This is a genomic window from Tabrizicola sp., from assembly GCF_030694085.1.
Classification (GTDB): Bacteria; Pseudomonadota; Alphaproteobacteria; order Rhodobacterales; family Rhodobacteraceae; genus Tabrizicola.
In genome coordinates this window covers 1-57671 of sequence record NZ_JAUXZE010000039.1, presented here as the reverse complement: position 1 = coordinate 57671, position 57671 = coordinate 1, and the positions used below count along the sequence as shown (strand labels likewise).

Annotated in this window: 47 protein-coding genes and 2 pseudogenes (1 of these 49 running past the window's edge); 27 read left to right on the top strand and 22 right to left on the bottom strand. The window is 64.4% G+C overall.

From position 1 onward, the window contains the following. The 8 genes from Q8M85_RS09195 to Q8M85_RS09160 all read right to left on the bottom strand — a co-directional run. Positions 1-1261 carry the 5' portion of a dipeptidase gene (locus Q8M85_RS09195; RefSeq protein WP_305543309.1) on the bottom strand. It extends 104 nt beyond the left edge of the window, so 1261 of the gene's 1365 nt are visible here — the first part of the coding sequence; it begins with the start codon at positions 1259-1261; the stop codon falls past the left edge of the window. An 11-nt stretch (positions 1262-1272) separates the two neighbouring features. Further along, entirely contained in the window at positions 1273-2445 is a 1173-nt protein-coding gene (locus Q8M85_RS09190) for a M20 aminoacylase family protein (RefSeq protein WP_305543306.1), read from the bottom strand. Between the two features lie 10 nt (positions 2446-2455). Then, positions 2456-4267: an ABC transporter ATP-binding protein gene (locus tag Q8M85_RS09185; RefSeq protein ID WP_305543303.1), complete on the bottom strand. Its 1812-nt coding sequence runs from the start codon at positions 4265-4267 to the stop codon at positions 2456-2458. Between the two features lie 9 nt (positions 4268-4276). Beyond that, entirely contained in the window at positions 4277-5092 is an 816-nt protein-coding gene (locus Q8M85_RS09180; RefSeq protein WP_305543300.1) for an ABC transporter permease, read from the bottom strand. Positions 5093-5097: 5 nt separating this feature from the next. Further along, positions 5098-6039 carry an ABC transporter permease gene (locus Q8M85_RS09175; protein ID WP_305543297.1) on the bottom strand — a complete coding sequence of 314 codons (942 nt, stop codon included), beginning with the start codon at positions 6037-6039 and terminating at the stop codon, positions 5098-5100. A 54-nt stretch (positions 6040-6093) separates the two neighbouring features. Continuing rightward, positions 6094-7638, bottom strand: coding sequence for an ABC transporter substrate-binding protein (locus tag Q8M85_RS09170; protein WP_305543294.1), 1545 nt, complete (start codon positions 7636-7638; stop codon positions 6094-6096). Between the two features lie 100 nt (positions 7639-7738). Further along, the gene (locus tag Q8M85_RS09165) at positions 7739-9385 is read right to left on the bottom strand and encodes an amidase (RefSeq protein WP_305543291.1); all 1647 of its coding nucleotides are present in this window, start codon (positions 9383-9385) and stop codon (positions 7739-7741) included. A 1-nt stretch (position 9386) separates the two neighbouring features. Beyond that, positions 9387-10073, bottom strand: coding sequence for a FadR/GntR family transcriptional regulator (locus Q8M85_RS09160; protein ID WP_305543288.1), 687 nt, complete (start codon positions 10071-10073; stop codon positions 9387-9389). Between the two features lie 383 nt (positions 10074-10456). Between Q8M85_RS09160 and Q8M85_RS09155 the strand changes: the two genes are divergently transcribed. The 12 genes from Q8M85_RS09155 (at position 10457) to Q8M85_RS09100 (ending at position 24861) form a co-directional block, all read left to right on the top strand. Then, positions 10457-11449 (top strand): transferrin-binding protein-like solute binding protein, encoded by a 993-nt coding sequence (locus Q8M85_RS09155; protein ID WP_305543285.1) that lies wholly within the window; start codon positions 10457-10459, stop codon positions 11447-11449. A 139-nt stretch (positions 11450-11588) separates the two neighbouring features. Beyond that, the gene (locus tag Q8M85_RS09150; RefSeq protein WP_305543283.1) at positions 11589-12890 is read left to right on the top strand and encodes a surface lipoprotein assembly modifier; all 1302 of its coding nucleotides are present in this window, start codon (positions 11589-11591) and stop codon (positions 12888-12890) included. Between the two features lie 182 nt (positions 12891-13072). Continuing rightward, complete coding sequence (locus tag Q8M85_RS09145; protein ID WP_305543280.1) at positions 13073-14719, top strand: hypothetical protein; 1647 nt, start codon at positions 13073-13075, stop codon at positions 14717-14719. A gap of 22 nt (positions 14720-14741) precedes the next feature. Beyond that, on the top strand, positions 14742-15776 hold the full coding sequence (locus tag Q8M85_RS09140; RefSeq protein WP_305543277.1) for a hypothetical protein: 1035 nt from the start codon (positions 14742-14744) through the stop codon (positions 15774-15776). 13 nt (positions 15777-15789) lie between these two features. Then, positions 15790-17151, top strand: a complete 1362-nt coding sequence (locus Q8M85_RS09135) for a S8 family serine peptidase (RefSeq protein ID WP_305543275.1) — start codon at positions 15790-15792, stop codon at positions 17149-17151. A gap of 381 nt (positions 17152-17532) precedes the next feature. Next, positions 17533-19137 (top strand): ABC transporter substrate-binding protein, encoded by a 1605-nt coding sequence (locus Q8M85_RS09130; protein WP_305543274.1) that lies wholly within the window; start codon positions 17533-17535, stop codon positions 19135-19137. 85 nt (positions 19138-19222) lie between these two features. Beyond that, the gene (locus Q8M85_RS09125) at positions 19223-20185 is read left to right on the top strand and encodes an ABC transporter ATP-binding protein (RefSeq protein ID WP_305543272.1); all 963 of its coding nucleotides are present in this window, start codon (positions 19223-19225) and stop codon (positions 20183-20185) included. Then, positions 20182-21111, top strand: a complete 930-nt coding sequence (locus tag Q8M85_RS09120; protein ID WP_305543271.1) for an ABC transporter ATP-binding protein — start codon at positions 20182-20184, stop codon at positions 21109-21111. Before Q8M85_RS09125 ends, Q8M85_RS09120 begins: the two co-directional genes overlap by 4 nt. Before the next feature lie 10 nt (positions 21112-21121). Then, entirely contained in the window at positions 21122-22051 is a 930-nt protein-coding gene (locus tag Q8M85_RS09115; protein ID WP_305543268.1) for an ABC transporter permease, read from the top strand. After that, positions 22048-22905, top strand: coding sequence for an ABC transporter permease (locus Q8M85_RS09110; RefSeq protein ID WP_305543263.1), 858 nt, complete (start codon positions 22048-22050; stop codon positions 22903-22905). The genes Q8M85_RS09115 and Q8M85_RS09110 overlap by 4 nt, the downstream gene beginning before the upstream one ends. 1 nt (position 22906) lies before the next feature. Further along, positions 22907-24100, top strand: coding sequence for an aminotransferase class V-fold PLP-dependent enzyme (locus tag Q8M85_RS09105; protein ID WP_305543260.1), 1194 nt, complete (start codon positions 22907-22909; stop codon positions 24098-24100). A gap of 38 nt (positions 24101-24138) precedes the next feature. Continuing rightward, positions 24139-24861 (top strand): FadR/GntR family transcriptional regulator, encoded by a 723-nt coding sequence (locus Q8M85_RS09100; RefSeq protein WP_305543257.1) that lies wholly within the window; start codon positions 24139-24141, stop codon positions 24859-24861. A gap of 6 nt (positions 24862-24867) precedes the next feature. Here the strand turns inward: Q8M85_RS09100 and Q8M85_RS09095 are convergent, their stop codons facing one another. Next, positions 24868-25332, bottom strand: coding sequence for an Lrp/AsnC family transcriptional regulator (locus tag Q8M85_RS09095; RefSeq protein WP_305543254.1), 465 nt, complete (start codon positions 25330-25332; stop codon positions 24868-24870). Positions 25333-25462: 130 nt separating this feature from the next. Here Q8M85_RS09095 and Q8M85_RS09090 point away from each other — a divergent pair, with 130 nt between their 5' ends. From Q8M85_RS09090 to arsA, 8 genes are all read left to right on the top strand, one after another. Continuing rightward, on the top strand, positions 25463-27841 hold the full coding sequence (locus Q8M85_RS09090; protein WP_305543251.1) for a 1-deoxy-D-xylulose-5-phosphate synthase N-terminal domain-containing protein: 2379 nt from the start codon (positions 25463-25465) through the stop codon (positions 27839-27841). Positions 27842-28142: 301 nt separating this feature from the next. Beyond that, positions 28143-29693, top strand: coding sequence for an ABC transporter substrate-binding protein (locus Q8M85_RS09080; protein WP_305543248.1), 1551 nt, complete (start codon positions 28143-28145; stop codon positions 29691-29693). Positions 29694-29740: 47 nt separating this feature from the next. Further along, a complete protein-coding gene (locus Q8M85_RS09075) occupies positions 29741-30808 on the top strand; it encodes an ABC transporter permease (RefSeq protein WP_305543246.1) in 1068 nt (355 codons plus the stop codon). Then, on the top strand, positions 30805-31710 hold the full coding sequence (nikC, locus tag Q8M85_RS09070; protein WP_305543244.1) for a nickel transporter permease: 906 nt from the start codon (positions 30805-30807) through the stop codon (positions 31708-31710). Before Q8M85_RS09075 ends, nikC begins: the two co-directional genes overlap by 4 nt. Next, entirely contained in the window at positions 31707-32537 is an 831-nt protein-coding gene (locus Q8M85_RS09065; RefSeq protein WP_305543242.1) for an ABC transporter ATP-binding protein, read from the top strand. The genes nikC and Q8M85_RS09065 overlap by 4 nt, the downstream gene beginning before the upstream one ends. Further along, complete coding sequence (locus Q8M85_RS09060; RefSeq protein WP_305543240.1) at positions 32534-33310, top strand: ABC transporter ATP-binding protein; 777 nt, start codon at positions 32534-32536, stop codon at positions 33308-33310. The genes Q8M85_RS09065 and Q8M85_RS09060 overlap by 4 nt, the downstream gene beginning before the upstream one ends. After that, positions 33307-34359 (top strand): dipeptidase, encoded by a 1053-nt coding sequence (locus tag Q8M85_RS09055; RefSeq protein ID WP_305543238.1) that lies wholly within the window; start codon positions 33307-33309, stop codon positions 34357-34359. The genes Q8M85_RS09060 and Q8M85_RS09055 overlap by 4 nt, the downstream gene beginning before the upstream one ends. A 726-nt stretch (positions 34360-35085) precedes the next feature. Continuing rightward, entirely contained in the window at positions 35086-36831 is a 1746-nt protein-coding gene (arsA, locus tag Q8M85_RS09050; RefSeq protein ID WP_305543235.1) for an arsenical pump-driving ATPase, read from the top strand. A gap of 7 nt (positions 36832-36838) precedes the next feature. Here the strand turns inward: arsA and Q8M85_RS09045 are convergent, their stop codons facing one another. The 6 genes from Q8M85_RS09045 to Q8M85_RS09020 form a co-directional block, all read right to left on the bottom strand. Next, positions 36839-37351, bottom strand: coding sequence for a DUF2478 domain-containing protein (locus tag Q8M85_RS09045; protein WP_305543232.1), 513 nt, complete (start codon positions 37349-37351; stop codon positions 36839-36841). A 53-nt stretch (positions 37352-37404) separates the two neighbouring features. Further along, a complete protein-coding gene (locus Q8M85_RS09040) occupies positions 37405-39864 on the bottom strand; it encodes an arsenate reductase (azurin) large subunit (RefSeq protein WP_305543230.1) in 2460 nt (819 codons plus the stop codon). Between the two features lie 10 nt (positions 39865-39874). Further along, positions 39875-40399: an arsenate reductase (azurin) small subunit gene (locus Q8M85_RS09035; protein WP_305543227.1), complete on the bottom strand. Its 525-nt coding sequence runs from the start codon at positions 40397-40399 to the stop codon at positions 39875-39877. 150 nt (positions 40400-40549) lie between these two features. Then, positions 40550-41755, bottom strand: a complete 1206-nt coding sequence (locus Q8M85_RS09030; RefSeq protein WP_305543225.1) for a sigma-54 dependent transcriptional regulator — start codon at positions 41753-41755, stop codon at positions 40550-40552. Next, on the bottom strand, positions 41748-43166 hold the full coding sequence (locus Q8M85_RS09025) for a sensor histidine kinase (RefSeq protein WP_305543221.1): 1419 nt from the start codon (positions 43164-43166) through the stop codon (positions 41748-41750). Before Q8M85_RS09025 ends, Q8M85_RS09030 begins: the two co-directional genes overlap by 8 nt. A 5-nt stretch (positions 43167-43171) precedes the next feature. Continuing rightward, positions 43172-44020, bottom strand: a complete 849-nt coding sequence (locus Q8M85_RS09020) for a PhnD/SsuA/transferrin family substrate-binding protein (protein WP_305543218.1) — start codon at positions 44018-44020, stop codon at positions 43172-43174. A gap of 230 nt (positions 44021-44250) precedes the next feature. Here Q8M85_RS09020 and arsB point away from each other — a divergent pair, with 230 nt between their 5' ends. After that, positions 44251-45270 (top strand): ACR3 family arsenite efflux transporter, encoded by a 1020-nt coding sequence (arsB, locus tag Q8M85_RS09015; RefSeq protein WP_305543215.1) that lies wholly within the window; start codon positions 44251-44253, stop codon positions 45268-45270. A gap of 215 nt (positions 45271-45485) precedes the next feature. Further along, the gene (locus tag Q8M85_RS23360) at positions 45486-45842 is read left to right on the top strand and encodes an HNH endonuclease (protein WP_371135224.1); all 357 of its coding nucleotides are present in this window, start codon (positions 45486-45488) and stop codon (positions 45840-45842) included. Here Q8M85_RS23360 and Q8M85_RS09010 read toward each other — a convergent pair. The 5 genes and pseudogenes from Q8M85_RS09010 to Q8M85_RS08995 form a co-directional block, all read right to left on the bottom strand. Next, positions 45738-46844, bottom strand: coding sequence for a hypothetical protein (locus Q8M85_RS09010; RefSeq protein WP_305543213.1), 1107 nt, complete (start codon positions 46842-46844; stop codon positions 45738-45740). The two genes, Q8M85_RS23360 and Q8M85_RS09010, sit on opposite strands and share 105 nt — an antisense overlap. Before the next feature lie 33 nt (positions 46845-46877). Continuing rightward, positions 46878-47024: pseudogene (locus Q8M85_RS23355) on the bottom strand (DUF6538 domain-containing protein); the annotation flags it as partial. Positions 47025-47403: 379 nt separating this feature from the next. After that, positions 47404-48384: a glycine betaine/L-proline ABC transporter substrate-binding protein ProX gene (gene proX, locus Q8M85_RS09005; RefSeq protein ID WP_305543211.1), complete on the bottom strand. Its 981-nt coding sequence runs from the start codon at positions 48382-48384 to the stop codon at positions 47404-47406. 23 nt (positions 48385-48407) lie between these two features. Next, entirely contained in the window at positions 48408-49346 is a 939-nt protein-coding gene (locus Q8M85_RS09000; protein WP_305543209.1) for a proline/glycine betaine ABC transporter permease, read from the bottom strand. Next, entirely contained in the window at positions 49346-50422 is a 1077-nt protein-coding gene (locus Q8M85_RS08995; protein WP_305543207.1) for a glycine betaine/L-proline ABC transporter ATP-binding protein, read from the bottom strand. Before Q8M85_RS08995 ends, Q8M85_RS09000 begins: the two co-directional genes overlap by 1 nt. Before the next feature lie 136 nt (positions 50423-50558). Between Q8M85_RS08995 and Q8M85_RS08990 the strand changes: the two genes are divergently transcribed. From Q8M85_RS08990 to Q8M85_RS08970, 5 genes are read left to right on the top strand one after another with little or no spacing between them, the layout of a single operon-like run. Continuing rightward, a complete protein-coding gene (locus Q8M85_RS08990) occupies positions 50559-51281 on the top strand; it encodes a GntR family transcriptional regulator (protein WP_305543205.1) in 723 nt (240 codons plus the stop codon). Then, positions 51278-52180, top strand: a complete 903-nt coding sequence (locus tag Q8M85_RS08985; protein WP_305543203.1) for a dihydrodipicolinate synthase family protein — start codon at positions 51278-51280, stop codon at positions 52178-52180. Before Q8M85_RS08990 ends, Q8M85_RS08985 begins: the two co-directional genes overlap by 4 nt. A 4-nt stretch (positions 52181-52184) precedes the next feature. After that, positions 52185-53678 (top strand): aldehyde dehydrogenase, encoded by a 1494-nt coding sequence (locus Q8M85_RS08980; RefSeq protein ID WP_305543201.1) that lies wholly within the window; start codon positions 52185-52187, stop codon positions 53676-53678. A gap of 1 nt (position 53679) precedes the next feature. After that, complete coding sequence (locus Q8M85_RS08975; RefSeq protein ID WP_305543199.1) at positions 53680-54447, top strand: NAD(P)-binding domain-containing protein; 768 nt, start codon at positions 53680-53682, stop codon at positions 54445-54447. After that, positions 54444-55784 carry an FAD-binding oxidoreductase gene (locus Q8M85_RS08970; RefSeq protein ID WP_305543197.1) on the top strand — a complete coding sequence of 447 codons (1341 nt, stop codon included), beginning with the start codon at positions 54444-54446 and terminating at the stop codon, positions 55782-55784. Before Q8M85_RS08975 ends, Q8M85_RS08970 begins: the two co-directional genes overlap by 4 nt. A 260-nt stretch (positions 55785-56044) precedes the next feature. Here Q8M85_RS08970 and Q8M85_RS08965 read toward each other — a convergent pair whose 3' ends face one another. Continuing rightward, entirely contained in the window at positions 56045-57151 is a 1107-nt protein-coding gene (locus Q8M85_RS08965) for a mandelate racemase/muconate lactonizing enzyme family protein (protein WP_305543195.1), read from the bottom strand. 49 nt (positions 57152-57200) lie between these two features. After that, a pseudogene (locus tag Q8M85_RS08960) lies at positions 57201-57533 on the bottom strand (trimethylamine methyltransferase family protein); the annotation flags it as partial. Positions 57534-57671: the final 138 nt, after the last annotated feature.

Here is a 57671-nt window from a genome sequence, read left to right as displayed (position 1 = left end):
CGAAGGCGAAGACAGTGGCGTGGACGCCAAGCTCGTTCAGCAGCATGGTCATGACCGGGATCGAGCCGCCGGTGCGGGTGACGTATGGGGCCTTGCCGTAGACCTCGGTCAGGACTTCGGCGGCTGCGGTGCTGGCGTTGTGGCCGGGGGGCACCAGGAACGGGTCCGCGCTTCCGGCAAGCCGCTTGACCGATACCCGAAGGCCCTGCGGGCACGCCGTCTCGATATGGGCGCGGAGAAGGTCGAAGATCGCGTCGGGCTTCTGGTTGGCGACCAGGCGGCAGGTGATCTTGGCATGGGCTTCGGCGGGAAGGACGGTCTTGATGCCATTCCCCTGCCAGCCGCCCCAGATCCCGTTCATCTCAAGCGTCGGGCGGCCCCAAAGCCGTTCGCGGGTGGTGTAGCCTTCCTCGCCGAAGATATCGGGCACGCCGAGGTCTTCGATATAGGTGGCCTCATCGAAGGGGATACGGGCGAAGGCTTCTCGGTCCTCGACCGTCAGGTCGATGACATCGTCGTAGAAGCCGGGGACAGTGATCTTGCCGTTGGCCCCCTTCATCGAGGCGATGATCTGCGCGAGGCCCTGGATCGGGTTGGCGATGCCGCCGCCCTGCTGGCCGGAGTGCTGGTCGCCCTTCGCGCCGCTGACGGTGATCTCTGCGGCGACGAGGCCTTTGAGGCCGGTGATCAGGTTCGGCTGGTCCTCGCCCCACTGACTGCCATCGGCGGAGAAGATCATGTCGGCCTTCAGCATCGCGCCATTCTCTTTGATGAAGGCGGGCAGGTGGGGCGAGCCGATTTCCTCTTGCCCCTCGAAGAAGAGCTTCACGTTGACGGGAAGGCGGCCCTGGGTTTTCAGCATCGCCTCGACGGACAGGATGGGGATCAGCATGCCGCCCTTGTCGTCCGAGGCACCCCGGCCCCAGACCTTGCCGTCGCGGACCTGGGGTTCGAAGGGTGGGGTCTGCCAGAGGTCGAAGGGTTCCGCCGGTTGCACGTCGAAATGGCCGTAGATCAGGACAGTGGGCTTGCCTGGGCCTGCGTGCAGCCAGTCGGCATAGACGACCGGGTGGCCTTCGGTCGGCAGCATGCGGACGTTTTCCATGCCCGCAGCCTTCAGGCGTTCGACAACCCAGTCGCCCGCGGCCACCACGTCGGCGACATGCGCCGTGGCCGCCGAGACCGAGGGGATGCGGACGAAGTCGATGAGTTCATCCACGAAGCGCGCCTGATGCGCGTCGAGGTATTCGGACCAGTCCATCTGCGTTCCTTTCAGGCCGCGGGCATGCGGGTTTCGACAAGCTCGGCCCAGTAGGAGGCGCCGAAGGGGATCGCCTCGTCGTTGAAGTTGTAGGCAGGGTGGTGGACTTCGGCGGTGTCGCCGTTGCCGACCTGGATGTAGGCTCCGGGGACGACCTCAAGCATGTAGGCGAAATCCTCGCCGCCCATGATCGCGGGACAGTTGGCGTCCACCGACCCCGCGCCACCGATCCTTTCGGCGACCTTGGCGGCGAAGTCGGTTTCCGGTTCGGCATTGACCATCGCCGGATAGCCCGGTCGCCAGTCGATCTGGACCGACCCGCCGAAGCCCGCCACGGTGCCTTCGACCAGCGCGCGGAACCGCTCTTCGGCCAGTTTGCGCACCCCTGCGTCGAAGGTGCGGACGGTGCCGCGCAATTCGACGCGTTCGGGGATGACGTTCCAGGCTTCGGATTCGGTTCTCATCGAGGTGACGGAGACGACGATGGACTCCAAGGGGTCCGAGTTGCGCGAGACGATGGTCTGCAGCGCCATCACCGTCTGGCAGGCCATGACGGTGGTGTCGACAGTGCGGTGCGGATAGGCGGCGTGGCCGCCCTTGCCGGTCAGGTGGACGGTGAAGTTGTCGGTGGCGGCGTAGAACGGGCCGGCCTTGATGGAAAACTGGCCGACGGGCAGGCCGGGGGAGTTGTGCATCCCGTAGACTTCCTTGATGCCGAACCGTTCGATCAACCCGTCCTTCACCATCGCCTCTCCGCCCGCGCCGCCCTCCTCGGCGGGCTGGAAGATCACGGCGACGCGGCCGTCGAAGTTGCGCGTCTCGCAGAGGTATTTCGCGGCCCCCAGAAGCATGGCGGTGTGCCCGTCATGGCCGCAGGCGTGCATCTTGCCGGGGGTTTTCGAGGCATACGGCAGGTTGGTCGCCTCCAGGATCGGCAGGGCGTCCATGTCGGCGCGCAGGCCCACGACGTGGCCACGGCTGTCGGTCTTGCCCTTGATCACACCGACGACGCCGGTGCGGCCGATGCCGGTCACGACCTCGTCGCAGCCAAACTCGCGCAGGCGGTCGGCGACGGTGGCGGCGGTGCGGTGGACGTCGTACATGAGTTCGGGGTTTTCGTGCAGGTCACGGCGCCAGGCGGTGATCTCGGCCTGCATCTCGGCCAGACGGTTCTTGATCGGCATGGGTTCCTCCCTAGTCCTTCAGGACGAAATGGCCGGTGGCCACTTCGGTATAAACCGATGGGGCGGGTTGGTGCCCCAGCGGAAAGATCGGTGATTTGATCGGCTTGAACGACAGGTCATCGGCAAAGCGGCGTTTGGTCGGGTCGGCGATGGGAACCGCCGACAGAAGCTGGCGCGTGTAGCTGTGCGAGGGATTCTCGAAGATCGCCGCGCGGGGGCCGATTTCGACGATGCGGCCAAGATACATCACGCCCACCTGATGGGCCACGCGTTCGACGACGGCCATGTCGTGGGAGATGAAGAGGTAGGAGAGGCCGAGGTCTTCCTGCAGCTCCATCATCAGATTCAGGACCTGCGCCTGGACCGACACGTCGAGCGCCGAGACGGCTTCGTCCGCGACGATCAGCTTGGGGTTGACGGCAAGGGCGCGGGCGATGGCGACGCGCTGGCGCTGGCCGCCGGACAGTTCGTGCGGGAAGCGGTTCAGGAAGGTGCGGGGGAGGTGGACGCGGTCGAAGAGTTCCTCGACGCGGGCTTTCAGCGCAGCCCCCGAGGCGAGGCCGAAGTTGACGATGGGTTCGGCCACCTGGTCCTTCAGGCGGCGGTAGGGGTTCAGGCTGGCGAAGGGGTCCTGGAACACCATCTGCATGTCGGCCCGCGCGCGTCTCAGGTCATGGTGGCTTAGTGCGCCGATGTCGCGACCGCCGATCCAGACCTCGCCGCTGGTGGGCTGGACCAGGCGCAGGATCGATCGGCCGCAGCTGGATTTCCCGCAGCCGGATTCGCCGACGAGGGCAAGGGTTTCGCCGACGTTGAGGGTGAAGCTGACATCCTCGACTGCATGCACCTGCGCCACGGTTCGGCGCAGGATGCCGCCCTTGACGGGAAAGCGGGTGGTGAGATGCCGGACATCCAGCAGGACCTGGGGTTTGCGCGCCACGGGGGCGATGCGGGCGGCGCGCGCGCTTTCGTCCCCGATCAGGCGCATGCGTTCGGGGGCGGGCTTGCCCTTCATCTCGCCCAGTTTCGGGACCGCGGCGAGGAGGGCCTTGGTGTAGTCTTCCTTCGGCGCGGTGAAGATCTGGTCCACGGTCCCGGTCTCGACGATGCGTCCGCGGTACATGACGACGACCCGGTCAGCCATCTGCGCGACGACCGCCATGTCGTGCGTGATGAACAGGACGGCCATCCCGTTCTCGCGCTTGAGGCGGTTGATGAGGGCGAGGATCTCGGCCTGGATCGTGACGTCGAGGGCGGTGGTGGGCTCATCCGCGATCAAAAGCTTCGGCTCGCAGGCCATTGCCATTGCGATGACGACCCGCTGGCGCATGCCGCCGGACAGTTCGTGCGGGTATTGCTTCAGGCGGCGTTCGGGTTCGGGGATGCGGACGCTGCGCAGCAGGTCGAGGGCGCGGGCGCTGGCCTGGGCCTGGCTGAGGCCCTTGTGCAGCATGAGACCGTCGGTCAGCTGGCGTTCGATGGTGAAGACGGGGTTGAGCGCGGTCATCGGCTCTTGAAAGATCATCCCGATCTCGTTGCCGCGCACTTCGCCCATGACAGAGGGCGAGGCGGCGGCGACGTCCAGTTCGGTGCCGTCCGCGCGCCGGAAGCGCAAGGCCCCTGCCGCGATGGTCCCGCCGCCGAATTCGACCAAGCGCATGAGCGAGAGCGAGGTCACGGACTTGCCCGACCCGCTTTCGCCGACGACGCAGACCGTCTCGCCGGGCGCGATGGTGAAGGACACATCCTCGACCCCCACGACAGGGCCGCTGTCGGTGGCGAATTCGACCCTCAGGTGATCGACTGAAACGATGTCCTTCATCGCCACCCCCTATTTCGACTTCGGATCAAGGATGTCGCGCAGGACGTCCCCAAACATGTTGAGGCCAAGGACCGTCAGCGCCACCGCCGCGCCGGGGACGAGCGCGGTCCAGGGGGCCACGTCCAGCTGATCGCGGCTGGCCTGGATCATCAGGCCCCAACTCGCCGCCGGGGGCTGCGTTCCAAGGCCGAGGAAGGAAAGTCCCGCCTCGGCCAGGATGGCGAATGCAAGCGAGATGGTGGCCTGCACGATCACCGCGGGCATGATGTTCGGCAGGACATGGCGCAGCATGATCATCCCGTCGGTGGTGCCCGAGGCCCGCGCGGCCTCGACATAGGGCATTTGCGCGACCTTCAGCGCCTCGCCCCGGATGATGCGTGCCAGGTAGGGGGTGAAGGCGATGCCGATGGCGATGATGGTGTTCTGCAGGTTAGGCCCAAGGACCGCGCTGATGGTGAGGGCAAGGAGGAGGGCCGGGAAGGCCAGAAGCGTGTCGACAAGGCGCATCAGCACGTTGTCAATCCAGCCGCCGAAGTAGCCGGAAACGAGGCCGAGGGGGAGGCCGAGGACGATGCTCATCAGAACGGCCGTCACGGCGATCTCCAGCGACGTGCGGGCGCCGAGGATGACGCGGTACAGCATGTCACGGCCCAACTGGTCGGTGCCCAGAAGGTGCGTCCAGGTCGGCGGTGAGCGGCGGGCGAGCATGTCCATCTTGGTCGCGGCGTCGGGTGGGATGACCATCGGGCCGACGATGGCTATGAGGGCGATCAACGTCAGAAGGATGATCCCGATCAGGCCCTTGGTGGTCTTGAAGCGCTTCATCCCGCTCACCCCAGCTTTACGCGTGGATCGATCAGGACGTAGAGAAGATCGACGAGAAGGTTGGTGATCATCACCACAGCAGCGATGACGAAGACCGTGGCCTGGATCAGCGGGAGGTCGCGGTTGAGAAGCGCCTGGTAGGTCAGCCAGCCCATGCCGGTATAGCCGAACAGGCTTTCCATCACGATGATCGACCCGAAAAGATAGCCGATCTGCAGTCCGGCGATGGTGATGACCGGCCCGATGGCATTGGCCAGGGCATAGCGCCAGATGACGGTGCTTTCGCGCAAGCCCTTGGCGCGGGCGACGCGGATGAACTCTTGCCCCAGGATGCCGGTCATGGTGGACCGCGTCATGCGGGTCAGGTGCGCCATGAGGCCAAGGCCAAGCGCCAGCGAGGGCAGGAAGGCATAGCGGAGGGAGCCGAGGAAATCCTCGGACGGCTCGACGATGCCGGAGGAGGGGAACCAGCCCAGCCAGCGGGCAAAGACCAGGATCATCACGATCCCCCAGAAGAAATCCGGGAGCGAAACCCCCATCAGCGCGGTCGACGAGCTGACAGTGTCCTGCCACTTGTCGCGGTGGACAGCGGCCCAGACGCCCAAGGGCACGGCCAGGGCCAGCGCGATGGTCATCGACATCACAACGATGATCGCCGAGGCGACTGCCTTCTGCGCCAGAAGTTCGGCGATGGGCTTCTTGAAGATCAGCGATGTGCCCCAGTCCCCGGTCAGAAGCCCGCCGATCCAGTTGCCGTATTGCACGAGAAGGGGGTCGTTCAGTCCCAGCGACTGACGCAGACCCTCCAGCGCCGCGGGGTTTGACTGGGTTCCCATGATCATCATCGCCACGTCGCCGGGCAGGATGTTGGTGACGGCGAAGGTCACCAGCGTGATCAGGAACAGCGTCAGGATCACCGACAGAAGCCGGTTCAGCACATAGGTCATGGCGGAGGCCCCGGTGGGAACCGGCGGGCCAGGGGCGGCCCGCCGGAGGATGCGTCAGGCCGAGAGCCAGACCTTGTGGAAGTTGAGGTTGGAGCCGTTCGGATGCACGACGGTATCCAGACCCATGACCTTCGGCTGCGCGCCGATGGTGCCGTTGCGGAACCACAGGACGATGTCGTGCGCCTCGTCCCAGATCTGCTTCTGCACCGCCTTGTAGACATCGGCGCGGGCGGCGTCGTCGACCGTGATGCGGGCCTTTTCGGTCAGCTCGTCGATGATCGGGTCCGAGATGTTGCGGTAGTTGAACGCACCCTTCGAGTTCCAGACCGAGTAGTAGAGAAAGTCGCTTTCCCAGAGCGTGAAGAAGTTCATCATCGTCATCTGGTAGTCCTTGTCGACCCAGCACTGCGACAGCCAGTCCGCCCAGGTCAGCTGCTCGATGGTCAGGTTGACGCCCGCCATCTTGAACCATTCGACCAGGATCTGCGCCGTTTCGATGTGGTAGGGATAGTTCGTGGTGGCCTTGAAGACGATGTTCAGGCTGCCCTCGGGATAGCCCGCTTCGGCCAGCATCGCCTTGGCGCCTTCGATATCCTGCGGGCGGGGGGCGATGTCCTTGTTGTAGGCGGCATCGGTCGGAAAGCTGGGTGAGGCGGTGGTGGCACCCTGACCCCAGAGCGCCCCCTGCATCAGCGCCTCCTTGTCGATGATCATGTCGAAGGCGACGCGGACGCGCTTGTCCTTGAACGGCTCGAAGGTGTGGTTCATGTTGATGAAGTCGAAGTTCAGCGGGAACCACTTCTTCACCTGAAGCCCGGCGTCGCCTTCGATCTCGCCCACGCGGTCCAACGGGATGTCATTGATCATGTGCAGCTCGCCGGTGCGCAGGCCGGTCAGGCGGGTGGTGGGTTCGGTGATCTCGCGCGCTTCCACGGCGTCAAGGAAGGCGGGGCCTTCCCAGTAGTCATCGAAGCGCGACATCTTGACCACGGTGCCGACCTCGTAGCTGTCGAACTTGAAGGGACCTGCGCCCATCGGGTTGGTGCCCTGGGTCGGGCCAGAATCGACCGGCATGATCACGCCCGCGCCGTTTTCCGACAGGCGTGACAGGAAGGGCGCGTTGACGGCGCTCATCTTGATCACGACGGTCAGGTCGTCGGGGGTCTCGATGGCGGCGACGTTGTTGAACACCTCAAAGTTCACGGCACCCGTGGCCGGGTCCTTGCAGCGTTCGAAGCTGTATTTCACATCGGCCGAGGTCATCGTCGCGCCGTTGTGGAACTTGACGTTCGGGCGCAGCTTGAAGGTGTAGGTCAGGCCGTCCGGTGCCACCTCGAAGCTTTCGGCAAGGCCGGGGATGACCTTGAGATTGGCGTCCACCGTGACGATGGACGAGTGGATGTTCTGCAAGACGCGGCCCGACGAGGCGGTGCCGGTCTGGTGCATGTCCAGGTTCTGAGTCGTCTCCGAATGGCCCCAGATCAGCGTGCCGCCCGAAACCGGCGTGTCCTGCGCCAAGGCGGGCAGGGCGAAGCCGCCCATCATCATGCTGCCGCCCATCACCGCCGTCGAGTTCAGAAGGAAGTCTCTGCGCTTCATGTCGTTTTCCCTGTTGGTTGGCCGCGGGTGCGGACTTTGGATGAAGACCGCTCAGCGGCCCGGTGTCGTCTGCCCGCATTGGCTGCGGGTCGGTTGTCGTTCATTCCGGCAAGCCGGGGCGCCTTCCGGCCACGTCCAGCGCCGCTTCCAGCGCCATGCCCAGCCGCAGGATCGGTCCCTCGTCGTAAAGCCGGCCCCAAAGCGAGATGCCCTGCGGCACGGTGTAGGTCTTGCCCGCCGCCGCCTCGCCCGTGGTCAGCTTGCCCGAGGCAAGCGACGCCGGGCTGCGGGTGCCCAGATCCTGGAACCCGGCCCGCAGATGCAGGCAGGGGTGGCCGGTGAAGTTCGAGGCGATCAGCATCGGCCCCGTCATGAAGGGGCCGACAAGCACGTCGCACTGGCGAAAAAGCCCATCCAGCGCCTGCATCACCAGATAGCGCAGCCGGTCCAGCTGCACATGGTCCACCGCCGACAGGAAGCGCGCCTTGCGCATCGCGTTCGGCCAGGCGGCGGCGTCCTGCCAGGTCAGCGTGTCGTCAAGGCCCGAGAGGGTGAGGTCCTCGAAACTGGCGGCTGCTTCGGCGAAAAGGATGTTCATCAGCGCGCCGTAGGGCAGGTCGGGGAGGCTGGCCTCGACCACCTGCACCCCCAACTTCCGCACCGCCTCCAGTGCCGCGTGGTCCACCGCCGTCGCATCCTCGCCGAAGGCTTCGGCCAGGTAGCCAACGGTCAGTCCGCGGCAATCGGCGGTCGCATCGAAGACGAACGGCGCGGCAATGGTGGAGCGGTCGGCGGTGTCAGCGCCGTTCAAGGCGGCCAGCACGATGGCCGTATCCTCGACCGACCGGCAGATCGGCCCGACCTTGTCCAGGCTGTTGCACAGCGCCATCCCGCCCGCCCGGCTGACCCGCCCGAAGGTGGGGCGCAGGCCCGTCGTGCCGCAGCGCTGGCTGGGCGAGGTGATCGAGCCCAGCGTTTCGGTCCCGATGGCAAAGGCGCAAAGCCCCGCCGCCGTGGCGCTGGCCGACCCGGCGGATGACCCGCTGGAGCCTTCGTTCAGGTTCCACGGGTTGCGGGTGACACCGCCATACCAGATGTCGTTGTAGGCCAGCGCGCCCACGGTGGTCTTGCCCAAAAGGACCGCCCCGGCGGCGCGGAGTCTTGTCACGATGGTCGCGTCGGAGTCCGCGATGCGGTCACGGAAGGGTTCAGCGCCCCAGCCGGTGATCGTGCCCTTGGCGTCGAAAAGGTCCTTCAGCCCGTAGGGGATGCCGTGCAGCGGGCCAAGATTCACCCCGCCGCGTGTGAGGGCATCCGCTGCATCGGCCTCGGCCAGAGCAAGGTCGGACGTGACCTGCGCCCAACATTCCAGCTTTGGCCCCAGGACCGCGATCCGGTCAAGGTAGATCTGGGTCAAGTGGCGGCTGGTCAGCACACCCGTCCTGATCCAGGTGGCAAGATGCGTGACCGGAGCGAAGGCAATGTCCTCGTCGGTCTTGGGCAGGGGGGCGGTCACGCTGGACAGCAGCAGCGCGTCCGCCCCATGTGGCATCGCGAAATCGGGCAGGCGCGGATCGAAGCGCAGGGCCATCGGCACATGGTTCGCCAGTCGGACCGCCCGGCGGTGCAGGGCCGATGTGATCTGCCCCTGAAGATTGTCCAGCATCAAGCGGCGTTCGTCGGGGGTGTATTCGACACCCATGATCTGCTCGGCCGCAGCAATCGTTTCAAGGGTGATGCCGGTCACTTCAGTCTCCGTCCGAGGAAAGGATGCGATTGAGGTTGTCCGCCAGCGTCGTCAGGTGCTTGCGCATCGCCGCTTCGGCACCGGGGGCGTCTCCGGCTTCGATCCGGTTGATGATTTCGACATGTTCGACGGTCCGGTCCTGCAGCGAGCGCATCGAGCGTGCCTTCTGCCGGACGCCGCGCCAGTCCGGATTGCCGCGAATCTCGTCGATCATCGAGAAGGCGGTCAGCAGCGGCTTGTTCCGCGCCGTCCGCGCGATCAGCCGGTGCAGGGCGCCGTCCCACAACTCGATGGAGTCGGGATCGCCCGCCTGCAGGATGCGCTGCGCCAGGTTGCGCATCCTGTCGATGTCGTCGGGCAGGGCGTGGCGCGCGGCCATCGCGGCCAGGACGGGTTCTATGCAGAGACGGGCCTCCATGACCTCGGCGACATTGGTTTCGCCGACGATCTCGGCTGCCAGAAGCTGCGTCTTGTCGGGAGGCTGTCCGGCGAAAGTGCCTTTGCCCTGCTTGCGCCAGATCAGCCCCTCGGCCAGCAGGCTTTCCAGCGCGCTGCGCACCGCACGCCGCCCGATGCACATGCTGTCGGACAGGTCCCTCTCGGTGGGAAGCCGCCCGTCGGCGGGAAGCGCGCCGCCCTCGATCATCGCCAGCAGCCGCGCCCGCACGACATTGGCGCTGTCAGTCACAACCGGATTTCGGCGGGGTGGCGGCATGTGTGAACCAATTCAGATTTGGTTCAAAAGTGGCGACCTCGCATCGATTCTGTCAACCGCAATCCGGCAGGCCCGCTGGTGACGAAGGAAAATTCGGCAGACGTTGGCAGATCTGATGCCAATCCGGGCAAATCTGAAACCCTCTCGCTTTGACGGGGGCGCCCCAGGCGGATCCAAGCTCGCACCAATCCGGCATTGATCAGCGAATCTTCCCCGGCGCGCAGGCCCCCGCAGCCGACAGTCGCGCGCCGGCACCACCCCGCGCTGACGATGCGCTGACGGTAGTCCGCGACTGTCGTCGGTGACCGGCGAATCATCGGTCAGATCTTGGGACCTTCAGAAAGTGGGGAAAGACCGTGAAGAACATTCACACCATCAGTGCCATGCTGCTTGGCACGACTCTCATCGCTGCCTGTGGCGGCGGAAGCGGCAGCGGCGGTCCGGGCGTGACGTCGCGTTCGGGCAACTCCGATGCGGACAGGGTTCTTGCCGTGGAAGCGGGGAACGCTGCCGAAGCGCTGGAGGCCGGCGCCACGCTGAAGGCGTCGCAGCGCGCCTCGTCCGGCTGGACGCGAACCTTCGACGCCGCGACGGCACGGCTGACGGCGGATTCCACCGCCAGCGTCACCTTGAATGACGAGGGCGGGCTGGACCTGACCATCGGCGGCCAGACGATCCGCTTCATCGCGTCGGACCTGACCGAGGACGGGAACGGCTTCGAACTTCCCGACGGAACGGCGGGGATCTGGTCCTGGGACGGCGAAAGCATCGCCGACGCGCTGGACCCGGCGGCGGGGCGCTACAGCCTGGTGTTCGACTATTACTCCGACAACGAGGACGGCACTGGACGCAATGGGTTCCTTGTCGTGGGGACCGAGACCGCCGACGCGGACCTTCGGGCCCTGCCGACGGCGACCTACCAGGGCTACGCCCGGATCCGGGTCGCGCCGACGACGGGGTTCAACGACTACGCCGCCGATGTCTCGGAAGCGCGGGGCGACGTGACGATGGTTGCCAATTTCGGTGCGGGCACCGTGTCGGGCGCTGTGACGAACATGGCGGGCCGCGCCCCCAGGCTTGAGGACCCGACCCGCACCTGGACGCCGTTCGACGGCGGGCTGACGATGGAACAGGCGGCGATCACCGGCAACGGCTTTACCGGCGCGATCACGGCCGATGCGGGCTTCGCTGCGGCAGTTGGCACCATCGACGCGGGCTCGTCCTATTCCGGCACGTTCTTCGGTCCGGGCGGCGAGGAAGTCGGGGGCGGCATCAACGTCACCGGCACCGGGGCCGAGGATGGTCAGGGCTACCTTGGCTTCGGCCATTGGCGGGCGTGGCAGCAGTAACCGCTGACCCGGAAAATCTTGGGGAAAGGCAAGGAACGGCCACCGCTCTGGCCTTGCCGGTCTGAACGTTTGCGGTGGCCCGGTGCGGGTGTGTCCCCAAGTCACTCCCGCACCACTTGCGTAAATCTTGGGGGCTGTCATGAAACTTCGTCATCGATTCAACCGACTGGTCCGAACTGCCGGCGTGATCGCAGTGCTGTTCGCGGGCCTGGCACAGGCAGACACGGCACTGGCCGACACGCTGGAAATGGCCTTGCAGCGGGGGGACGCCAACGCGGCCCGGGCGGCACTTGAGGCCGAGGTTGCCGGCAAACCGGACGCGGCCATCCACCGCGCGCATCTGGAGGGCCTGATCGCGATGCGCCGGGGCGATCTTCGGACGGCCGAGGCGGTGTTCCGGTCCATCCTGGCCAAGCACCCCGGTTTCGAGCCGTCCCGTGTGCAACTGGTCATCGTCCTGGACAAGCTTGGCGATCCCAAGGTCCGGCATGAGGCGCAGCGGCTGGCCGAGACCACCAAGGATGCCGGGCTGCGGGCGAGGTTGGCGCGGAAGGCGGGCGCGCGGGACCAGCAGGAAAAGTCAGGGGTGCAATTCCGGTTCTCCGTTCTCCCGTCCAGCAACCTGACGGGCGGGCCGAAAACCGACACGATCCTGATCGGAGGCCTGCCGTTCCGCCTGGACCCCGGCTCTCGGCAGGCGGGGGGCACGGGGCTGAGCCTGGGGCTGGTCGCGTGGCAAAGCTGGGACCTGAGCCCGGACTGGCAGCTGACGCTGTCCGGCTCGGTCGACCGGCGGATCTATGACACCGATGCCAAGGCGGACGAGACGGAAGTCGGGGGGCGTCTTGCCCTGGCGCACAAGACAAGCTGGGGCGGGCTTTCCTTTGGTCCCAGAACCGCCATCCTGTTTCAGGGCGGCGAACTGGTGCGCAGGCAGGCGGGCCTGGGGTTCGAGACCGCCGTTCTGACTGGCAGCAAGACCCGGCTGAACTTTTCGGCCGAGGTGCTTCGGCAGCGATTTCCGCAGACGGCGTATCGGGATGGCACCCTGTCGCGGGGCCAGATCGGTCTGCGCTGGACGGCAAACCGCGACGCCGAATTCCACATGAACCTTCCGATCGAAAGGGAAACGGCTGTAGCCGATCACCTGTCGCATCTTGAACTGGGGATCGAACTTGGCGTGCAACTGCGGCGTGGCCCGGTGGGAATTGGTCTTGCCGTCGCAACCAGTCTCGACCGCTATGACGGGATCTATCCCGGCTTTGACGTTGCGCGCAAAGACAAGGTGTCCAGCCTGAAACTCTCTTTCCGGCATGACAAGCTGGATTGGCAGGGACTGGTGCCCGAGCTGACCGTCACCCGCACCCGCCAGGACAGCAACATTCCGTTGCATGACAGCTGGACAACGGATGTGGGGCTTAATCTGGTCAAGCGGTTCTAGCCATGCTGGACACCCCAAAATCCGCAATTGCCGCCAGCGATTTGCCAAAGTGGGGTCTTGCCCCGAATTCGCCGCACCGGCGCGAGATCAAGAAAAGCTTGCCCGAAAGCGGACAAGTGTTCACAGTTGCGCGTCAGCAGAGGGCTGTCCCGTCATCGTATCCCGCAAACAAGGGAGCAGAGTTGCCAAAAGCGACGGCGATCTTTGCAGGGCCATTCCGCGTCAGGGCTGACGATGCGCGAGACATTACCCCAACAAGCCCATTGCGCCAGGCGCTTCTGGCGGTGCTGATCCTGGCGCCAAGGCAGATGAAGGCGCGCAAAAGCCTGCAAAGCATGTTCTGGGGCTCGGCGGATGCGGCGCATGCGGCTGCCAATCTTCGCACCGCACTTTACCAGTTGCGCCAGGACCTGATGCCCCTCGGGCCGGAGGTATTGCAGGCCGACCGCCAGATGGTGTCGCTGAGTCCGGGCGTCATTGCAGCCGATCTTGGCGCAGACACCGGGCTGGACCTCTTGGAGGGGCTGGATCTGCCGCTGGCCGATTGCGACGGCTTTGAGGATTGGCTGCGCAGCCTGCGGCAATCGGGCAGCCCGACCGATGCCGCCGAGACTCCGGCCACATCCGCAGACGTCGGCGCGACATCCAGGATCCGCCCCGCGCCGCGTGTGGACCGGCCCCTGCGCATGGCGCTTGGTCTTTTGCCGACGGTTCACCTGGGACCGCCACCGGGCGCGGTGCTTGGTCAGGTCGAGGCGACAATCGACCAGATTGCGCAATTCCTGAAGGTCTTCACGCTGCTGGATGTCCACGACTTTCGTGATCCCTGCGCGCGCTCGGTGCCATTGCCCGTGGCCTCGGCGCAGGGGCCGACGCATCTGTTGCAGTCCCAGATTCAGCACGACGGCACCGGGGTCCGGCTGCGCTTACGGCTGCTGGAGGCCCATAGCCGCAAGCTTCTGTGGCTGTCGCAGCCGGTCACGCAACGGGAGCTGGACCAGGAAGCAACCCCCTGGCGTCTGGGTGAGAGCATCCTTGACTGCATGCGCCTGCATCCGCCGCCTGCCGGGGCACCGGACCTTTTCCCCTTCACCGCCCTGGCCGCGTTCTTTTCGCTCGACCCGCAAGAGATCGACCGCGCCGAAGTCCAGCTTCAGCGCATGGTGGCGGACGGCGGGCATCCGGTGCTGGAGTGCCTACAGCTGTTTGCCCAGGTCTTCAGGGTGAATGAACACTTGGGCGCTTCCGTCGAAATCGACACGGAACGGCTTTTGAACACTCTTGCCGACCTGTCCAATGCTGATCCGATGCTGCCGGTCTGTCAAAGCCTCTTGGGCTATGCCCTGCATATGCTGCGGGCCGAGAATGACCAGGCCTTCCACCTGATCGAGAATGCCAACCGCCTTGCGCCGAACTTTGCACTGAATCTGGATCATCTGGCCGTAATCCATCTGGTCCGGGGTGATCTGGACGGGGCCGACGCGGCCTGGCGCAGATTGAACCTGGTCGGGCAAAACAGCCCGTGGCGCTATACCTATGACATCACTGGCGCGATGATCCACCTGATGCGAGGGGATCTGCGTCAGTCGCTGTATTTCGCCAACCAGTCGATGTTCCGCAAACCGCGCTACCTGGCGGCGTTGCGCTATTCGATGATCGGCCTGGCCCTGTCCAATCGCTCGGAGGACGCGGCGCGGATGCTGGACCGGATCCGGGTGCTGCGTCCGGGATATGACCTGTCGCATTGGGCCGATGGCTTTGTCACGCGCATGCCGGTGCATCTGGCGAAGGCCGCGGTCCAAAGCCTTCGTCGCGTCGAGTTGCTTTGAAACGGGTGGGGGGATCGGGGAAATGCAGGTTGATGAAATTCAAAGGCTGCTGTCAGGTTCCGCACTGGTGATCGACAATGCGATCATCAGGGTCGAGGACCGTGGAAAGGCAAAACTGGAACTGGAGGGCGCGTTCAACACTTTTTTGGTGTTGAAGGATCGCGCAGAGCTGGCCCTGGAAGATGAGCTTCGCGAGAAGCTCCTGTCAGCTTCTGTAGTGATTGAGCGCTTCCTGGGAAGCAGATCGATCCTCGCGCTTAGCGTTGCAGGGTCCTTGCACAAAGGGTTGCATAAAGGTCTGCACAAGGGCCTGCACAAGGGCCTCCACAAAGGTTTGCACAAAGGCCTGCACAAGAGCGGGGCAGTTGGCGCGGGCGACATGCAGGCCATCGGCACGACCGATTATTCCTGGCCCGAGATTGATCTGCCGTGGAAGCACCACGCCCTGCTGCATCGGTGCCGGGATGCATTTGAATGGGACCGCCTGCCTCTGCCGCCCCCGCCGCCCGATGGGGACCGCCTGGGTGAAGCCAAACGGCTTCTTGTCCTGCAGGAAAAGCTCCTGACCCCCGAAAACGCCGACCGCCGCCGCCGCATCATTCTGGAGGCGGGCAATGACCTGACCGCCTACATGCAGCCACTTGGCGCCGACGTCAGCGCGCCTTACGGCGCCACCGCAATGCTGTTCCAGATGATCATCTCGCTGGGGGGGGCAATCGGGCAGCACTACAAGGCACGTTTCATGGCCGCCCGGCCCTCGGCGCTGGAGCCGGACCTGAGGCCCTTCCTGCCGGTGCCGGGACATTCGTCCTATCCGTCGAACCACGCGCTGCAATCCTGGCTGATCGCCGAGATTTTCGCCCGCACCGTGCCCGAGCATCCCGGCATCCCGGCCCTGTTCCGCGCGGCCGAAGAGGTGGCCGAAAACCGGGAATGGGCCGGGCTTCATGTGCGCAGCGACACCAAGGCGGGCCGCAAGCTTGCCCGGATGGCGATACCCGTGATCGAGGCGGTGCTGGACGACCAGTTGGCCGCCGTTCGCGCGGAATGGTATTGAGGGGGAGAGGGTCATGATCAAGTTGCCGGACGAACTGCCCACCGAACTGACCTTCCTCGAAACCTTCACAACCGGGGCCGGCGACCAGCCGCTGGGCAAGGGGCTGCGTCCCGCCTACCACGCGCTGTGGCATCTGAAGGCGCTTGGCGTGGTCGATGATCTGACCAGCTTCCGCGGTGCGTGGGACCGCCACCAGGCGGGCACGGAAGTGCGCGTTGCGGTGATCGACACGCCGGTCGCCCATGACCATCCCAACCTGCAGGGCGCGATCGACCTGGCGCTGATGCGGGATTTCTCGATCCATGACGAGGGCGTCTTCGTCGTGCCGACCGACGATGGGCCGATCGAGGAGGCTCGGGAAAAGCTTGTCGCGGACCTGCCCGGATGGACTGGCACGGGTGTCGAAGAAGCAAAGCGGACAATCCAGAAGGAAACCGCGAAGAAGGATGATCGCCCCTATTGCGCGCCTCGGTATTTCGGGGCGCATGGCACGGCGATTGCCGGCCTGATTGGCGCCAGACCTGCAGGCATAGACATCCGCAAGCCGGCATCCTTGGTCGAGCCGCAAAAGCCCTCGTACAACGACCCGCTGACGCTGCCCTATGCCGGGGTCAACCCATTCTGCAGCATCATCCCGATCACCACCTCTGCGTCGCCCGATCCCGACATGGTGCTGGCCGCCCTGAACTATGCCCGGCTGATCAAGCCCGACATCGTGGTCATCGCAGCGGCCTGGGAGGATCAACGGCACCGCAAGTCGCGCTGGGCAAAGGTCGACGAGGCTCTGCTCGCGCTGTGCAAGGACAGCGTGGTGCTTTGTGCGGCGGGCAACTCCGGCGACATCGACCTTGCCTATCCTGCCTGCCTTTCGGTCGAACCGGGTGGCCCTATCGCGGTGACCGCCTGCGACAAAGCCGGGAATGTGCTGGCCTATGCGCCAGACCCGCAGAAGAATGATCGCGTCCTGCGGACACTGAGCAGCTGGTCGGAAGCCTACTCCAACAAGGGCGTCATCCGGGACCCGTGGAAGGCGGTCGATCCGATGATCGTCCAGCCCGCCGACGATCCCACACTGGGCGGGCCTGTCGTGGACCTGCCCGCAGAAGGGTTGATCGCGCTGGATGCGCCTGGGCCATATGGCTACAACCCCTCGCCCTTCCGCTACCGTCCCAGCGGCAAGGGTCCGCATTTCGATGTTGGCTCGCTTTACTGCCAGTTCTCCGGCACCTCCGCCGCGACTGCGCTTGCCGCCGGGCTGATCGGTCTTGCGATCCAGGAAAGCGGAAAGTCCTCAAACTCGGAAAAGGCGCCTGAAACCCTTAAGCCGGGGAAGAAGGCCCTGACCTACGCGGAAGCCAAGAAACTTTACCGGTAGCGGGGCCTTTGAACGCATGCGGCTGCTGTGCGTGAGTCCCAGCGCCAATTCCGGCTGACGTGCCTGCACGGGGAAAGAAACGAAGCGCGCTGGGTCACCGGGCCTGGAAGGTCCCCGGCGTGGAAAGTCCCCGGCGTGGGAAGTCCCGAGCGGGTTCGCACGTCCCGGGGCAGGGGGCTGGTCGGGCTGACGATCCTCCGACCTGTGTCAGACCCGCCTGCACCTGCAGCGAATGTGACGCTTGCGCGGTCGCGGTAAATTTGTCAGACATCTGACATTGGCCTGACAGCTCAACGCCGCAGACCAGTGACGCGCCCGCATCGCACCACCCGGCCGACGTGGGGGCGCCAGCCAATAGAACGCGACACGGTGGAGGTACCGATGACATTTCTAAGACGATTGGTGGGGGTTGCTGCGGCCGCGACGCTGCTTGCGACCACCCCCCTGGCGGCCGAGATCACGATCAACAGCGCGGGCGACAGCACCAGCGGCTCTTACATGGATTACATGAAGACCGTCTATGCCCGCGCCGGGAACCCCGAGATCGTGCAGCTGCCGCTGACCACGTTCGACAACAACTTCCAGCTGCATCCTATGGCAGCGGAAAGCTGGTCGCAGTCAGACGACGGGCTGACCTGGACCTTCAAGCTGCAACCCGGCCTGACCTGGAGCGATGGCCAGCCGCTGAAAGCCAGCGACTATATCTTCGCCCTGCAACGGGCCGCCACCACGGGCTATGACTTTGCCTGGTACTGGGGCTATGCCGGCGGCATCGCCAACTGGGACCCCGTGACGAAGGGCGAGGCCGATGTCTCCACCCTTGGCATCGCGGCACCCGATGATCAGACGATCACCGTGACCACCTCGGCCCCAAAACCATATCTGCCGGGCGTGGTCTCGCTGTGGTACCCGGTCCCCAAGCACGTCTGGGACGTGCATGGCGACGAATACGCCGCCAATGTCGACACGATGGTCTCGTCCGGGCCCTTCCTCTTGGAAACCTGGGAGAAGTCGAACAACAAGATGACCTTCGTCAAGAACCCGTCCTACACCGGGCCCTGGCAGCCGCAGGCGGACCGCCTGGTCATCGACCCCTCGCTTGGCGCGCCCGAGGTGGGCCTTCCGGCCTTCATGGCGGGTGAATCCGACTTCTCGTACCTGAACGCGGGCCAGATCCCCTTTGTCGAGCAGCGCTTCCCGGGCCAGTTGGCCAAGAATGCGGTCTTTGCCACCTCGTACCTGTCCTTCGACATGGAAAGCCCACCGTTCGACAACGTCAACGTGCGAAAGGCGCTCTTCTACGCGATCAACCGGGACGAGATGACCACGACCGTGCTCAAGGACCTGGCGATCCCCGGGAAGTCGCTTCTGCCGCCGGGCTATCCCGGATACAACGAGACGATCACCTCCCAGTCGGTCTATGACCCCGACAAGGCGCGGCAGTTCCTGGCCGATGCGGGCTATCCGAATGGCGAGGGCTTCCCCGAAGTCGAGATCTGGTATCGCGACCAGGGCGGCTACAACGGGGCGATCACCGGGCCGATGCTTCAGTACCTGCAGGCCCAATTCAAGGACCAGCTTGGCATCACGATGAACATCAAGGTCATGCCGACAAAGGACTGGATGGCCGGCCTGATGGAGCGCAAGAACAACCTGTTCCTTGCACCCTACGAGTACGACTACCTCGACCCGTCGAACTTCTACGGCATTTTCTACAACGGCGGGCGGCATCACCACATGGTCAAGGCCTATGACGATCTGGTGGCGCAGGCCGACAGCAACCCGAACTGGGAAGAGCGTCAGAAGCTTTACATCGCGGCCGAGCAGGTCCTGATCGACAACGCCTCGTTCGTGCCGCTGGTCCACCCGGTGACGAATGCCGTGGTCAGCGCCGACCTGCAGGGCGACGGCACCAAGCCGAACGACCTGGGCTTCACGCCGCTGCGCCAGCTTGCGCTTTACTTCTATACCCATGTGACGAAGTAGGCTCTTTGCAAGATCGCCTCTTCCGGCCCACCCGGAAGAGGCTCCCCCCGACAGAAATCACTCCCCGCAGAACACGCCCGGACACATGCCGCTCGTCGACATCCAGAACTTGCATGTCAGCTTTCCGCAACACGAAGGCCTGGTGCAGGCCGTGCGCGGGATGTCCCTGGCCATCGAACCCGGCGAAAGCGTGGGCATCGTGGGCGAAAGCGGCTCGGGCAAATCGGTGACTTGCATGGCGGCACTTCGGCTTCTGCGCCAGCCGCCCAGCCGCATCACCGCCGACCGGCTGATCCTGGACGGTGTCGACATGCTGAAAGCCTCGCGCAACGACCTCGCGCGGGTCCGGGGCAAGGTTGCCTCGATGGTGTTCCAGGACCCGATGTCGGCCTTTGACCCCGTCTTCACCATCGGCCACCAGATCGTCGAGACGATCCGCGCCCATACCGATGCCAGCCTGTCCACCGCCAAGGAGCAGGCCGTCGCCCTTCTGGACCGGGTGCGGATCAAGAGCCCGGTTTCGATCCTGAACAGCTATCCCCACCAGTTGTCCGGCGGCATGCTGCAACGCGCGATGATCGCGATGGCGCTGTCCTGCCGCCCGAAGATCCTGTTCGCGGATGAGCCTACCACCGCGCTGGACGTGACGATCCAGGCGCAGATCCTGGTGCTGATCAAGGAGCTTCAGGCCGAGCTTGGGATGGGCCTTGTCATGGTCACGCACGATCTGGGTGTCGTGGCCGAGACGGTCGACCGCGTCGTCGTCATGTACGGCGGCCGGGTGATGGAGGAAGGACCGGTGCAGGCCATCTTCGACGACCCGCGCCACCCCTATACCCGCGCACTTCTGAACTCGATCCCCGGCCGCACCCCCGGCAAGCAGCGCCTGACCGAGATTGCGGGCCAGTCCCCGAACCCGGTGAACCCGCCGTCGGGCTGCCCCTTCCACCCGCGCTGCGCCGTCGCCCTGCCCGACTGCGCCACCACCGCCCCCGCCACGCGCCCGATCGGGCCGGGCCGGGCCGCTGCCTGCTGGGGGCTGCAATGACCGCCCCGGTGCTGGAACTGCGCAACCTGTCCAAGACCTTCCAGCTTCCCCGCAAGGGCGGCTGGTTCGCGGGCTACATCGACCACCACGCCGTCCGCGATGTCAGCCTGACGCTGCCACGCAACACGATCCTGGGGTTGGTGGGCGAGTCTGGTTCAGGCAAATCGACCACCGGCCTGATGACCATGCGGTTGATGGAGCCGACCTCGGGCCGGATCCTGATCGACGGCGCCGACATCAGCGCCCTGACCCCGGCCGCGCTGAAACCCTACCGACGCCAGATGCAGATCGTCTTTCAGGACAGCTACTCCGCGCTGGACCCGATGATGACGCTCGCCCGCATCGTCGCTGAACCCCTGCACATCCACGGCATCGGCACGCCTGACGACCAGACCGAACAGGCGCTTGCCATGCTGGACCGGGTCGGTCTGCACCGCAGCTATGGCCAACGCTACCCGCATGAGCTGTCCGGCGGCCAGCGCCAGCGCGTCGCCATCGCCCGCGCGCTGATCCTGCGCCCGAAGGTTCTGGTCGCGGATGAACCGACCTCGGCGCTGGATGTCTCGGTCAAGGCACAGATCATCAACCTCCTCCTCGACCTGCAGCAGGAGATGGGCTTGTCGATCCTGTTCATCAGCCACGATCTCTCCGTCGTCCGCTCGCTCACCGACCGCGTCGCCGTGATGTTCAACGGCCGCATCGTCGAGACGGCGGCCACGGAAACCATCTTTTCCGACGCCCGCCATCCCTACACGCAGGGGCTTCTGTCGGCGATCCCGGTCCTGAACCCGCGCGACCGCCGCCCGCGCCGGTTCCTGACCGCCGAAGAGATCGAGCGCGGCATCCCCCGCCTGCCCGGCGCCGGGACGTCCCCCGCCCTGGTCCAGGTGGCACCCGACCACCTTGTCGAAGCCGTCGCAGGATAGGAGGCGACCCATGCTGCGCTACATCATCGGACGGCTTCTTTCGATCCTCCTGACCTTCTTCGTGGTCTCGGTCATCGTCTTTTTGATGATGCACTCCGTTCCCGGCGGGCCGTTCGACGGCAACGACATGCCGGTCTCGGACGCGGTGAAGGCCAAGCTGAACGCCAGCCTCGGCCTCGACAAGCCGCTTTACGAACAATACCTGCGCTACATGTGGGGTGTGCTGCACTTCGACTTTGGCGTGCCGTTCCAAAGCCCCGGAGAGACCGTCACCGAACTTCTCGCCCGCGCCTGGCCGCCCAGCCTGATCCTGGGCGGGTCCGGCGTGCTGATTGGTGCGCCGCTGGGCATCCTGATGGGGATGGCCGCCGCGATGCGCCGCAACACCTGGTTCGATTACGTCGTCTCGGCCTTTTCGACCCTGGGCCTGACGATCCCGGTCTTCGTCATTTCGATGATGCTGATCATGGTCTTCTCGGTCTGGCTGAACTGGCTGCCTGCAGGCGGCTGGGAAAAGCCCTACAGCTGGATCCTGCCGATCACCGCCTATGCCGCCGTGCCGATGGCGACCTATGCCCGCTACACCCGGTCGGCCATGCTGGACGTGATGAACAAGCCCTTCGTCACCGTCCTGCGCGCCAAGGGGCTTTCCGAACGCCGGATCATCTTCCAGCACGTCCTGCGCAACGCCGCCCTGCCGCTGGTCACCGTCTTCCTGCCGATGTTCATCGGCACCGCCACCGGGTCGATCTTCGTCGAGGCGATGTTCCGCGTGCCCGGCCTTGGCGCGTATTTCGTCTCGTCGATCACGCTGCGCGACTACCCGCTGGAAATGTCGCTGATCCTGATGATCACCATGATGTTCTGCGTGGCCTACCTGATCTCGGACATCGTCTATGCGCTTTTGAACCCGCGCATCCGCTTCGGGGGCAAATCGTGACCCGGACCCGCAGCCCGCTTTACTTTGCCCTCCGGCGTTTTGCCGACAACAAGGCAGCTGTGGTGTCCGCACTGATCCTGGGGGTGATCCTGCTGATGGCGATCTTCGCGCCGCTGATCACGCCCACCGGCTATGCCGACCAGGCCTACCTGACCGAAGGTCTTGCCTTCCCCTCCGCCCAGCACTGGATGGGGGTCGACGATCTTGGCCGCGATTTCTTCACCCGGATCGTCTACGGCGCGCGGGTTTCGCTGTCGATCGGCTTCTCGGCAGCCCTGTTCGCGGTCCTGATCGGCATCCCGCTGGGGGCCATCGCCGGGTTCTACGGTGGCTGGGCCGACTGGTTCGTGATGCGCCTGATCGAGCTTTTCTCGGTCGTCCCGCCGCTGCTGGCCGCGATGCTGCTGGGCGCGCTGACCAACGGCGGTTTCTTCACCATCGTCCTCATCGCCTCGCTGTTCGGCTGGGTGCAGGTCTGCCTTCTGGTCCGCGCGCAGGTGAAAGCCTTCCGCGAGAAGGAATTCGTCCGCGCCGCGCAGGCCCTGGGGGCCAGCCCCGGCTACATCATCCGCCGCCACCTGATCCCCAACTCGATCTCGCCCATCATCGTGGGCTTCGTGCTGGCCATCCCCCTTGCGATGATGCTGGAAGCCTCGCTCAGCTTCCTTGGCATCGGCGTCCCGCCCCCGGTTCCCAGCTGGGGCCAGATGATCAATGTCGGAATGAACTTCATGTATTTCTACTGGCACCTCGCCGTCTTCCCCACGCTTGCGCTTGCCGTCACCGTCCTTGCGACCACCCTTCTTGGCGACGGGCTGCGCGATGCGCTGGACCCGACCATGAAAGGCCGCTGACATGGGCGAGAACCTTGCCGCCCAGTTCCTCTTGGACCCCGAAGTCACCTTCCTGAACCACGGCTCGTTCGGCGCCTGCCCGCGCCCGGTGTTCGAGGCCTACCAGCGCTGGCAGCTGAAACTGGAACGTCAGCCCGTGGCCTTTCTTGACCCCAACCGGGGCCTTTCCGGCTGGATGCGCGAAGCGCGTGAGGCGCTGGCCCGGGTCGTCGGGGCAGACCCTGACGACATCGTCGGCCAGACCAACGCCACCGCTGCCCTGAACATCGTCGCCCAGTCGCTGCCCCTGCAGCCCGGGGACGAGATCCTGACCACCGACCACGAATATGCGGCACTGGAAAAGACCTGGGCCTATGTCTGCCGCCGCACCGGCGCAGAGGTGAAGGTCGTCACCATCCCCCTGCCGCTGACCGACGAAGCGCAGTTCACCGACACTCTTCTCGCTGGCCTCACGGACCGCACCCGCGTCGTGTTTCTCAGCCACATCACCTCGGCCACGGCCCTTCTGTTCCCCATCGACCGCATCGTGACCGAGGCCCGGGCGCGTGGCATCTGGACGGTGATCGACGGCGCCCACACTCCCGGCCACATCCCGCTGGACCTGAACGCTCTTGGGGCCGACTTCTACGCCGGAAACTGCCACAAATGGATGATGTCGCCCAAGGGCGCGGGCTTCCTGCATGTCCGGCGTGAGCTTCAGCCGATGCTCAACCCGCTCGTCATCAGCCACGGCTGGACCGAGGATGGAAACCAGCCCGGCGCGAAAGGTCCCTTCGGCAACAGTTCCTTCATCGACATGCTGGAAATGCAGGGCACCCGCGACCCTTCGGCCTGGCTGACGGTGCCTGCGGCCCTGGCCTTCACCCGGCAGCACGACTGGGAGACGGTCGCCCGCGACTGCCGGGCGCTGGTCCAGGACACCGCCGCCCGCGTGGCAACCCTGACCGGACTTCCCGCCTTCGCGTCCCCCGAATTCTGCGCTCCGCAGATGGTGTCGATGCCGGTGCCGACCTGCGACCCGCTCCTCTTGCAGCGCAGCCTGATGGACCAGTACGGGATCGAGATCCCGTGCTTCACCTGGGCCGGGCACACCATTGTCCGGGTCTCGGCCCAGGGCTATAACACCGCTCAGCAGATGGACCATCTGGTCGCAGCCCTGACAGACCTTCTGCCCAAGCTTTCTGCCCAAGCCTGACCGGCGCGGCCCCCGCCACGCCCCCACGGAGTGACCCCATGAAGCGCGGCGCGTTGCATCTTCTGGAGCCGATCGAGACTCCGTCCCGCGGGGTCGCCGTGCTGGACGCGATGGCCGAGATGATCGAGAAGGCCGGCCTTCAGGTCGGCGACCGCCTGCCCCCCGAAGTGGCGATTGCCGCCGCCCTTGGCGTCGGGCGTTCCACCATCCGCGAGGCGCTGAACCGCTGGGAAGGCCTGGGCCTGATCCGCCGCCGTCAGGGTGATGGCACCTACCTGACCGCCAAGGTCCACGCCTCGCACGGACCGTTGCCGACGATGGTGCAGCTTGAGGGCGAAGCGATCCTGCGCCTGCTGGAAGTCCGGCGCGTGATCGAAAGCGGAACCGTGCGCCGCGCGGCGACCAACGCGACCGCAGCCCAGCGGGCCGAGATCGACACGCTTTGCACCCAGCTTCTGCAGATCGTCGACGCGGGCCAACCCTACCGGGCCGCCGACTCGGCCTTCCACGCCGCGATCTGCGATTCCACCGGCAACCCGATGTTCGGCCAGATCCTGCAGCGTATGGACGAGGCGTTCGAGAGGTCGGTGGAATCCCCCTTCTCCGTCCCCGGTTTCGGCCTTGCGTCGTTCCCGCCGCACCGCGACCTGGCCGATGCCATCGTGGCGGGCGACCCGGACGCCGCCGAAGCGGCGCTGCACCGCATCATCGACCTCGTCGATACCGAGATTCGCGAGATCATCGACGGCAAGAAAGCCTGACCCGGGCTACAGGATACGCGCCAGCCCGCCCTTGACGCGGCGCAAGGGGATCGACGACTCGATGGAGGCGACCCCGCGCACCTTGGTCAGGCGGCCGACCAGAAACCGCTCGAACTCGCCCAGCCCGCTGGTGACCACCCGCAAAAGGTAATCGCGGTTTCCGGTCATCAGCCAGCAATCCACGACCTCGGGGAATGTGCTGATCGCCGCTTCGAAATGCGCCAGCGCCTCGTCCACCTGCTTGTCCAGCTGGACCGAGACGAAGACGGTTACCCCGAAGCCCAGGGCCTCTTCGTCGATAAGGGCGGCATAGCCGCTGATGATCCCCGCCTCCTCCAGCCGCCGCAGGCGTCGGGCGGTGGGCGATGGGCTAAGACCGATCCGGGTGGCAAGCTCATTGATCGTCAGACGCCCGTCCTTGTGCAGGGCGCGCAGGATTTCAGTGTCGAAGCGGTCAAGGTTGGCGGACATCGGCGCATCTTCCGAGTTCAGTGGTGCATTTCACCAAGTATGGGAATTTTCGCACTCGGAATAGCTGCAAAACAGCGCATGTCTGGCTGTATGCTGCTGCAAAGGAAATTCTGGCTTGGGATCACCGCAGATGACCGATCTGAAAACCGTGGAACATCGCCTGCTGTGGCTGTCGCACTGGATGATCCACCACGCCAACCACATCCGCCCAAAGGCCGACGCGATCAAGACCGGAGGTCACCAGGCGTCGTCGGCCTCGATGGTGTCGATCCTGACCGCGCTCTACTTTTCGGCGCTGCGTCCCGAGGACCGGGTGGCGGTAAAGCCCCACGCCGCGCCGGTGTTCCATGCGATCCAGTATCTGATGGGCAATCTTGACCGGGAAAGCATGGAAAACTTTCGCGGCTTCGGGGGCGTCCAGTCCTATCCGTCGCGCACCAAGGATGTCGACGACGTGGATTTCTCGACCGGGTCGGTCGGACTGGGCGTGGCGCTGACCTCCTTCGCCTCGATCATCCAGGACTATGTCACTGCAAAGCCCTGGGGCCAGGGTCGCCCCCTTGGCCGCATGGTCGCCCTGGTCGGCGACGCCGAACTGGACGAAGGCAACGTCTACGAGGCCCTGCAAGAGGGCTGGAAGAACGGGCTGCGAAACTGCTGGTGGATCATTGACTACAACCGTCAGTCATTGGACGGCATCGTGCGCGAAGGGCTTTTCGCCCGGATCGAGGCGATCTTCACCGCCTTCGGCTGGGACGTCGTGCGGGTGAAATACGGTGCGTTGCAACGCGCGGCCTTCGCCGAACCGGGCGGGACGGCGCTGCGCGACTGGATCGACCGCTGCCCGAACCAGCTTTATTCGGCACTGACCTTCATGGGGGGTGCTGTCTGGCGCAAGCGGCTGCTGGAGGATCTTGGTGACCAGGGCGACGTGACCCGGCTGATCGACCGCCGGTCCGACGCCGACCTGGCCGCGCTGATGGAGAATCTGGGCGGCAACTGCGTTCAGACGATGGCCGCGACCTTCGCCGCCATCGACCACGACCGGCCGGTCTGCTTCCTGGCCTATACGATCAAGGGCTGGGGGACGCCCATCGCCGGGCACAAGGACAACCACGGCGGCTTGATGACGAAGACCCAGTTCGACGCCTGGCAAGACCACATGGGCGTGACGAAGGGGCAAGAGTGGGACCGCCTTGCCACCATCGCCGACCCGGACAGCTTCCAGCGTTGGCTCGACCAGGTGCCGTTCTTTGCCCAAGGCCGCCGCCGCTTTCACGACAGCGCCCTGCCGGTGCCAACGATTGCGCCCCCGGCCGACCGCGAGATCTCGACCCAGATGGCGTTCGGCAAGATCCTCGACGACCTCGCCCGCGGCAACACCGACCTTGCAGCACGGATCGTCACCACCTCGCCGGACGTGACCGGCACCACCAGCCTTGGCCCCTGGGTCAACCGACGCAAGCTTTTCGCCCGGACAGAGCAGGCGGACGCCTTCATCGAACAGCGCATCCCCTCGACCGCGAAATGGGAATTCGCCCCCGAAGGTCAGCATGTCGAACTGGGCATCGCCGAGATGAACCTCTTCCTGCTGCTCGCCGCCGCCGGCCTGTCGCACAGCCTGTTCGGCAAGCGGCTGATCCCGATCGGGACCGTCTACGACCCGTTCATCTGCCGCGGTCTCGATGCGCTGAACTATGCCTGCTACCAGGACGCGCGCTTTCTGATCGTCGGCACGCCCTCGGGCGTTACCCTTGCCCCCGAGGGCGGCGCGCACCAGTCCATCGCCACCCCGCTGATCGGCCTTGCACAGGACGGACTGGCCGCCTTCGAGCCCGCCTTCGCCGATGAACTGGCCGTGATCCTGGAATGGGCCTTTGCCTATCTGCAGCGCGACGGCGAGGGTCAGCCGGACGAGCGCACCTGGCTGCGCGACGAAACCGGAGGCTCGGTCTACCTGCGTCTGTCAACCAATCCCATCGACCAGCCTGGCAAGCGGCATGACGACGCCTTCCGGCAGGGTGCCATCGACGGCGCCTATTGGCTGCGACCGCCCGGACCAAACTGCGAGGTGGTGATCGCCTACCAGGGCGTCATTGCGCCCGAGGCGATTGCGGCCGCGGGCCTTCTGGCCGATCAGAAACGGGATGTCGCCGTTCTGGCCGTGACTTCGGTCGACCGGCTGAACGCAGGCTGGACCGCCGCAGAACGCGCCCGCGCCCGCGGCAACCGCCAGGCCCTGTCGCATGTCGAACGGCTGCTGGCCGACCTGCCGTCCCATTGCGTCCTGACAACGGTGATCGACGGTCACCCCGCGACACTGGCCTGGCTGGGGTCGGTCCTGGGCCACCGAACGCTGTCGCTGGGGGTCGAACATTTCGGCCAGACCGGGACCATCGGCGACCTTTACCGCCACTACGGCATCGACACTGCCAGCATCGTGAAACGCATCCTGAACGTCCGGCCCTTCGATCGGCCAACTGCACCGTTCCCGCAGGCGAACTGGTGACGACAACGAGCGACCAACCGGCATTGGGCCGCGCAACCGGGATCGGGGCCCATGTTCCAAGCGCCTTGCGGCGCGCTTTGCGTTTACGGACGGCCTACCCTTCTTCGCTGCAGAGCCGGTACAGACCCGTGGCAGGTTGGGGCACACAGTCTTAGGGTCGACGATAGTCTTGACTCCTGTTCTCAGGCTGCATCCAATCGCACAGGAACCGGCGTGGACCGGCTTTTTGAACAACGATCAATGGGAGATGGCTATGCTATTGAAGCATCAATTTGGACGTGCAGCAGTCTTTGCTGCACTGATGTCCGGTACAGCGCCAATGGCGTTGATGGCCGAAACGCCCGCCGATACACTGGTCGTCGCGGACGCGATCGACGACATTGTTTCGATCGATCCGCACGAGGCCTTCGAGTTCTCAGGCGTCGATCTGAACAACAATGTCTACGACTCACTGGTCGAGCTTGATCCCGCCTTGCCGGGCGAACTTGTGCCCGGCCTGGCCGAAAGCTGGTCGGTCGCCGATGACGGCATGACCTACACTTTCAAGATCAAGTCGGGCATCACTTTCTCGTCCGGCAACCCGCTGACCGCCGAGGATGCAGCCGGGTCGCTCCGGCGTGTGGTAAAGCTGAACAAGACACCGGCCTTTATCCTGACCCAGTTCGGCCTGACGCCGGAAAACGTTGACCAGATGATCACCTTCGAGGGCGACACCGTCACCCTGAAGACCGACAAGGCCTACGCGCCGTCCTTCGTCTACAACTGTCTGACGGCGGGTGTGGCCAACATCGTCGACATGAAGACCGTCATGGCGAACGAGGTCGAAGGTGACATGGGCAACGCCTGGTTGAAGGCCAACAGCGCCGGAACCGGGGCATATGTCCTGAAGTCGTTCAAGCCGAACGCGGGCTACGTGCTGGAAGCTCGCACGGGTCACTGGCGTGGCGACGCCACTATCAAGAATGTCTTCATGCAGCACGTCCCGGAAGGTGCAACCCAGCGTCTGCTTCTGGAGAAGGGCGATATCGACATCGCTCGGGAACTTACCCCGACGGACATCGCTGGGCTTGCCGGCAATGCCGACATCAAGGTGCAAAGCGACGTCGGAGGGCAGGTCTACTATCTTGCACTTAACCAGAAGAAGGCGGAACTCGCCAATCCGAAAGTCCAGGAGGCGATGCGTTGGGCGGTTGATTACGCCGGTATGGCAGACAGTATCCTGCAGGGTCAGTGGGTCGTCCACCAGGCCTTCCTGCCGCAGGGCTTCCTTGGTGCGCTGACGGAAACGCCTTACAGCCTGGACGTCGAAAAGGCCAAGGCGCTGATGGCGGAATCGGGTGTGCCCCTGCCGCTGGAGGTGAAGTTCACCGTCCGCAACAACCAGGAACGGCTGGACATCGCCACCTCGCTGCAGAACACCTTCGCGCAGGTCGGAATCAACCTTGTTCTCGATGTGGGCGACGGCGCGCAAGGACTTGCGGTCTACCGCGGCCGCCAGCATGAGATGACCCTGCAAACCTGGGGCCCGGATTACCCTGACCCGCACACCAACGCCTCGACCTTCGCGATGAACCCCGACAACAGCGATGAGGCCGGAAACACCGGCTACCTTGCGTGGCGCACTGCATGGGACCCGGCTGAGCTTCACGCCATGACCGAAGCCGCCGTGGTCGAGAAGGACACTGAAAAGCGCAAGGCGATGTACGAGGAAATCCAGCGCAAGCACCGCGACAACTCGGCCTTCGTGATGATGTTCCAGCAAGCCCGGCAGGATGCGATGCGTGCCAACGTCATGGGCTTTTATGCCGGCGGGGCCACCGACTCGGCCTCGTACTGGACCGTGACGAAGTAAGCCAGGCGGCCGCCGCGCGCACCTGCGTCACGGCGGCCCCGTTCCCGATGATCGGAAGTCTGGCACCCTCTCCCCGCAGCGAACGTGTGGTCCGGTTGATTTCGCAGGTCGGCCTTGGCCTGGGCACGCTTGCCATCACGCTTCTTGGACTTCTGCTGATCACCTTTCTTATCAGCCGGGTTGTGCCGATCGACCCCGTGCTGTCGATCGTTGGCGAGCGTGCGACCGAGGCGCAGATCGCAGCGATCCGCGAAAAGCTGGGGCTGGACCTGCCGCTGTGGCAACAGTTCTTCATCTATGTGACCGACGCTATCCAAGGCGACCTTGGCACCTCGATCAAGACCGGCGCGCCGGTTGCATCCGAGATTGCCCGCTACTTCCCCGCCACGCTGGAGCTTGCAACGCTTGGCACCATCTTCGGGACCCTCGTCGGGGTGCCAGCAGGCGTGTTGGCGGCCACCCGTCCGGGCAGCATCGCCGACCAGATTGTCCGAGTGGTCGGTCTCATGGGGTACTCCATGCCGGTCTTTTGGCTGGGCCTGATCGGTCTGCTGGTCTTCTACGGCCAGCTTGATTGGGTTGCAGGACCCGGCCGCCTGGACCCGACATACGACATGAAGATGGAATTTACTCTGACCTCCTACACTGGAATGATCCTGGTCGACTCGGCGCTGAACGGTGCCTGGGACGTATTCGCCAATGCCGTTAGCCACATCATCCTGCCCGCCGGACTTCTGGGTTATGTCTCGATGGCGTACATCAGCCGCATGACCCGCAGCTTCATGATGAACGAGCTTGGTCAGGAATATATCACCACTGCCCGCGTGAAAGGCATGCCGGAATGGCGAGTTATCTGGGTCCATGCTATGAAGAATGTTCTCGTGCCGCTTATCACCGTGATTGCCCTCAGCTACGCCTACCTCCTCGAAGGCTCGGTCCTGACTGAGACGATCTTTGCCTGGCCAGGGCTGGGCAGCTACATCACTGACGCGCTCTTTTCTTCGGATATGCCTGCTGTCCTTGGCGGGACCGTCGTCGTGGGCGTGGTCTTCGTCACGCTCAACATGCTCTCCGACATCATCTACCGATTGGTGGACCCGCGGGCGCGGACATGACCACGCTGCGCTCCTGGCTTCAGGATCCCAGTCCGACGTCGCGGCGGCAGGCCCGCTTGGGGCAGCTTTGGCTTGCCTGGCTGAGAATTCAGCGCAACCGGCTGGCGATGGCGGGGCTTGTCATCGTGACGATCCTTGTCCTCGTCGCTGCCTTCGCGCCCTGGATTGCGCCTTATGACCCATTTGTGCAGGACCTCGGCAACCGGCTGAAGCCCCCGGGCACCACCGGCCACTGGTTGGGAACTGACGATTTCGGCCGCGATATCCTGTCACGCATCATCCACGGCGCACGGATCACGCTTTACATCATCGCGCTCGTTGCGGTGACCGCCCCGGTCCTTGGTCTGCTGATCGGCACCGTTGCGGGATATTTCGGTGGGTGGATCGACGCAGTGCTCATGCGTCTCACCGACATCTTTCTTGCCTTCCCACGCCTTATTCTGGCCCTTGCCCTGGTTGCCGTCCTTGGCCCGGGGATCGAGAACGCGGTCCTGGCCATCGCCTTGACCGCCTGGCCGCCCTACGCCCGCGTCGCACGGGCCGAGACGCTGACCATCCGCTCGTCCGATTACATCGAAGCCATCCGTCTGCAGGGCGCCACGGCCCCCCGCATCATCCTTGGCCATGTCGTGCCGATGTGCCTGCCTTCGGTCATAATCCGCGTGACCCTGGACATGGCGGGCGTGATCCTGATCGCGGCGGGGCTTGGCTTTCTTGGCCTGGGCGTTCAGCCGCCGCAGCCCGAATGGGGCCTGATGATCTCGTCTGGCCGCAAGTTCCTTTTCGAACAGTGGTGGGTCGCCACCATGCCAGGGCTGGCTATCTTCATCGTCTCTCTTGGCTTCAACCTCCTCGGCGACGGCCTGCGTGACGTCCTCGACCCCAAGAGCGCGCCGAAATGACCCTGCTGGACGTCCAGAATCTGCGCGTGACCTTCGACACCGAGACGGGGCCCGTCGAAGCCGTGCGAGGCGTATCCTTCTCTCTCGGCCGCGAACGCCTTGGCATCGTGGGCGAGTCCGGCTCTGGCAAGACCATGACCGGCCGTGCCGTCCTGCGCCTGATCCGGCCGCCCGGCCACATTCTGGCTGACAGGATGGTTTTCGATGGCCAGGACCTGATGGGTGCCTCGGAACGCGAGATGCGCGCGCTTCGGGGAAAGCGCATCGGCATGATCATGCAGGACCCGAAATACAGCCTCAATCCGGTGATGACCGTCAGCGACCAACTGACCGAGGGCCTGCGCCGCCGCGATGGCCTCGGTCGCCGCGATGCAGAGGCCAAAGCGCTCGCCGCGCTGAACGCCGTGCAGATCCGCGATCCCGCCCGAGTGATGGAGGCCTACCCCCACGAACTGTCGGGCGGGATGGGTCAGCGGGTGATGATCGCAATGATGCTGATCCCCGAGCCCGACCTCCTGATCGCGGATGAACCTACCTCTGCTCTTGATGTAACCGTTCAGGCCGAGGTGCTCTCGATCCTCGACTCCCTGGTCCGCGACAGGGGCATGGGCTTGATCTTCATCAGCCACGACCTTCGGCTGGTGGCGCGGTTCTGCGATCGTGTGGTGGTGATGTACAAGGGTCGCGTGGTGGAAGAGCTTCTTGCCAGCAATCTCTTGGCCGCCCAGCACCCCTACACCAAGGGTCTCTTGAACTGCCTGCCGCGCATAGGCGGCCCGCGTGGCCCGTTGCCGGGACTGGACCGGACGGGAGACTGGGCACAATGAGTCTGATAGAAATCGAGAACCTCTCGGTCACCTTCCGGGCCAAGGGCAGACAGGTCCGCGCCGTCGAAGGTGTCAGCTTCAAGGTGAGCAAGGGCGAAAGCTTCGGCCTCGTGGGCGAAAGCGGCTCGGGCAAGTCAACCATACTGCGTGCGATCTGTGGAATGGCCCCGATAACAGAGGGCACCATCCGTATCGATGGCTCCGTCCTTCCCACCCCGCGCGGCGCCCGATTTGCGACCCGCGTGCAAATGGTCTTCCAGGATCCCTACGCCAGCCTGCATCCCCGCCACACGATCGACCGCACGCTTTCTGAACCGCTGGCAATCCACGGGCTTGGCGGATCCGACGCGCGCGTGGTGCGGGCCTTGGAGCAAGTCGGCCTTCCAGCCGCGTTCCGGTTTCGCTATCCCCATCAGCTTTCCGGTGGCCAGCGCCAGCGCGTGGCCATCGCTCGCGCGCTGATGCTTGAACCAAAGATCGTGCTGCTGGACGAGCCGACATCAGCGCTGGATGCCTCGGTCCAGGCAGAAGTGTTGAACCTGCTGAATCGCCTGCGCGCGGATCTCGGTCTTACCTTCCTTATGGTCAGCCACGACCTCGCGGTGATCGATCACATGTGTGATCGGATTCTGGTGATGCAGCATGGCCGAAAGGTGGAAGAAATGGCTCGGGACGACCTGGCTAATGCAAGAATGACAACCGCCTACGCCCGCAGCCTGTTCGATGCCAGTGCTGACCGGATGCTGGGAGACCCAAGTGGAACCGCCCCATGATCCCTGTATTCGACGGCCACAATGACCTTCTGCTTCGGCTCCACAAGGAGCCTGCCCGCCGCGGGGAAATCTTTCTGACAGGCGAGGGCAGGGGCCATCTGGACCTTCCCAGGATGAAAGCGGCCGGGTTTGCGGGCGGGTTCTTCGCCGTCTACCTGCCGTCGCCTATCGCGCACGACGCCCCGGACTTCATGACGGCCATGAAGAACCCTCCGTTCGATTTGCCCCTGCCCGAACTGATCCGATTTGCCGATGCAATCCAGCCGGCGGCCAGCATGGTGGGCCATCTTCTCTGGATGGAGCGAGCCTCCGAAGGCGCCTTGAAACTTTGCCGCACGGCAGCCGATGTGCGTGACTGTCTTGGGACGGGAACCGTTGCCGCAATCATGCATATGGAAGGCGCAGAGGCGATCGACGAAAGCCTCGATTCCCTCCATCTTTTCCATGCGATCGGTCTGCGATCCCTCGGCCCGGTATGGTCTCGGCCAACGATGTTCGGTCATGGCGTGCCATTTGCATATCCCTCCGGCCCCGACACCGGGCCAGGGCTGACAGAAGCAGGCAAGCGTCTGGTGGCAGAGTGCAATCGCCTACGGATCATGCTGGACCTCAGCCACATGAACGAGGCCGGGTTCAACGACGTCGCGCGACTCTCTGACGCCCCGTTGGTGGCAACCCATTCCAACGCCCACGCGCTTTGTCCGTCCAGTCGCAACCTGACTGACCGGCAGCTGGCTCTGATCCGCGACAGCGGCGGCATGGTGGGACTGAACTTCTCGGTGTCGTTCTTGCGCCCAGATGGGCGTCAAATGGCAGACACCGGCTGGGAGCCGATCCTTCGCCAAATGGATTATCTGCTCGACCGGCTCGGCGAAGATCACGTTGGCTTCGGATCGGATTTTGACGGCTGCACGACGCCGGACGTTATCGGGGACGTCTCTGGCCTTCCAAAGCTGCTGGAGGCGCTGTCCAAGCATGGCTATGATCGTCCACTCTTGGAAAAGCTCGCGCATCGCAACTGGCTGAAACTTCTCGACCGAACTTTTTGACGGTCCCCCCAAGATCTGCAACGTCACGCTGACAAGGCGTCTCACTCCTGCCGTGGTTCCCGTGATCGTCCGACCTGTCCGGGGATGCACCCCAGAGGCACTCTGAAGGCCTCCTGAACCACGTAGGCCGATGAGGCACCATCCGTCGTGCGGGTGGAGAAGCGGCATCGAACGACAAATTCAGACCTCGCAGAAAGTGGTCTTCCTCCTGATGCTCAACCCCACTCAGGAGTTGAAAGCTCCAGCAAATCCGGCGCGGTTCAGGCACGCGATCCAGCGGCACCTTGTTCCGACCGTTCTTCAGGAAGGTCATCATGTTAGCGTTGGGGAAGCCGGCCTCGCTGGCGATCTCGGCCTGGGTCTTCTTGTATGCCAGGTCACGGATGCGATCAGCGATCAGTCGCGCGGTTGCGGTGTTTTGGTAGGGGTTGGTCATGGTGTCTCTCATGCGGTTGGTCACGTGAGATACTTACCTGCGTGTGTCGGTGCGGTCGGGTGGGGATAGCGTGCTGAGCTTTGGAACTTCGTGACAAACCGAAGTCCTGGAAGAAAATGCTCACCTCTATGGGGATGCTCTTTGCCCCAGCCAGTCGGGGGCGGATGAATCCTCCACTCCCATTCCGTCAAGATGCAAGAAAAGCTGCGCGGTCGAGCCCGTGTTGATGCAGGTCATCGCGAAAATATGGCCGACCTGTCATTTGAGCCCACTTCAGCGAGGCACAGTCCATGAACGATCTTACTCTGCTGCAACAGCCGACGCGGTTTCTGTTCTTCACAGGCAAGGGTGGGGTGGGGAAGACCTCGCTCAGCTGTGCTGCTGCCTTGACCCTGGCCGATCAGGGCAAGCGGGTGCTGTTGGTCAGCACCGACCCCGCGTCGAACCTGGATGAGATGCTTGGCTCGCGGCTTTCGGATCAGCCTGTTGCCATCCCCGGTGCCCACAACCTGTCTGCGATGAACATCGATCCCGACAAGGCAGCCGAGGACTATCGGCTCCGGGTTCTGGAGCAGTTGGGGCCGGGTGCTGCCGAGGCGGAGCGGGACACTGTGCGCGAGCAGCTTTCGGGGGCCTGCACGACCGAGATTGCCGCCTTCGACGAATTCGTCGGGCTCTTGGCGGGCGATGCGGCAGAGTATGACCACGTCATCTTCGATACGGCTCCGACCGGGCATACGCTTCGCCTTCTCAGCCTGCCCCGCGCCTGGACCGGGTTTCTTCAGGGCAACGACCGAGGCGCGTCCTGTCTTGGACCACATTCCGGGCTGAAGATGCAGGAGGAACGCTTCCGCACCGCCCTCAAAACGCTGGGTAATCCGGCGACGACCTCCATCATTCTGGTGACACGGGCGGATCGTGGTGCCGTGCGTGAGGCGGCGCGGACCTCGGACGAGTTGCGGGCGCTAGGGCTGGGCAACCAGCAGCTTGTCGTCAATGGAGTCTTCCGCGCCGCCGCCCAGGGTGATGCGGTTGCGGACGGGCTTGCCCGTGACCATGCCGAGGTGATGGCGACCTTGCCGACGAACCTTGCCTCGTTGCCAAGGACCGAGGTGCCCTTGCGTTCTTTTGATATGGTCGGACTGCCCGCATTGCGAGCCCTCTTCCGGGAGGAGACATCGGTAGGAGCGACGCAGGCAGTTTCCGCTGATCTTGATGAACTCGGCCTGTCGGTGATGGTTGACGCTCTGGCCAGTGCCGGGCGCGGGCTGGTGATGGTGATGGGCAAGGGTGGCGTAGGCAAGACTACAGTGGCTGCCGCGATTGCCGTGGGGCTGGTGAAGCGCGGGCATCGGGTGCACCTGACAACGACAGACCCCGCCGCCCATGTCTCGCTGGTTGTGGACGGCAGCCTTGAGGGGCTTGTGGTGGACCGGATCGACCCCAGCATCGAGACCGCACGCTACATTGAAAAGGTCATGGCCACTAAGGGCCGCGATCTGGACGACGCCGACCGCGCGCTGATGCGGGAAGACCTTGCCTCGCCCTGCACCGAGGAGGTGGCGGTCTTCCACGCCTTTTCGCGCATCGTGGCCGAGGCGCGGGGGGCCTTTGTCGTGATGGACACCGCACCGACCGGGCATACGCTGTTGCTTCTGGACGCCACGGGCGCATACCACCGTCAGATGACGCAGGACATGGGACCGGTTCAGGGCCGGATCGTCACTCCGCTGATGCGTCTGCAGGACCCTGACTATACGAAGGTCATTCTGGTGGCCCTGCCGGAGACGACTCCCGTATCCGAAGCGGCCAGTCTGCAGGATGACTTGCGCCGCGCAAGGATCGAGCCCTGGGCCTGGGTGGTGAACAGGTCGCTGGCGCAAACCGGGACGACAGACCCCTTGCTGCAAAGGCGGATCAGGGGCGAGGCGGCTCAGATCGAACGCATCCGTGGCGGGCTGGCGCAGCGCCTGTATCTGCTGCCCTTTCTCGCAGAACCGCCGGTCGGCATCCCGAGATTGCTGGCCTTGACCTGAGCTTGCCTCAGGCTGGCAGACGGACCACGCCCGCAAGGCACCAGTCGGCGACCGCCTCGGCACTGGTGGGAAGACCCTGGATGTCTTCCTCGGCAAAGGACAAGAGAGCCGCAAGGTTCAGCCCGTTCACCCCGACAAGCACCGGCAAGCCGCGATGCAGGGCTTCGGCGATCACCGGGGCAAGCCCCTTGCCTTCGGCCTCGCGCTTGCCGAACTTGTTGACGATCAGGATGTCCGCGCCGTCCAGCCTGCGTTCAACTTCATGCACGGTCTGTTCCAGCGCACCGCTGTCAAGGATGCAGCCACGCGCCAGATCGCCCCGGTCCTCGCTGATGCGGACAATGGGGCCATCGGGCAGCACCCGCAGGTCCATGTCGCATTTCTTGCGGTTGGGTCGTTCGTGGTTCGACTGCACGGTTCCGGCAAGCCGCAGCCCTTCGGCGGTCAGCCTGTCCGCGACCTCGGCGATCAACTGGTCAGTCCGGCCCCTGCCTTGCAGGCTGACATAGGCTATGCGCATCTTTCCCTCCCGCGTCGAAAGGCCCGCCCGGAGTAACCGGGCGGGCCTGGTCTTCAGAGTTCTACTTCCCACGACTTGTATGAGACCCGCGCTGCAGCCGGGGTCGCATCCGAGATCTTGCGGATGTTGGCCCAGGTCTGCTTGTAGTTCGGCAGGATCAACTCGTTGGTGCCGGCGTTGATCACGTTCCCCTGCGCGCCGTTCGGTGCCCCGAAGACCATGAAGGTCTCGTTCTTCCGCGCGGTCGGTTCGGGATAGGCCAGGGCCTGCGTGGCGCCGACGTCGTTGAACACCTCGACCATGTCGCCCGGCTTCAGCCCAAGTTCGGCCATGTCGTCGGGATGGATCTGGATGAAAGGCACGGGCAGGCGGTCCATGACGAAGTCGTTCTTCTGGTCCAGGAACCAGTTCTGCCAGTTCAGGTTCGCCCGACCGTTGTTGATGAGGAAGCGGTGGTTGGCTTGCTGCTGCGCCTTGCCGGGGGCTTGCAGGCCACGCCACGAGCCCATGCAGAACAGGGCCTTGCCGTCTTCGCGCCCGTGACGGGTGAAGACGCCGTCCTCATAGAGACGCTTGGTGCCGACCAGCGCCCCGTTCTCGTAGCCCTTCACCGGTTCCTGCACGCCATTGTTCCCGGCAGCCTTCAGGCGGTCGTAGGTCACCTCCGGGTTGCCCGAGTTGTAGCCGTCCATGAAGGCATCTTCTTCGGTCTTCCAGTCGAAGCCCTTGAACTGGTCGGCATAGTCTGCCCGGCCCTCGTCCCGCAGGACACGCTCCATATGGTTCGCCAATCGCGCTGCGATGATGCAGTCGGGCTGGGCCGAACCGGGCGCGTCCATGTATTTTTCAACCAGCCGCAAGCGCCGCTCGCCGTTCATCGAGGTCAGGTTCATTTCGCCCGATTCCACCGCAGGCAGGATGACGTGGGCGGCCTGGCCGATCTGGCTGTGGATGATGTCGACGTTGACCGAGAAGATCCCGCCCGCGTTGATCGCGCCGACGATGGCATCGACCAACTCCTCGCGCGAGGCTCCGGCACGGGCGTCCATGGCTTCCTTCACCATGTTGGTGCGCCGGTTGTAGACGCGCTTGAACTCGGCCGCGTTGAGCGTGGTCTTGTAGTGGTCGTTGGCCCAGATGTGGTGGACCTTGCCGCCGCCCGCGATGATCAGCTGGTCGATGTAGGGGGCCGGACGGCCGACATGGGCGTCAGAGGGACGGAAGTAGCCCTCCTGGTGGCCGCCCAGACGACAGACACCGCCGCCTTCCCGGCCGATGTTGCCGGTCGCAAGGCCGATGTTCACCAGTGCCCCGATGACGCGGTAGTTGTCGTTGCCCCAGATGATGCCCTTTTCATAGCCGGTGACGGTCTTGGTGCGGCTGCCGTCCTCCTTGGGCTTGGCGATCCACTCGGCGGCCTGGATGATCTGCGCCTCGGTCAGGCCGGTGGTCGCTGCCCCGCCCGCAAGGCTCATCTTGCAGGCGGCGCGAGCGGCCTCGAATGACCCCAGAGACGCCGGATGCGCGGCGTCCTCGGGCACTGCCACATCGCCCTGGAAGGTCGAGTTGGCAATAAAGTCGGCGTCCACCCAGCCCTGATCGGCGATGTAGGTGAAGAGCGTGTTGAAGAGCGCGAGGTCCGAGCCGCTGGCAATTGCCAGATGCAGCACGTTTTCGGCCCCTGCAACCTGTTCGCAGCTGTCCACCGTCACGGTGCGGCGGGGATCGACGACGATCACCTTCGCCCCGTTCTGCATCCCCTTCACCATGTGGTTCAGGAACAGGTTGGTCTGACACTCCATCGGGTTGGTGCCGACCAGCATGATCGTGTCGGCGACCTGGTAGTCGGTGTAGGAGTAGTTCAGCTCATCCACGCCCATGTCGCGGGTGCTGTGCACCTCTGAGTTATAGGCCGGGCGGTTGTGGATGCGGCAGTGCTTCACCTTCATCGCGCCGAAGTAGAGCTTGCCGGTGCCCCAGGTGTTCTCGTATCCGCCAGCGCTGCCGCCGTGGTCGAACATGGACACGTAGAGGTCGTTCTCGTCGTCCTTGTCGACCACCCGTGCGGTGACTTGGGCCACGAGGTCCAGCGCATCGTCCCAGCTGGTCGGCTGCCAGGTTCCATAGCGCCAGACCATCGGCTCGGTCAGGCGCTGCGCCTGCGTGCCGGTGATTTCGGAGCGGCGGTTCTCGGCCATGCGGGCCCCGCGCACCGAGCCAAGACCGGAGTTCACTTCGCAGGCGACGTCCGGCTTGATGACCAGATGCACGTCCTGGCCGTTCTGCTTGACGACGTTATACATCGAGGGCGCATACCAGGCCTCGGTCTCGGCGGCCTGCTGTTTGGACAGGTCTTCGCCGATCCAGTTGCTGTCGACCTTGCCCTGCGTCTTGAGCGGCCAAGTGTAGGCCTTGTAGCCGCAGCCGACGATGCAGTAGTGGCAGGTGACGTTGTGTTCCTTTGCGCCTGCGGGAATGATCGGCAGACGATCGATGTTGCGTTTGTAAGCCATGATCGCCCCCTTACCCTTGCAGCACGTTGGACAGACGGCCGTAGATCAGCTCGTCCGCGCCTGTCGCATAGATGTCGCCCTTGTCGTCCACCCGCAGCGCGAATTGCGGCAGGTTCTGTGTGGCATGGCCCCAGACCTGCTGGCCGCCCTTCTCGCAATCGAAGCGGCTGAAGTGCCCGGGGCAGTTCAGCGTCCTGTCCGCTGCGTGGTAGGACATGTAAAAGCCCTTGTGCGGGCAGAGGACCGAATAGGCGACGATGTCGCCGTCCGGCCCGGCACCGCCTTCGACAGCGGTGCCCAGCTTGAGAAGGATGCCGGGGCTGTCGGCGTCGGGATAGCCGATGTCCATCGGCTCGTTCACCTTCAGGTCCGCGATATTGCCAAGCCTGGTGGACGGATAGTCCAGCATCGCCAGCGACTGCGCCTGAGCCTGCCCCGCAGGCAAGACAGTTGCCGCCGCAGCTCCTGCAGCGCCGAGAACACCCCCGCGCAGGAACTGGCGGCGGCCGACATCGACCAACCGGTTGCATTTCATGGTGGCTAACCTCCCTTGGCTCCCTGTTGTCCAAGGCTACCGCAGGCACACAATGGCGAGGATCGCCTTGATCGGACTGCCGCAGTGCGGCAAGTCATTCCAAAGCTGCACTATTTTTGGGCGTTCGGATTTCCGAACATGGACCAGACGTCAGAGACCTAGCTTCTGCATTTTCTCCCACAGCGTCGTCCGCGACACCCGCAGAAGCCGCGCGGCCTCGCCGACCTGCCCCTGGGTCCGGTCCAGCGCTGCCATGATCTGCGCCTTTTCGGCGGCATCGCGAACATCGGAAAGGGGCCGCAGCGCCTCATCCGCCGCGCGTTCCGGGAAGAGGTCAGCGGTCATCACCATTCCGCCTTCCGCCGCCTCAACCGCCCGCATCAGCCGGGCGCGCAGCTCGCGTCCGTTCCCAGGCCAGCCGTGGGCGCGGATCGCCTCTTCTGCCGTGGCTGCGATGCCGGTCAGCGGTTCTTTGCGGCGCGCGTTGAATCCGGGAAACAGCTGGGCCGCCAGCCAGACAGCATCGTCAGGCCGGTCCGCCAACGGGGGCACGACGATCTCATGCGACTGCAACATGGACAAAAGGTCGGCGCGCAAGCCTTGCGAGGCATCGTCGCCTTGCAGCCCGAGGGTGGCAATCAGCCGGAAGTTTGGTGCCTTGAGTGCGGCCACCACCCTGTCTTGCGCCAAGGCGTCCAGCTCTCCGATCCCGACCAGGACCAGCGTGCCCTCGCCAACCTCGGCAACGGCCGTCTCAAGTTCCGTCGCGCTAATGCGGTCGCGCAATGCGTTGCAAACCACAATTGGCGCAGCGCGACGCTCTGAAAGATCATGGACGCGACGGGCCAAGCGCAGCTTGCCCAACCCTTGAGCCCCCCGGATCAGGAGTAGCGTGTCGCGGGCTGCTGCCACGCTTATCTGGCGGTCCACAGTGCGGGCGGCGGCTGAGATGCCGGTTTCGGGCGGCATCTCCTGATCGGCGCGGGGCCGCATGACAGTAGCCAGCCGGGTCAGGAAAGCCGCGATGTCGAAAGGCTTGGCGATGTAATCCGCAGCCCCCGACCGGATCAGCCGCACCGCCTGATCAATCCCGCCCTGTCCGGTAATGAACAGGAACGGCGGCGGGTGCGAGGTGCGGGTCAGGGTGTCGTAAAGCTCCTCTCCCGTGCCGTCGGGCAAGCGAATGTCGCAGATCACCGCGTCCAGGCTTTTGCGCGGCGTGCGGATCGCGGGCAGCGCGCGGGCAATCTGGCGGTGCCACTGCACCTCGGCCCCTTCCAGCGTCAGGCGCTGGACGAGGGAGGCCCCCATGATCTCGTCATCTTCGACCAGAACAATGCGGCGGCCGTCAAGCATGACCGGACCCTGTCGCAGGCAGCTCGACCCGGATCACCGTCCGCCCCTCGGCCCGGTCGTGGTGCAGCGTGCCGCCTAGCCCCGACACGATGTCATGCACCAGCCGCAGGCCGACACCGCCGCCCGGCGGCAGCGGGCCCGAGGCCAAAAGGCGCCTCAGGTCAGCGTCGCTCATCGCGTTGCCGGTGTTGCTGACCAGGATCGACAGCCGGTCCCCGCCATTGCTGACCTTCAGGCCGACCTGCCCATTCCGCCCGGCAGCGGTCCCGGCGTTCAACAGAAGGTTCAGCGCCACTTGTCGCACCGGGGCGGCGGGCTGGCTGGAGAGGGCCTCAGCGCCTGCCTGGACCTCCCAGGCCAGCGCAATGTTGCAGCTATGCGCCTCGGGCTCGAACAACAGCCGCAGGTCCTCGAAATCCTCTGGCCGCAAGGGTTGCCCGGCGCGGTCCAGCCGGTTCTGATCCAGCATCGCCCGTGTGACGTCGCGCAGATGCCCCAGCCCGCGCTGCATCAGTTCCGCCGATTGTCGGACCACATCCGGCCGGTCGGCATAGGTTCGGATCGTGTCGGCGGCGTTCAAGAGACCGCCAAGGGGGTTGTTCACCTCATGCGCCAGAGCGGATGACAGCCGACCAAGGCTGACAAAACGCTCCCGGTCGGCGAGGCGACGCTCGGCCTCGGCCCGTTCCTCGACGGCGGTGGTCATCTGGTTGTAGGTCTCGATCAACCGCGCAAGGCCGGGGTCGCCGTGGGGTATCTCGGCGTGCGGAATGGGCCGGGGCGCGCCGCCCGAGGCGTCCATTGCCTGCACCAGTGCACCTACCGGGCGCAAGATGCGCGCAACGGCCAGCCAGCCGCCAAAGGCCAGCACCGCAGTCGCCAGCGCGTTGCCGAACAGAAGCCACAGCGTCACCTGCCGACGTTCTGCCAGAAGGTCCGTCACATCCAGTTCGGTGACGATCCCGCCTATGGTGCGACCCTGATACTGCAGTGGAGAGGTAACGCGCAGGACCGGATCACCGGTCATCCGGACCGCCTCGGGGGCCACAGCGCCGTCGCCGAAGGCCGCCGCCTCCACGCCCACCGGAGCGCGGTGCGGGTCGGTGGCCGCAAGAACCCGGCCCCGTTCGTCGGCAACGACCGTCAGCAGCAACCGCTGCCCGTCACTGGCCAGGCGCGCGCGGTCGAGGATATCGTAGACCTCCCACACATCCTGCCGTAGGACGGAAGGCCCCAGTGCGACCGATAGGCCTTCGACATGCAGCCGGGCGGTTTCGGACAGACGCGCATCCTGCACCCGGTCCAGCGCACCGAGCACGCTTTGACTTGCGACCAGGGCAAGGACGATCATCAGCGCCGCCGTGATCAGGGGCACGCGCAGGGTCACCGGCAGGTTGCGAAAGCGCCGCATCACGATCATCCGCCCGCCAAGGCTGCCATGCGGAGGGCGATGCCGTCGAACAGCGCCGGGTCTGCCGGGGCAACGGAATCCAGGAACAGAAGGCGCAGCACATCGCGTCCCGTGTCGGTCTGGCCCAGACCTTGAAGCGCCTTGGCGCAGGCGGCCACCCCGGCCTCGGCCATCCGGTCGGTTCGGGCGACAAAGGGCGGAAACCCCAGGTCCTCGGACCGCGAGATCACGCGTGTGCGGGCTGTCAGACCGGGCTCGACGCTGTTCAAGACTTCCCAGACATAGCCATCGACGCTGCCCGACCGGGTCAGTCCCCCGGCAACCGCGCGCACGACATTGCGGTGCCCGTAAGTAAAGATCGACCGGGAAAAGAACCCGTCCGGCGTCGTGCCCATCAGCGCCAGGTCCGACGCGGTGACAAGATAGCCGGAATTGCTGTCCGGGTCCGAAAAGGCATGCGCCCCGCCCTGCAGATCGGCCAGACTGGTCGCCGCGTCGTCAGCGGCGACGATCAGGTAGGACTGATAAAGCGGCGCGCCCCGCCAGATCGGCACCCCCAGCAAGGTCAGCTGATCGCGGTGCTGCAGATAGGGATAGCCGCAGGTCCAGGCCGCATCGACCGATCCATCCAGCAAAGCACCGGTGATTTCCTGATAGGTCCGCCGCTGGACCAGTTCGATCTCGCGCCCCATTGCCTCGCCCAATGCGGCGCGCAGCGCAGAAATCACCGCGGCGTCATTGTCCAGAAAGACCGGCGTCAGCGCAAAGCGGAACGGCGTGGTGCCTTGCGCCAGCACCATCGGCGCAGCGCAAAACGCCGCGCCCGCCAGGATTGCACTTCGCCGGGTATGCACGTCGTTCTCCGCAGCTCTTGGGGCCAGACCTGTCAGTGCCCTGCCAGAAGTGACCTTGATCCTCGTGGGATGATCCGTCAAATCGGATCGAAGATGTTCAAAGCAAACACTGACCCAAAGCGGCCCGCCATGCCTTGCGCAGATTGTCTCGTGGTGCTGACCCAGCCGATGCGTTTCGGTGGTGCGCAAGCAGACAATGTCGACATTCCACCCAAAGCAAAGGACCTGACATGAGCCTCTTTGAACGCTGGCTGACCTTCTGGGTCGCCCTCGGCATCCTGGCGGGGCTTGTCCTGGGCAACCTTGTGCCAGGTGGGTTTTCAGCGCTGGCCGGCCTTGAATACGCCTCGGTCAACCTGGTGGTGGCCGTGCTGATCTGGGCGATGGTCTACCCGATGATGATCGCCATCGACTTCGGCTCGCTGAAAGAGGTCGGCCAGCGACCCAAGGGCCTGGTGATCACGCTGGTGGTCAACTGGCTGATCAAGCCCTTTACCATGGCAGCGTTGGCGGTGCTGTTCTTCAACCACCTGTTCGCCGGGCTGATCGACCCTGCGAAAGCACCCGAATACATCGCAGGCCTGATCCTTTTGGGCGCAGCGCCCTGCACGGCAATGGTCTTCGTCTGGTCCCAACTGACCAAGGGCGATCCGAACTACACGCTGGTGCAGGTTTCGGTGAACGATCTGATCATGGTCGTCGCCTTCGCGCCGATCGTGGCTTTCCTTCTGGGCGTGACCGACATCGAAGTGCCGTGGGAGACGCTGATCCTGTCGGTCGTCCTATATATCGTCATCCCGCTGATCGCCGGTGCGCTGACGCGCCGGGCGCTTTTGGCGCGCGGGGGCGACGCCGCCGTGACCGCCTTTACCGCCCGGATCAAGCCCGCCTCTGTCCTGGGGCTGCTGTTGACCGTAGTGCTGCTGTTCGGCTTCCAGGGACCGGTGATCATTGCCCAGCCGCTGTTGATCGCCCTGATCGCAGTGCCGATCATCATCCAGTCCTACGGCATCTTCGCGCTTGGCTATGCCTGGGCCTTTGCGTGGAAACTGCCCCACAGGGTGGCAGCGCCCTGCGCGCTGATCGGCACGTCTAACTTCTTCGAACTGGCGGTTGCAGTTGCCATCGGGCTTTTCGGACTGAACTCTGGCGCGGCGCTGGCCACCGTGGTCGGCGTGCTGGTCGAAGTGCCGGTGATGCTGTCGCTTGTCGCTTTTGCCAACCGCACCCGTGACAGATTCCCGGCCTGATGGGAACACCCAGCGCCGTCGTTGGGTGTTACCCGCGCCATGCATTTCGCCCACTAAGAGACGTTGTTGTCTTGGGACGGTCAAATCGTTTTCCCGATTTCCTCCGCGGTCGACACCTTGCCGTCCCCAGGTCTTGTCCGAACATATTTGATCGATCCCAGACTACGGCAGAAACAACTCCGACTAAGTGTAATCAACACCGCCGGAGATGACCAATGCTCACCCAGAAGCGACTGCACGATATCCTGCATTGCGATCCCCAGACCGGGATCTTCAGGTGGCGGACCGGAAAGCGCAAAGGCCAGGTCGCAGGCACTCGACACAACGAGCGCGGCGACCTGAAGGTCTCGATCGACAATCGGCGCTATCTGCTTCACCGGCTTGCATGGCTGTGGATGACAGGCGCGACGCCCAGATGGGACATCATGCACCGGAACGCCGATCAAAGTGATAACAGCTGGGGCAACCTAGTTGAAGGAAACCTTCCGGCGCGACGCGCGATGAAACAGGGGGCCGACACCTGCCTCCGCTACAAACTCTGGAAACCCCAGATCGACGACCTGACGATGTAACGGAACATCGCGATACTCTCCGGTCTTCACCGATCCAGCATCGGGCGTGATCCTGATGATCCACCGATCACCGTCCTGCCGGACGTCCTCCTGTCGCAGCTGCGTGATCTCCACGACTCGGGCTCCGGTGAATGCGAGGAGGAGCGGCACCCAGCGCCTGGCGGCGGTGATGTGCTTGCTCTCCTGAGTCGACGCGGTCTTGGCGGCTGGAGGCTGATGGCTTAGCGAGGCAGTCAGCAGCGCTACGGCTTCATCCGTCGTATATCCACGCTCGCGAGTCTGCCGCTTCTTTGGTGTTTCCTGCTTCACCAGTGTGGCTTCGTTGGTTGCGAGACGGTCATTCCCATGAGCCCACGCAAGGATCGCCCGCATGCAGGCCAGATAGACGTCAGCGATTATGCGCGGGGAAAGGCCTGAGCTCAGCAGATGATCTCGCCAGTCGAGGAGCCTCCTTTTCGTGACCTTTCGCGCGTCTTTGTGGCCGAGGAACTTGGTGAGCGATGTGACAACCCGCTTCCAGTTCGCACCGCCATCTAGGTGTTTTCCCAGTGCCTGGCGCGAGGCGATGTAGTCTGCGAACAGTGTCTCGATCGAGACCGGCGGAAGGGCAGGCTCGGGCATGTTCGCGTTGACAAGGAGGGGGTGAGCGGGCTGGCCGCTGTAGTCCCCGTCGTCCCGCTCTGCGGCTCTTGCCAAGGCTTCGTATTCTGCTGTGCACAGAGCGCGAGCAATCTGGCGCCATTCTGGTGACCCAAAAGAAGCGTCGTGATTTCCGGCACTCTGGTAACGCTTGACGGCAAGACCTACCAACTGCTGAAGGTCCTCATCTGCAAGCTGCCCGGCAATGCCCTGTTTGAGCCGCGCCACGTGACGGTCATCGAAACCGACAGCAGCGTAGCGCTCGTCGCCACGGAGCTGTTCGTCGAAGGATAGCCGGTGCTGGTAGTGGCTGAGTGCAATCTGCTCCACCGTCAGAGGGAACTGGCATCGTGTGGCAGTCACGGCCCCGACCTGTGCAGCCTGACGCCGGGCAGCAGATATGTCGGCCTGAAATTTTGCGACTGCACCGTGGTGCAAGCGCTCAGCCGCCTTCCTTTCGGACCCCAGCGACTCCTGTAGCTGTGTCTTGCCGATGAACGGTTGCAGCTCTTTTGGGACTGCGATCCGGGTGTAGAAATGCCCGTTCTGTTCCTGAAATAGCGTAGACGCCCGGCCATCTCACCCTCATTCTGGCATCGATTCTGGCACCAAAAATGGCATCAAGGCCTTGAGATCAATGGTTTTCTTTGTGATCAAAGGGATAGGATGGTGCTGCAAGAGAGGATTGAATTCTGCTGTAGTGTATATATTTCATATACTTAGGGGTAAGATTGTAACGTTGTGACGAACCCGTTTTTGTAACCCGGCAGAGCTTAGAAGGTTCACGGCGACCGGATCTGCGAGCTTGGGTCTCGACTTGCGCAACAGAAGGAAGAAGCTGAAGTGCGTGGGTTCTCTCATGGCTTCCTCTAAACGCAGTTTGGGCCGCCCCGAAAGGCGGCCCCGGGTTAGGTCAGCACTTTCACTTCGCCGCGTCGGCAGCAGCTGCCACCCAGCCGTCGAATTCTGCCTGGTGCGCCGCGATCCAGTCGGCCACGTGCTTGTCGATGTCTTCCGACGAAGCCGCTCCGTCCGACATCAGCTTGTTTTGAGCCGAGATGTCGTTGATGTCGATCTTGACGGACTCGAGGATTTTCGCCGCCGCCGGGTTTTCTGCCAGGAACTTGTCGGTCGCCAGGATATACATGTTGTCGACCGCGAAGCCCAGGTTCTTGCCGTTGAACGTGGTTTCAGCCACCACGCCGTCGGGCAGCGAAGTGTAGGGCACGTCCAGCCATTCGACATCCTTGCCGGGGACCAAGGCGCCCGAAACCCAGTAGGGCGTCCACGTGAAGTAGAGGATCGGGTTGCCAGTTTCCTTGCGGGCAATGGTGTCGGCCATCAGCGCGTTGTATTCGCCCTGGTTGTGGGTGACAGTGTCGCGCAGACCATATTCGTCCATGTGGTGCTCGATGATGCGCTCGCAGCCCCAGCCCGGCACGCAACCGGCCAAGTCGGCCTTACCATCGCCGTCGCCGTCAAACTTCGCCGCAATCGCCGGATCCTTGAAGTCGCCAAGGTTCTTCACGCCGGCATCATAGCTGGCCTTGTCCACCAGGTAGCCCTGGACCATACCTTCGATGAACGGGCCGACCTTCTGCAGCACCTCTTCGCCGCCCGATTCCGTGAAGAAGGCAGCGTGCAGGAGGTCCCAGTGCGCGGTGTAGAAGTCCGCGTCGCCGGTGCCGACCGCCAGGTGGGCTGTCTGGATTTCAACCTGCTGCGGCTCGATGGTGTAGCCGAGCTGTTCCAGACCCTTGTAGATCACGCGGGCCTGGAACAGCTCTTCGGCGATTGGGCTGGCGACCGGGCGGACGGTGACGCCCTCGCCGGGTTTATCCTGGGCAAAGGCCGGCAGAGCCAGAACCAGCGCCATGGCGGTGCCAAGAGTGTAGTGTTTCATAGGGTTTACCTCCGGTTGGTTTCTCAGTTCGTTCTTCCGATCAGGCGGGCGATCACGCCCACCGGACCCGTTTGCCACCAGGGCAGGTGGCCACGTTCACGGCCCGAACGGCCCAGACCCTGCGTGATCCGGTCCAGCACGATGGCCAGCATCACGATCCCCAGGCCCCCTACGATGGCTTTGCCGGCATCCAGCCGCCCCATCGCCCGCAGCACTTCGTTCCCCAATCCTTTCACCGCGATCATCGAGGCGATGACCACCATCGACAGCGACAGCATGATGGTCTGGTTCAACCCGGCCAGGATCGTTGGCGTCGCCAGCGGCAGTTCGACCTTGCGCAGGATCTGCCCCGGCGAGGCGCCAAACGCCCGCGCAGCCTCCACGACCGAGGGGTTCACCCCACGGATGCCAAGCGAGGTCAGACGGACGAGCGGCGGCAGCGCAAAGATGATCGTCACCACCACGCCCGAGACGTTGCCGATCCCGATCAGCATTACGACCGGCACCAGGTAGACGAAGGCCGGGATTGTCTGCATCGTGTCCAGCACCGGGCGGATCACCGATTCAAACCGGTCACTCTTTCCGGCAAGTATCCCCAGCGGCAGCCCGATGGCCGCGCAAGCGATGACCGAGGCCGTCACAATGGCCAGTGTCGTCATCGCCAGCCCCCAGGCGTCGGGCGACAGGAGCCCCAGGATCACCAGACAGCACGCCACCACGATGGCCACCCTGCGCCCCGCCGCCTGCCAGGCGATCAGCACCAGGATCGCCAGCATGACCAGCGGTGGAACGGCCTGAAGGGCGGCTTCGACCTTGATGATCAACGATTCCAGAAAGCGCTTGGTCGGCTGGATAAGGTCACGGTTCGAGATCGCCCATTGCTTGATCCCGTCCGCGCGTTCACCAATCGACAGGTCGATCGAGGCAAAGGGATTCAGCCAGTCAAAGGTCTTGTCGGCCATCAGGCTGCCCTCCCTTCCGCGTCAACTCGCCCTTGGATGCCGCGCAAAAGCGCGCGTTTCGTCACGACGCCGACGGTCTGGCCTCCGGCCACGATTAGGATCGGGTGGTCAGTCCCAACGGCCAGATCGACCAGCTCGTTCAGCTTGTCGCCAGGCTTGCCTACCGGCCATGCGGCGGTGTCTTGCGGACCGTTGGCCTGCACATAGGCCGCGAAGGGCTGCATGATCCGCGCTGCCGTCACCAGGTCCAGCTTCGAGATTCCGGCCACGAACTCGGCCACGTAGTCGTCCGCCGGGTTGGTCACGATTTCCTCCGGCGTGCCGATCTGCACCAGCACCCCGTCCTTCATGATCGCGATGCGGTCGCCGATGCGGATCGCTTCGTCCAAGTCATGCGTGATGAACACCGTGGTCTTGTGCAGCTCTGCCGACAGTTCCATGAAAGTGCCCTGCAACTGCCGCCGGATCAGGGGGTCCAGCGCCGAGAAGGGTTCGTCCATCAGCAGGATCGTCGGGTCCGCCGCCAGCGCCCGGGCCAAGCCCACGCGCTGCTGCATCCCGCCCGACAGCTCGTCAGGGTATTTCGCGTCCCAGCCGGTCAGGTCGACCATGTCGATGGCGCGCGACGCGACCTTGGCGCGCTCTGCTTCCGTCTTGCCCCTAACTTCAAGCGAAAACGCTACGTTGTCGCGCACCGTCCGGTGCGGCATCAGCGCCATCGACTGGAACACCATCCCGATCTTCTCGGCCCGCAGACGGCGCAGCGCCTGGGCGTTCATCGCGTTGACGTTCTCGCCCTCGATATAGACGGCACCGGAGGTTGGCTCGATGAGCCGATTGATGTGACGGATCAGCGTCGATTTGCCGGATCCGGACAGACCCATGATGCAGAAGATCTCACCACGACCGACGGTGAAGCTAGCATCCTGCACCCCGACCACGCAGTCGAACTGCTGGCGGATGTCCGTCTTCGACAGGCCTTTGGACAGAACGGCTTCCATCGCCTGACGCGACTTGTCGCCAAAGATCTTCCAGATGCCTTCGCAGCGGATCACGTCCTCGCGTGTTTCGGCCATGTAGATTCTCTCCCCACGTTTCCGCACTACAATCATAAAAGTTTAATGTAGACAATATGTATTTTATCCGACTACACAGAAGGCAAGCTACCTGATTCACGAAGTAGACAAGCTTCGATCAGGCAGGAGAGACCCCTTGGACACCGACACGCGCAGCAAGAAGACCCAGTGCATCGAGGACCTGCGGCGCAAGGTTCTGACCGAGGTATTGGAGCCGGGAGTCTACCTGGACGAAACGGAACTTGCGGACATCTATGGAATTTCCCGGCCTCCCCTGCGCGAGGTGCTGCGCCAGCTGGCCGGCGAGGGCTACGTCGTTCTGCATGAGAACCGGGGCGCCCAGGTCGCTCCCATGACGCACAAGACGCTGCGCAACTTCTTCGTGGCGGCCCCGATGATCTACGCGGCCACCACCCGGCTGGCGGCGGAGCATGCGACCCCGGCGCAGGTCGTGAAGCTGAAGGAATGCCAATGGGCCTTCCGTCAGGCGATCAAGTCCGGTGACGCGGCCGAGCGCGCGCTTGGTAACGAGCGCTTCCATTCCATCATCGGAGAGATGGCCGACAACGAGTTCTTGATGCCCAGCTTGCGCCGTCTGCTGATCGACCACACCCGCATCGGCATGACCTTCTACAACCCGCGCAAGCTGCACCTCGCCCCGCAGCGCGAGCTTGCCGCCGACCAGCACGACGAGTTCATCGCCCTGATCGAAACCGGAGATGCCGACGCCGCCGCCGACCTCGCCGTCGCGCATTGGGAGCTGTCGCGCGCCCAGATCGAAAGCTTCGTCACCCCCGAAAGCATCAACATCCCCCTCGGCCGCGCGCCCGGGGCAGCCGAAACCCGAGGAGCCTCATGAAATTCGAAGGCATCTACACCCCTGCCATCACGCCGCACCGTGAGGATGGGTCCATCGACCGCGACGCCTTCGTCGCGCAGCTTGAATACCTGATCGCTGCGGGCGTTCACGGCATCATCAACGGCGGCTCGACCGGCGAATACTATGCCCAGTCGATGGAAGAGCGGCTGGAAATGGCCACCCTAGCGCGTGAGGTGACGAAGGGCGGCACGCACCTGATGCTCGGCACCGTGGCGATCCGGCTGGAGGACAGCCAAACGATGGCCGAACACGCCGCGAAGATCGGGGCAGATTCGATCCTCGTCGGCTCGCCGCCCTATTCGGTCCCGACCGAACAGGAGAACGCGCTGAACGCCCTGGCCATCGACCGGGCGGCTGACCTGCCGATCATGCTTTACAACTACCCCGGCCGCATGGGCATCAACATGGGCGAGACGTTCCTCGACCGCGTCGGCCGCTCCGCCAACTTCTGCGCCATCAAGGAATCCTCGGGCGACATCAACCGCGTCCACCTTCTGGCCCGCGACTACCCGCATATCCAGATGTCCTGCGGTATGGATGACCAGGCGCTGGAGTTCTTCGCCTGGGGTGCACGCTCCTGGGTCTGCGGCGGCTCGAACTTCCTGCCCGCAGAGCACCTTGCGCTCTACCAAGCCTGCGCCGTTGAGGGCAACTTCGACAAGGGCCGCCGGATCATGTCGGCGCTGATGCCCTTGATGCGGGTCCTCGAACAGGGCGGCAAGTTCATCCAGTGCATCAAGCACGGCTGCGAGATGATGGGCCAGTATGCCGGCCCCTCGCGCCCGCCGCTGAAAGGCCTGAACAAGGACGACAAGCGCCAGCTGGAACAGACCGTGCGCGTCCTGAAGACCACCATCGCCCAGATCGTCGCGGAGTAAGCCGATGTCCCTTCTGACCACCGAAGACTACAAGGCCATCGCCGCCGGTCTGACCTTCCCGACGCAAGCCTTCATCGACGGCCACTTCCGCCCGGCCATCAGCGACAAGACCTTCGACACGATCAACTCTGCCACCGGCCAGAGCCTCGCCAAGGTCGCCGCCTGCGGGCCCGAGGATGTGGACCTGGCCGTCGCCAAGGCCCGTGACGCCTTCGAGGATGGCCGCTGGTCCCGCCTGCACCCCCGCGACCGCAAGGAAGCCCTGATCAAGCTGGCCAAGCTGGTCAAACGCAACGCGCGGGAACTGGCGGTGCTGGAATCGCTCGACAGCGGCAAGACCATCTACGACTGCGAACAGGTCGACGTCCCCGAAACGATCAACACCCTCACCTGGCACGCAGAACTGATCGACAAGATATACGATCAGGTCGCCCCGGCCTCCGACAACCACATCGCCATGATCGTCCGCGAGCCCGTGGGCGTCGTCGGCCTGGTGCTGCCCTGGAACTTCCCGCTCCTCATGCTCGCCTGGAAGATCGGCCCTGCCCTTGCCGCTGGCTGCTCGGTGATCGTGAAGCCGGCCGAGGAGACCCCGCTCACCACGCTGCGCATGGCCGAACTGGCGATGGAGGCAGGCATCCCGCCGGGCGTCTTCAACGTCGTCCCCGGCACCGGCCCCGACGTGGGCGAACCCATCGGTCGCCACATGGACATCGACGCCGTCTCCTTCACCGGCTCGACCGAAACCGGCCGCCGCTTCCTGCGCTATGCCGCCGAGTCCAACCTCAAGGAAGTCACGCTGGAGATGGGCGGCAAGAACCCCGCCGTGGTCCTTGACGATGCTGAAAACCTGGACCGCGTCGCGGCCCATATCGTCAACGGCGCCTTCTGGAACATGGGCGAGAACTGCTCGGCCGCCTCGCGCCTGATCGTGCAGAAGGGCGTGAAAGACGCGCTCCTGAAACGCATCGTCGCCCATGCCCGCGAATGGCCGATGGGCGACCCGTTGGATCCCAAGAACCGGGTCGGCGCGCTGGTCTCAAAGGCGCATTACGACAATGTCTGCTCCTACCTGGAGAAAGGCCCCAAGGTCATCCTCGGCGGGAAAGCTGAAAAAGGCTTCGTCGAACCGACGATCCTCGACGTCTCCCGTGACAGCAAACAGGCCCGCGAGGAAATCTTCGGTCCCGTCCTCTCGGTCCTCACGGTGGAAACCTTCGACGAAGCCATCGCGCTGGCCAATGACACCGAATACGGCCTTGCCGCCAGCATCTTCACGGCCAACGTCAAACGCGCGATCCGTGGCGCCCGCGCCCTGCGTGCCGGGACCGTCACCGTAAACTCCTTCGGCGAAGGCGACATCTCCACCCCCTTCGGCGGCTTCAAGCACTCGGGCTTCGGGGGCCGCGACAACGGCATCCACGCGCACGACCAGTATACCCAGCTGAAAACCATCTGGGTCGACCTGGCCGACGATGCGGACGAAGCCGTCGACTGACATGCGCGTCGGCTTTCTCGGCACGGGTGAAATCACCGCCGCAATGGTGCGGGGCCTCAAGGGCCAGGGTCACGGGATCCTGGTCTCACCCCGCAATGCCACCACGGCCGCGATGCTTGCCGCCGAAGTGCCGGAAGTCACCATCGCCCCCAACGATGCAGTAGTAGCGAACTCTGACGTGGTCTTCCTCTGCCTCTTGGCAAGCGTCGCCTTCGACGTCCTGCCCGGCCTTCCGTTCCGCACTGACCACACCATCCTCTCGGTGATGGTCGACGCCCCACTGGCAAAGCTGCAAAAGCTCTGCGCCCCGGCCACCGACATCGCGATCGCCATCCCCCTACCGCCCGTTGCAAACGGCGGCTGCCCGCTGCCGGTCTACCCGGACAATTCCACCTTGCATGCGCTTTTCGGTGCCCGGAACCTGATCCTACCCCAACCCTCCGAAATCGCACTGAACGCCCACCTTGGTGCCTCCGCCCTTTGCTCGCCGATCCTCGACCAGCTGCTTGCCGGGACAGACTGGCTGGCTGGCTTCACTCACGACCCCGCCCAGGCCGAGACCTACATAACCGCCATGATCCGCAGTTACCTGCCTGCCACGGCCCGGGGCGGAGAGCTGGTCGAAGCGCTGAAGAACCTGTCCACCGAGGGTGGCCTGAACGCTACCTTGCGCGTGGCGATGGCACCAGCGAGGACCGACCTGCGCAGGGGCCTTGATGCGTTCCAGACCCGCCTTGCGCTCAAGGCCAGTAACGAGGGACAGACATGACTCAGTTCACCGCCCGGCGCACGCCGGTGCACAAGGGCCCCGCCGCCTGGTCCACGATCCTGCCGGGGCAACCAGCACCTGTTCCGCTCCCGGGAGACCAGATCGTCGATGTCGCGATCATAGGCGGGGGCTTCGCAGGTCTTGCCGCCGCGCGCCGCTTCCGCCAGCTGGACCCGACGCTGAAGATCGCCGTGCTGGAAGCCTCCTGCCTTGCCGAGGGCGCATCGGGTCGCAACTCGGGCTTCATGATCGACCTACCACATGAGCTGACCTCGGACGACTATGCCGGTCACGGCGATGACCGCGGCATGATTGCGCTGAACCGCCACGCCATCGCCTTTGCACAGGGCGCGGTGGACGACTACGGCATCACGCCCGACTACTTCGATCCGGTCGGCAAGGTAAATGGCGCAGCTTCCGAAACGGCGGACGCGCTGAACCGCAGCTACGCCGACCACCTTACCAGCCTCGGCGAACCCAACCAACGGCTCGACGCGCAAGGGATGCGGGACCTCACCGGCAGCAGCCACTACGTCTCGGGGCTCTACACGCCCGGCACGGTGATGCTGCAACCCGCAGGCTTCGTCCGGGGCTTCAGTGAGGGGCTGCGGGCCTCGGGCGTCGGCATCTGGGAGCAGACCCCCGTCACCGCCTTCGCCCGCGCTGGCAGCGGCTGGACCCTGACCACCACCAAGGGCCGGGTCACGGCAGGCAAGGTGATCCTCGCGAACAACGGCCACCTCGAAAGCTTCGGCTTCGCCCAGAACCGGCTGATGCACGTCTTCCTTTATGCCTCGATGACAGTTGACCTGCCAGCCGATGCGCTGAAGGCGCTTGGGGGCCAGCCGCGCTGGGGCGTCACACCCTCTGATCCGATGGGCACCACCATGCGCCGGATCGACACGGCCCTTGGCGGCAACCGCATCGTCACCCGGACCTGCGCCAGCTTCCTGCCGGGGATGGAAGCGTCAAAGGCCGATTTGCGCCGCACCGCTGCCGTCCACCGCCAGAAGTTCGCCGACCGTTTCCCCGCGCTTGCCGGAGTAAAACAGGAACACACCTGGGCCGGGCACCTCTGCCTAACTCGCAACGGCGTCTCCATCGCCAGCGAACTGGAACCGGGCCTTTTCGCTGCCACCGTGTGCAACGGCCTTGGCACGGCACGATCAACCCTGACCGGCATCGCCGCCGCCGAGCTGGCAATAGGCCTCAGCACCGAGACCACGCGTCATTTCGCGGCCGAGGCCCAGCCCACCAAACTGCCGCCAAAGCCCTTCTCGACCATCGGCGCGAACGCCTTCCTGCGCTTCAAGGAGTGGAGGGCAGGGGCCGAATAGGGGAACCGAAATGCGGTCGGCTACAGGGCGGCAGTCGTGCCGACGCTGTCGGCAATAAGCTGGATCTACGGCTTCAACACTCTGGTTCTGAACGCAGAAGATCCCCAGCCAAACGGCTACACGATAGGCGATATCTGGGCGTAGGGTGGGCGATATCGCCCACCTTACCACCGCGCTGCATACCTTTCCAAAACCCTATCACGAGCAAGCAAGTCTATGAACTTGCTTGGGAACGCCGGATTGTCCACCGTGGACAAGGTTCACCCGAACGAGGCCAGAGGCTGCCCGAAGATCCCCTCGTCCGGCACCACACCCAGCCCCGGCCCCTCGGGCAGTTTGATGTGACCACCCTCGATCTTCACGCCGTTCCGGCTGTCGTAGTGTCCGTCGATGTAGGGTTCGGCCAGCCAAGCCCCTTCCATCAGCTTCGGCTGGACCGTTGCTCCGACATGGGTGCAGGCCGCCGCAATGATGTCCCCGCCCCAGCTGTCGTCGCAGGTGTGCGGAAGGTTCCGCGCCGCGCAGATGTCGCGGAAGACCCGCATCGGCTGCAGACCCCCGATCCGCGTGACCTTCATCCCGAACCCGTCGACCAGACCCGTCCCCACCGCCGAGATCACGGTGTTCAATGAGACCCCATTTTCATCCATGTAGATGCCATGCCGGACCTGCGGCCGGATCTTCTGCAGATCCTCGACCGTGTTGCAGGGCTGCTCCATGATGAAGGGAATCTCGGGGCATTCCCGCGAGAGGGTCAGCGCGTCGCGGGTCGTCAGGCTGCGGTTGCCGTCAACCGCCATCCGGACACCCGTGCCACGGATCACCTCCCAGACCTTGCGGACGGTTTCAACGTCCACCTCCACCGGGCGGCCACCGACCTTGATCTGCAGACGGGGATAGCCTTCTGCCGCCTTCTCGGCCGCAAGTCGGGCGGTTTCGTCGGGCGTGTCGACAATGGTGGAATAGTAGGACGGCACCCGGTCCACCAGCGCGCCCCCCAGCAGGGTTGCCACCGACACGCCAAGTGCCCGTCCCATCAGGTCATGCGCAGCGATATCGATGGCGGCCTTGGCGTAGTTGTGGCCGGTCAACAGCGAGTCCATCCGCTGATGCAACAGCAGCGGAGCGACGTCACAGCCGATCAGCCCCTGAGCCATTGACAGCAGCGCTGCCTGCGCGCCACCGACATGCATCTCGGCATAGGTCGCGCCAACCGGGCAGGTCTCGCCCCAACCGACATGTCCCGTGTTCGAGACAAGCTTTACGAGGGTGCTCGGAAGGGTCCAGACCTCGGACATGGCCATCCGGTAAGGTCCGTTTTTCACCGGCAGGTCGTGGGCGTAGATGTGGAGTTCGGTGATCTTCATGGTTGCGTCCAAAAAGAAGGCCGCCCGAAGGCGGCCAGTCCAGGGAGTCTCAGTATTCGGTGTTCAGCTCATCGACTGCGGGGATCTCGCGCTCTCGCCGCGCGATGTAGTCACGCAGGGCCTCATCCACGCCCTCGTCCAGTTTCGGCTCTTCGTAGTCGCTGAGCAGCTGCTTCGCCCGGTCCAGCGCGCGTTGAGTGATCTCGACCGAACCTTCGGCTTGCCACTGTTCGATCGAGTTGTTGTCGAAGAGCTTCGGCATGAAGAAGGCGCGTTCGAAGTTCTCCAGCGTGTGCGGATGGCCAAGGTAGTGCCCGCCGGGACCCACATCCCGGACCGCCTGCATGGCTTCGTCGAAGTCGTCCCAGCGCGGACCTTCTGAGCTACTCCCCGATCCTTGGACAGTTTTTCGGGTTGTTTAAGCTACAGCCTGCACCTGCTGATCGGCTTCGATGGTGTTGAAGTAGACCACGGCGGGAGGTTGACCGCCATGGGCAGTATGTGGGCGTTGGTGGTTGTA

Bases quoted from the DNA above. Each gene is read 5' to 3' on its own strand.
- Q8M85_RS09190 (WP_305543306.1), bottom strand. From the start codon at position 2,445: ATGCCGATCAAGAACCGTCTGGCCGAGATGCAGGCCGAGATCACCGCC.
- Q8M85_RS09185 (WP_305543303.1), bottom strand. From the start codon at position 4,267: ATGAAGGACATCGTTTCAGTCGATCACCTGAGGGTCGAATTCGCCACC.
- Q8M85_RS09180 (WP_305543300.1), bottom strand. From the start codon at position 5,092: ATGAAGCGCTTCAAGACCACCAAGGGCCTGATCGGGATCATCCTTCTG.
- Q8M85_RS09175 (WP_305543297.1), bottom strand. From the start codon at position 6,039: ATGACCTATGTGCTGAACCGGCTTCTGTCGGTGATCCTGACGCTGTTC.
- Q8M85_RS09170 (WP_305543294.1), bottom strand. From the start codon at position 7,638: ATGAAGCGCAGAGACTTCCTTCTGAACTCGACGGCGGTGATGGGCGGC.
- Q8M85_RS09150 (WP_305543283.1), top strand. From the start codon at position 11,589: ATGAAACTTCGTCATCGATTCAACCGACTGGTCCGAACTGCCGGCGTG.
- Q8M85_RS09140 (WP_305543277.1), top strand. From the start codon at position 14,742: ATGCAGGTTGATGAAATTCAAAGGCTGCTGTCAGGTTCCGCACTGGTG.
- Q8M85_RS09135 (WP_305543275.1), top strand. From the start codon at position 15,790: ATGATCAAGTTGCCGGACGAACTGCCCACCGAACTGACCTTCCTCGAA.
- Q8M85_RS09130 (WP_305543274.1), top strand. From the start codon at position 17,533: ATGACATTTCTAAGACGATTGGTGGGGGTTGCTGCGGCCGCGACGCTG.
- Q8M85_RS09125 (WP_305543272.1), top strand. From the start codon at position 19,223: ATGCCGCTCGTCGACATCCAGAACTTGCATGTCAGCTTTCCGCAACAC.
- Q8M85_RS09120 (WP_305543271.1), top strand. From the start codon at position 20,182: ATGACCGCCCCGGTGCTGGAACTGCGCAACCTGTCCAAGACCTTCCAG.
- Q8M85_RS09115 (WP_305543268.1), top strand. From the start codon at position 21,122: ATGCTGCGCTACATCATCGGACGGCTTCTTTCGATCCTCCTGACCTTC.
- Q8M85_RS09105 (WP_305543260.1), top strand. From the start codon at position 22,907: ATGGGCGAGAACCTTGCCGCCCAGTTCCTCTTGGACCCCGAAGTCACC.
- Q8M85_RS09100 (WP_305543257.1), top strand. From the start codon at position 24,139: ATGAAGCGCGGCGCGTTGCATCTTCTGGAGCCGATCGAGACTCCGTCC.
- Q8M85_RS09095 (WP_305543254.1), bottom strand. From the start codon at position 25,332: ATGTCCGCCAACCTTGACCGCTTCGACACTGAAATCCTGCGCGCCCTG.
- Q8M85_RS09090 (WP_305543251.1), top strand. From the start codon at position 25,463: ATGACCGATCTGAAAACCGTGGAACATCGCCTGCTGTGGCTGTCGCAC.
- Q8M85_RS09080 (WP_305543248.1), top strand. From the start codon at position 28,143: ATGTCCGGTACAGCGCCAATGGCGTTGATGGCCGAAACGCCCGCCGAT.
- Q8M85_RS09075 (WP_305543246.1), top strand. From the start codon at position 29,741: ATGATCGGAAGTCTGGCACCCTCTCCCCGCAGCGAACGTGTGGTCCGG.
- nikC (WP_305543244.1), top strand. From the start codon at position 30,805: ATGACCACGCTGCGCTCCTGGCTTCAGGATCCCAGTCCGACGTCGCGG.
- Q8M85_RS09065 (WP_305543242.1), top strand. From the start codon at position 31,707: ATGACCCTGCTGGACGTCCAGAATCTGCGCGTGACCTTCGACACCGAG.
- Q8M85_RS09060 (WP_305543240.1), top strand. From the start codon at position 32,534: ATGAGTCTGATAGAAATCGAGAACCTCTCGGTCACCTTCCGGGCCAAG.
- Q8M85_RS09055 (WP_305543238.1), top strand. From the start codon at position 33,307: ATGATCCCTGTATTCGACGGCCACAATGACCTTCTGCTTCGGCTCCAC.
- arsA (WP_305543235.1), top strand. From the start codon at position 35,086: ATGAACGATCTTACTCTGCTGCAACAGCCGACGCGGTTTCTGTTCTTC.
- Q8M85_RS09045 (WP_305543232.1), bottom strand. From the start codon at position 37,351: ATGCGCATAGCCTATGTCAGCCTGCAAGGCAGGGGCCGGACTGACCAG.
- Q8M85_RS09040 (WP_305543230.1), bottom strand. From the start codon at position 39,864: ATGGCTTACAAACGCAACATCGATCGTCTGCCGATCATTCCCGCAGGC.
- Q8M85_RS09035 (WP_305543227.1), bottom strand. From the start codon at position 40,399: ATGAAATGCAACCGGTTGGTCGATGTCGGCCGCCGCCAGTTCCTGCGC.
- Q8M85_RS09030 (WP_305543225.1), bottom strand. From the start codon at position 41,755: ATGCTTGACGGCCGCCGCATTGTTCTGGTCGAAGATGACGAGATCATG.
- Q8M85_RS09025 (WP_305543221.1), bottom strand. From the start codon at position 43,166: ATGCGGCGCTTTCGCAACCTGCCGGTGACCCTGCGCGTGCCCCTGATC.
- arsB (WP_305543215.1), top strand. From the start codon at position 44,251: ATGAGCCTCTTTGAACGCTGGCTGACCTTCTGGGTCGCCCTCGGCATC.
- Q8M85_RS23360 (WP_371135224.1), top strand. From the start codon at position 45,486: ATGCTCACCCAGAAGCGACTGCACGATATCCTGCATTGCGATCCCCAG.
- proX (WP_305543211.1), bottom strand. From the start codon at position 48,384: ATGAAACACTACACTCTTGGCACCGCCATGGCGCTGGTTCTGGCTCTG.
- Q8M85_RS09000 (WP_305543209.1), bottom strand. From the start codon at position 49,346: ATGGCCGACAAGACCTTTGACTGGCTGAATCCCTTTGCCTCGATCGAC.
- Q8M85_RS08995 (WP_305543207.1), bottom strand. From the start codon at position 50,422: ATGGCCGAAACACGCGAGGACGTGATCCGCTGCGAAGGCATCTGGAAG.
- Q8M85_RS08985 (WP_305543203.1), top strand. From the start codon at position 51,278: ATGAAATTCGAAGGCATCTACACCCCTGCCATCACGCCGCACCGTGAG.
- Q8M85_RS08980 (WP_305543201.1), top strand. From the start codon at position 52,185: ATGTCCCTTCTGACCACCGAAGACTACAAGGCCATCGCCGCCGGTCTG.
- Q8M85_RS08975 (WP_305543199.1), top strand. From the start codon at position 53,680: ATGCGCGTCGGCTTTCTCGGCACGGGTGAAATCACCGCCGCAATGGTG.
- Q8M85_RS08970 (WP_305543197.1), top strand. From the start codon at position 54,444: ATGACTCAGTTCACCGCCCGGCGCACGCCGGTGCACAAGGGCCCCGCC.
- Q8M85_RS08965 (WP_305543195.1), bottom strand. From the start codon at position 57,151: ATGAAGATCACCGAACTCCACATCTACGCCCACGACCTGCCGGTGAAA.